The following is a 50,721-nucleotide window of genomic DNA, read 5'->3' as shown; positions in this document are numbered from 1 at the left end:
TTCTAATTGTATCTGTATTTTCGGTGCCCTCTCCTCTATGGTTTCGATGCAATTTTTCTATCATCTTTTCTAATATAATCAGATAGACAAGCGGAGAGAGGATAACCGTTTTCTTATACATTAATTTCGAGATACTGATTTTTTTTGATTTCACTCTTCACTCCATGCAAACAATAGTCCAAAGTCCAATGGTTTCTGCTAAGTAAACTACTACGCAGTAGGTTTTCTGAGCAAGCCATTCTGGTACTATAAGCCCCTCATTTTTCCATTTTTTATCATGACCTATTTATGGTCCTTTTTAGGTTTCCGATGCTTGAAAAGTGCCAATGTCCATATTTTATCTTGGTCATCAGCTGTCCGGAAATAGTTTTGTAAGGCACTAACCTTATCATTGGTTTTATTGCTTTGATCAAGTGATGTTATGAGTTGTGCAAATTCTTTCAAGTTGTATCCTTTAAGAATTCTATAACAGCTCCAATTTTATTATGTTCTTAAAATTTCTCTTTCTTGATAAATATGCAAGCAATTTTCACTGCATTTCCATGTTCATCAGAAACAGGCATGCAATGCGCAATGATAGGCATCTCTTGCCCTTGTTTGTTAATCAATTTAGCTGATTTGCTCATTGACATATTGTCTGTGATGTCAATCCAAGTTTGTTTCCAATCAACATCTTCTTCATCTAAAAATAATTTTTTTCTGTCTAAGTTAATTAAATCATCACTATTCCAGCCTGTTTGCAGTTCTAATTGGCTATTGATATCCAATATTTCACCATTTTTACCAAATTCAGCTACCATAGTTGAAATGCTAACGGCTTGATTGAAAGCTCCCATTTCTCGGCTTTGTCTTTCCATTTCCTCTTGTGTAGCTTCTAATTCCTCTGCATTTTGCCTCATTTCTTCTTCCTGTGCTTGCAATTGCTCAGCTTTCATTTGAGACTCTTCCAACAATTTTTTAGTCTCTAATGAAACTTGCAAGCCTTGAATAGCGGAAGCTATACTTTCCCCAACTTTTTCAATAAATTCAGTATGATAATTTTCATAAGGGTGGAAAGAAGCTAATTCAATGATGCCGAATACTTCTTCATTCAATTTCATTGGACTTATCAAAATGTGTGTTGGATTTGCTTCGCCCAATCCAGATCGAATAGAAACATAATTCTCAGGAATTTCAGATAAATAGATATATTCTTTTTCTAAATAACATTGTCCTACCAATCCTTGTCCAGGAGCCAATTCTTTTTCTAAGAATTTTTGTCTGTGGAAAGCATATGCACCTTTGAGAACAATCTTAATATTTTGTTCATCCTCTTTATTTACTATGAAAAGCGAACCCTGAATAGAGTCAGTATATTCTACTAATTCTGATATTAAATTAGCAGACAAGTCTTCTATATTATCATCATTTTTACGGAGTATATCTCCAAATTTTGCAATCCCTTCATTAAACCATACTCGTCTTTTATCCTGTTCCGCTACATTCTGAAGTTTATTGCGCATTTCTGCCAAAGATTGTCCTAAATGACCTTGATTTTCGAATACTGTGATGTCAGTACTAAAATCTCCTTTCCCAACCTCATCAGCAAATCTTGTGATTCCTTTTAGGTTTGTGGTCAGTTCATTAATAGCTTTTATTATGGAGTTCAATTCATCTTCCGATTCATTCATTTCCTCAGGAAGGTTTCCATGCGCAAGTTCACGAATGTTGACTTTTAAGTATTTGATTCTTAATAAGACAGAACGGATAATGTAGAGCGCAATAATTGTACTGATGATGAAAGCAATGATAAATTCAATGCTGAGCATCACCGGAATATTACTTTCTGCTTCTTCTATACTTTGAATTGATTGGTTCTCAGATTTTGCCAATTCTTTTTTGATATTATTAATCAGAAAAGTCAAATGCATTATATCATCAATGACTTCTTCTCTATTTAATTTGTCATAACTCAAATCAGAAGTAGCTTCTTTTTGCTTGCTTTTGATTTTTGGTAAATGGGCATTCAATTCTTCTGTGAAGGCAATCACATCTTGATCACCAAATTCTCTTACTAAACTATCTAACTCATCTACTTTTGGATATATGTCATTAAACCAGCGGTTTTCTATATCATTTTTGAAGAATTCATCCTCTGTACTCATATATCGAAATGATAATATGGTGGTTAAATCAACTAGCTGCTGAATTTCAGCAGCAAGTCTGCTACTATTTTTGTTGAGCGCAATTAATTCCTTTCCTTTATTTATTTGTTTGTTCCATGAATAATTACTGCTAATCAACATGATAATGGCAAAAGCTCCCATCAATAAAAAACCAATAGTGATTCTTCCTTGGAGGGTTTTAAAATCTACACGGATATATTTGTTAACCGAAGATTTCTTCTTATGCTGGTTTTCTTGAGAATTTTTTTCTGCCATTAGATTTGTATTTGTATTACTTCAAAAAGTAACAGCAAAATATAAATGATTTGCTTTAAATACAATAAAAGCTTTGGGAATTGGGGGGAGATTATTCTATATGCTCAAATTAAGAACATTCATTTCGTTATAAATCATAAAAAAACCTTCCAGTATTTTTGAATGCTGGAAGGTTTAGTTTAAAATCATTTTAGCGTTAGAATGAGATTTTATTCTACACTTAAATTATCTTCAGAAATTTTAAATCTAAAAGTGTAATCATATGTTCCATCAGTAGTCATTTGCCAAATCTCTTCATTTTCAGTTTGATATATAGGATCACCCGGATAAAAAGTAGCTAAGTTTACATTATTAGAAAATACTAAAATTGAATCTTCATTTTGAAGATCTAATATATCAGGTCCGCCAGAATTTCCACATGCATTTTCTAATACATATACTTCTTGTTTTGAAGGTATTTCAAAATTTGATTCTGTTCCATCAGAGTAAAATTTAATTTCTATATCTTGATTATATTGATTTTCAATGATGTAATCAGCACAGTATTCTGGATCACAGCTAAAAAGAAGAATCAGTCCAAATAATAATATTAAGTTTTTCATTTTTTTTTATTTAATCCCAAAAGTAAGCTTCGAATAGATCAAGGACGAAAGCTCTTTGTCTATTATTATTTTCAGATAACAATCTATCTCTGAAAGATTGTGGAGAGATAACATCTGAATCTAATGCATTAAAAACATCTTGGTGATTATATAATGTAACATTATCTCTGATGCCACCTCGGATTATATCAGCATTATTGTCAAGTAAATCATGCATTAATCCCCCAGGAATCCAGCCTTCCCAGCTAGTAATTCTTCCATTTAAATCTACTCTCCTTATAAGATCATCGCCAACTCCAGATTCTTCTGGATTAAAATCTTCAAAACCATTTAATGATATTACTGAGTTAGGGTTTCCAAATTCTCTTAAATTCATACTAAATCCAATATGATTACCCCAGGCTTCACCTATTGCGCATAATGGAGCATTATTTCCGTCACCTTCGCCATAAGATCCATAGGTTATGATATAGTTAATATATTTTACCCAATAATTGTTTCCAACTTTGGTTTGGTGACTTGCATGAGCTAATTCATGGAATGTTGTGGTATAAATTTGTGCTGTTCCTCTACCAACTGCCGCAGAAATGATCAGATCTGGTTGAACTAATTTGGTCACTGTGGCTATGTAATTAACCGCTAAGCTAATCCCATTCGCTCTTAACAGGAAATTTCCAAAAGCAGAATTAGTTGAAAAACCAAAAGTACCCCAAACTCTTCTTAGCATGGGTGCAGAACTTGCTCCAGTTCTATTTAATGCCGCAATCCTTAAATTTGAATGGGGATGTCCAATACCAAAAGCAGAGGCATGCACTAAGTATCTTCTTACTGCATTGGTGACAGTAGCAAATCTCCATCCAAAAGAGTTTGTTTCAAAATTATAGCTCCAGCCCGTTCTATTTTGTTTAGGACCATTAAAATTGGCAGGGTTTACATCTAATAAGGTATTCCAAACCTTAAATCCACTTTGATTTTCAAATGATACACTATAGTGTACATCATAACGGTAGGATTTGTTCACAGTATAATTACCTGCACCGTTTGTCCACCCATGTCCTAACTTTACCAATCTTCTTGTTTTTACTTTAACGCCCACTACAGGTATTAAAGTATTTGCTTCGGTATTTCTTACTTGTAATCTGCCTGTAGGAGTTCTTGAAGGCGGCATTCTTTGACTTTCACCATCTTTATCATTAGGTAATAATCCAGTAAGCCTTAAAGATTCGTCTTCTAATTGATAATAAAAGCCAGTAAGTGCTTGTGATACTCTACCACTTTCATCTCCCAATCCATCTTCCATAAATAAGTCTTCCAGTATTTCGTACTCTAAGTTATGAAATTCATAATCTTTTGATACAACAGTATAATACCACTTGCCTTCCTGACTGTCCTCTTCGTCCATAAAATAATCACCGTAAGATTCAATTGATATTCAAATAAATCCAATGAATCAGATTGGAGTTCATCATAATCCTCTGCTGAACTTACAAAGAATTTAAGATAATAATGGGTTGTTTGAATGATATCGCTGCTAAAATTCAAACGGTTGTTTTGTTTTGCCAAGCTTTCATAAGCCACCCTCATATTGCTCACGCTATATGGGTTTTCAAGTTTCTCACCTAACTTTGTTTCGGTTAATCCATTTTCTTGATAATATTCTTCAATACTTAGATTGGGGTTCTCATTTTCCAACACCTTGTCTTCCTGACAGGCTTGAAACATCATTGCAATGCTCAACATTGCTAGTAATTTTCTTTTCATTTTATAAGATTATATATTTTTTTGCAAAGATGAGACTAAACATATAATATGTCCTAGAACTATTTTATTTTTTGTACAAATGTTGTGAATTCAGTTAAACCAACAAAAAAAGAAGATGAGTATTTTGATGCAAATATGCTAGAATAAGTTGCGATTGGATTGATTTTAAGGGGAGTAGCTATTCTGGGAAGTATAAGTCCTTTATTTTCGTAGAGCTCAGCTTAGAAATAAAAAAAGGTTAGTCAGAATCCTGACTAACCTTTTCTAAAATTTCTACAATGAAGGTTATTTTTCAGCTTTGATTATTTCGCTTTTTTCCACTACTATTTCTTTAGATTCTTTCTTCACTTCTGCAGTACTGTGATCTTTAACAGAAATATGTGGAGCTATAACCAAAGCAACAATTGACATTAATTTAATCAAAATGTTCATTGAAGGACCTGAAGTATCTTTGAATGGATCACCTACAGTATCACCAGTTACAGAAGCCTTATGTGCTTCAGAACCTTTGTACTCCATTTTACCATTGATCATTACTCCTTTTTCAAATGATTTTTTAGCATTATCCCAAGCGCCACCGGCATTGTTCTGGAAAATACCCATTAAAACACCAGAAACTGTCACGCCAGCTAATAAACCACCTAAGATTTCAGCTGAAGAAGTATCTGCAAATACACCTTTCAATCCGAATCCTACCAATAATGGAGTAATTAAAGCAATAGCACCTGGTAAAATCATTTCCCTGATAGAGGCTTTAGTAGAAATGTCTACACATTTTTCATATTCAGGCTTAGTTGTGCCTTCCATAATGCCCGGCATTTCTTTGAATTGTCTTCTTACTTCCTGCACCATATCCATGGCTGCTCTACCCACAGCGGCAATAGCTAAGGAAGAGAAAATATAAGGAATCATACCACCCACAAATAAAGCGGCTAAAACTGGAGCTTTATAAATATCAATTGAGTCAATACCAGAAATACCCACAAAAGCAGCAAAAAGTGCTAATGCAGTTAAGGCAGCAGAAGCAATGGCAAATCCTTTACCTGCTGCAGCAGTTGTATTTCCTACAGCATCCAAATTATCTGTTCTGTCTCTCACTTCTTCAGGTAAACCGCTCATTTCAGCAATACCACCTGCATTATCAGCAATTGGTCCAAAAGCATCTATTGCTAATTGCATAGCCGTTGTGGCCATCATACCTGCAGCAGCAATTGCCACACCATAAAGACCAGCAAATGAATAAGAAACTACAATACCAGTTGCTAATACTAAAATCGGTAAAACAGTTGATTGCATACCTACTGCTAAACCACCGATGATATTAGTGGCAGCACCTGTGCTCGATTGTTTTACAATGGATAAAACAGGTTTTCTGCCCATAGCAGTATAATATTCTGTAATAATGCTCATCAAGGCTCCAACAATCAAACCTGTGAAGATTGCCCAGAAAACATCCATATTTGTAAATGCATAATCTCTGATAATCATGGTTTCAGGAAGCATCCATGTTACTAGGAAGAAAGAAGCTACAACGGTCAAAATGATAGATGACCAGTTACCCCAGTTAAGGGCTTTTTGAACACTATCAGTTTCTTTGGATATTCTTACGAATAAAGTACCTATTATAGAGAATACTAATCCTAAACCTGCAATAATCATTGGAAGTAGGATAGGAGCAATGCCTCCAAATTGGTCTTCAGAAATAATTTCTCTTCCTAAAACCATAGAAGCTAAAATAGTAGCTACATAAGAACCAAATAAATCAGCACCCATACCGGCAACATCACCTACGTTATCACCAACATTATCTGCAATGGTTGCAGGGTTTCTTGGATCATCCTCAGGAATTCCAGCTTCAACTTTTCCAACTAAATCAGCTCCCACATCAGCAGCTTTCGTATAAATACCACCACCAACACGAGCAAATAGGGCAATAGACTCAGCTCCTAATGAGAAACCAGCCAATACTTCCAAAGCTTTCTCCATTTCCAAGCCGTTTACATCACCGCCTGTTTGGATTACATACATATTATATAAGAAAATAAACAATATACCCATTCCGAAAACGGCAAGACCTGCAACGCCTAATCCCATTACAGTACCGCCAGAAAAAGATACTTTTAGGGCTTTTGCTAAACTAGTTTTAGCAGCTTGGGTAGTTCTAACATTCGCTTTTGTTGCGATGTTCATACCTACATATCCTGCAAATGCAGAAAATACAGCTCCAATCACAAAGGAAATTGAAATTACCCAAGAAGAAGTTTCTACTAGAGTTCCGGAATAAGCCAGTAAAATACCAGCAATTACGACAAAGTAGAACATCACTTTCCATTCGGCTCTTAAAAATGCCATAGCACCCTTGGCTATGTAGCCGGCTAATTCTGTCATCCTTTCATCTCCGGCATCTTGTTTTGATACCCAAGCGGATTTTATAGCCATTACAATCAGTCCCACAATCCCGAGTATCGGGACAATCCAGATAATATTGCTCATAAGTTTTATTTATTTTTTTAAAACCCTGCAAATATAGAGGGATGATTGGGAAATGGAAATAATTACTAAAAGAAAATGATGAATTGATTAACTGACCGTTTGCGATACTTCATTTGGTGAAACGGATAATAGGTTAGGGAAGGATTTTATTTTTGAAATATTAATTTCTATTTATTAGTAATTGGAAACCTGACCGTATCAAAATTGTAGCGCCAAGGCATGCCTTGGCGCTACAATTTTGATACCATGTGCAGTTAAACAAAAAAAATCCTTCTCTGTAGCAGAGAAGGATTTATAAAAGAATTTAAAATTGATTATTTATTATTCCGCTCTCCAAACTACTTCTTTATGGTCGTTTCCAGCTTGTAAAACAATCCTAGTGGGTTGTGGAGCTAAAGCTAATGTTACTTTTGCACTTGCAAAATCATCTGCTTCTACCAATACTCCTTGTCCTGGAGCTACGTCTATGGTATCGTCTTTAACTATGTACTCATCAGCTAAATAGGCTATCGGAAGTAATACATCATTGTCCGGACAAAATTCATCGTGAACCTCGGCCAATGCTTCTTCTAAATATTCGCCATAATTTTCTTGAAAATCGTCTTCCATATCATGAAGCTCTTCTTCAATTTTGTCATAGTCTTGATCAGCGTATGTTAGTTTGCTCAAAGCAATTTTTGCTTTTACTAATGCTGTCAAATCCTTGTCTAAGTTTTTAATATCTATCATGCTTAAGTGCTGTTATTTTCAGAACGTAAAATTCTTTAGATTGCTCATAACTTCCAAGTAAACGGAAGACTATTTAGGAATAGTTTGATATTTATTTCAATTACTACATAAAAAACATACTTTTGAATTAGAAATAATAATGCAATCGATTTAAACTACTATGGAACAGGATTTTTTGCCGATTAATGGCACCGATTACATCGAATTTTATGTGGGTAATGCAAAGCAATCAGCAATGTATTATCAGACAGCTTTTGGATTTGAGTTAAAAGCCTATGCAGGACCGGAAACGGGAATTAAAGATAGAGCTTCTTATATGTTGCAACAAGGAAAAATCCGTTTGGTTTTGACATCTTCTTTAGCGCCAGATACTGAAGTAGCACAACACGTTAATCTTCACGGAGATGGCGTAAAAGTATTAGCACTTTGGGTGGATGATGCTGAATTATCTTATAATGAAACCACTAAAAGAGGAGCGAAATCTCATACTCCGCCAAAAACCATTAAGGATGAATATGGTGAAGTAACGGTAGCTTCAATTCATACATATGGCGACACAATTCATACCTTCGTCAACAGACAAAATTACAATGGTGTATTCTTACCTGGTTTTGTAGAAAAGACAAGTGAGTTACCTGCTAGCCCGATTGGTTTGAAATATGTAGACCATTGTGTTGGTAATGTTGGTTGGGGTGAAATGAATACATGGGTTGATTTCTATAGAGATGTGATGGGCTTTAACCTACTAATCACTTTTGATGATAAAGATATTGCTACTGATTATACTGCCTTGATGTCAAAAGTGGTTTCTAATGGAAATGGTTTTATTAAATTTCCAATTAACGAACCGGCTGAAGGTAAAAAGAAATCTCAGATTGAAGAATATATTGATTTCTATAGAGGTGCAGGTGTTCAACATATCGCTATTGCTACTGATGATATAGTAGACACCGTTTCGGAGATGCGCAGAAGGGGAATAGAGTTTTTAAGAGTTCCAGACACTTATTATGATAATTTATTCGAAAGAGTCGGAGAAATTGAAGAAGATATTGAGCCAATAAAGGAGAATAATATTTTGGTGGATCGAGATGATGAAGGCTATTTGCTTCAGATCTTTACTAAGCCGGTTCAGGATAGACCAACCGTTTTCTATGAAATTATTCAGAGAAAAGGAGCTAAATCTTTCGGTAAAGGAAACTTTAAAGCTTTATTTGAAGCTATTGAAAGAGAGCAGGAATTGAGAGGGAATTTGTAAGCTTAAGCTAGCGATGGCACACAATTGCGCCAACTTGCTCCAGTTTAAGGAAAGCTATCTCGGTCAGACGGTTGGAACCGTCTGACCGATTAATGAAAGCATCATGTTTGTAGATTAGCGATTAGACGGTTCCAACCGTCAAACCGCAAGTTTCAAAACCTGTCAGGTTTTGAAACTTATAAGGCAAACTTTATATGAAGGTACACAAGTGCGCTATAGAAAATTTTAAAAACCATAGGAATCAATTTCTATGGTTTTTTCTTTTTCAGCTGTTTTTCGATTAGTATTTATTTTTTGCTAATTGATAATTCTGTAATTTAAGCCTTATAATTCTTTGGGAAATCCATGGATTAAAGGGGTTAGCTTTTAAAAATTAAATAAAACTTTAAAAATATAAGAACCATCATGACAAGTCAGGAAAAAGCCAAACAGTGGTTAGATAGTAAAGTAGTGGATGAAGCTACTAAAAAACAAATTAAAGACCTTCAGGAAAACAATAAGGAAGAATTTGAAGAGTCATTTTACAGAGATTTAGAATTTGGAACTGGTGGCTTACGTGGAATAATGGGCGTGGGCAGTAACCGAATGAATAAATACACTTTGGGAATGGCGACTCAAGGTTTGAGTAATTATCTTAATAAAACCTTCACTGAACAAGGCGTTTCGGTAGCCATTGCTCATGATTGTAGAAATAATGCTGAAGAATTCGCAAAAGTAGTAGCAGATGTGTTTACAGCTAATAACATAAAAGTTTTTTTCTTTGAGAGTTTGAGACCAACTCCAGCTCTTTCGTTTGCTATTCGTCATTTAGGATGCAAAAGTGGGGTGGTTTTAACGGCTTCGCATAATCCTAAAGAATATAATGGATACAAAGCTTATTGGACGGACGGTGCTCAAATGGTAGATCCCCATGATTTGAATGTGATGAATGAGGTGCAATCCATTACTTCCATTGATGATGTGCAATTTGAAGGGAAAGAATCCTTGATTGAAACAATAGGTGAGGATGTAGATGAAGCATATCTGGATGAGGTTAAAAAATTATCACTCTTCGAAGGAGCTAGTGAGGAGGATAAATCTATCAATATTGTTTATTCTTCTATTCATGGAACGGGAATTACCTTAGTTCCTAAAGCATTGGAGATGTATGGTTTTAAGAATGTACATCTGGTAGAAGAGCAATCTGAGCCTGATGGTAATTTTCCGACTGTAGTTTATCCAAATCCTGAAGAAAAGGAAGCGATGTCCATGGCTTTGGCGAAAGGAAAGAAAGTAAATGCAGACATTGTAATGGCTACTGATCCAGATGCTGACCGTGTTGGGATTGCCATCAAGAATGGTAAAAATGAGTTTGAACTGCTTAACGGTAATCAAACTGGTTCAATGCTGATTTATTATTTACTGAGCCGATGGAGTGATTTGAAAAAAATTGATGGAAATCAATTTATAGTGAAAACCATAGTGACCACTGAACTCTTCAAAAAAATAGCAGAAGCTTATAAAGTAGAATGCTTTGATACCTTAACAGGCTTTAAAAATATAGCAGCGGTAATTCGTGAATTGGAAGGTGAAAAGACATTTATTGGTGGTGGAGAAGAGAGTTACGGCTATATGATAGGTGATTATGTGCGCGATAAAGATGCTGTTGCTGCTATTGTCATGATTGCTGAAATGACTGCTTATGTAAAGTCTCAGGGTAAAACACTTTACGATTACCTTATTGAAATGTATTTGAAATTTGGTTTTTACCGTGAGGATTTAGTTTCCATCACAAAAAAAGGAAAGTCAGGCAGCGAGGAAATAAAAGCCATGATGACCCGATTTAGAGAAGAGCCACCAAAGAGCCTTGCAGGAACTAAAGTTGTGGAGGTAAGAGATTATCAGAAGTCCACTATTTTGGATATAGAAAGCGGTAAGAAAAGTAAATTGGAATTCCCTTCTTCAAATGTGTTACAATTCTTCTTGGAAGATGGGAGTAAGATTTCTGCCAGACCTTCGGGCACCGAGCCTAAAATTAAGTTCTATGTGAGCGTCAAGGGTAAACTGAATAGCAAAGAAAGCTATGAGAAAGATTTCGCGGAATTGGGTGATATCATTAAATCGTATTTAGATGGGTTGGATTTGTAGGGGTTATTGAAACATAGTTTCAATAGACAAGATCCCTTTCTTCAAAGGGATGACGCACAGAATTTAATGAGTAGATTAAGATATTTGTTATCATTTGATCTAAGGTCAGTGCGTCATCCCTGCGCAACTTGTCCCGCACTGAAAGCCGGGAGGCAGGGATCTATCCATTTTAATCTCTGATTAAAATACCTGTCAGCTCATAAATCTGTTGTCAAAATAATTACCTCCAGCAAATGAAAATAGGCTTAATATCCGATACACATGGTTTTTGGGATGAAGCCATTCCAAAGTATTTCGAAGATTGCGATGAAATATGGCATGCGGGAGATGTGGGGGAGGCAGGTCAAATAATAGAGAGTCTTAGCAAAATTGCACCAACCTTAGTAGTCTATGGCAATATCGATACCCCCGAATTTCAAAAAACTTATACTGAAAATTTGTTCTTTGAGAGAGAAGGTGTGAAAATATTTATGACCCACATAGGAGGCAAGCCGCCTTCTTACAATCCTCGAGTTAAAAAACTGATCCAATCTGAAAAACCAAATGTTTTTATATGCGGGCATTCGCACATTCTTAGGGCAATGCCTGATCCTAAGCATGGTAATTTGCTTTACTTAAATCCTGGAGCAGCTGGTAATCAAGGCTTTCATAAAATAAGAACTATGATGCGTTTTGAAATTAATAATGGGAAAGTGGAGAAGTTGGAAGTGATTGAATTGGGGAAAAGGGGGTAAAGTGTTAAAGTTGGCAAGTTATTATGTTGGCATATTGACAGAATTGTATTTCAAATTTACTCATTGTTGATTACCTATTTCATTACATATTTCACCTACTAATCTTTTTTAAATAGGCTCCTCTTGATAATTAATTTTGCATTAAAATTCTTCTCTATTGCTTTTACAAAGCATTTCATAAAAATTTTTTAGCTGTGAAAAACCTCATAAAATAGGTTTTCCTTTAAAAAACGAGGTTTTTTATTCAGTTTCTAGTATTCCGTTTCCAAATTTTATTTTACTTTCTTTTTTCTTAACAAAAAAGAAAAAGTCAAGACAAAAAGATGCTTCCACGCTTCAACCCAGCACCCTCCCCGCCTTTTTGTCCTCCTTCCCGCTCTCTTCGAGGAAATATTATTTGGTTTGGAGATTTCGAAGCTTTTATCAAGAGCACCCTAAATAATTGTACACAAAAAAAGGGAAGCCTTTCGGATTCCCTTTTAATATAATATCTATAATTAAAGATTATTCTTCTGAATTACCTTCTTCTGACTCTTCAAGTCCTTCAATCAATTCTTGATTTCCGCCTTCTGAATTTCCTTCACCTTCTGTTGGAGGCAATAGCCCTTCTTCCTGACCACCACCTTCCATACCAGGAAGTAAAGTTTCGTCTTGAGCTTTTTCAATGTTAGGACTAGTAAAACCTGTATCTGTTGTCGAAGTTTTGATAACAAAAGAAGAAGCCAAGCTTAATACGACTAAACTAATAGCCAATACCCAAGTGATTTTTTCTAGAATATCACCTGTTCTTTTCACGCCTACTACCTGACTAGCTCCTGAACCTCCAAATTGGCTGGATAAACCACCGCCTTTAGAGTTTTGAGCTAATACTACCAACACCAACAAAATGGCAACTAAAATGATTAAAGTAATTAATAATGTTAACATGTATTTATGATTCTTTTTTTAACTCACCAATAATTTCGACAAAGTACGTCTTTTTTTGTGGAAATTTCCAAATTAATTTCTTGTAAATATCAATGGCTTTTTGCTTTCTTCCTTGTTTTATCATCAATTTCGCCAAAGTTTCTGAAACAACATCATCCGAAAGATTGGTGCTGCTAGCGGAAAGATCCTCTGCTTCTTGCTTATTAGACTGATTATCAGCATTTATTCTTTTAGTCAAGACCGGCTCTTTCTCAATAAAATTGTTGATTATACTTATTTGTTCTTTTTTGTGGGCATCGCTTATTTTTAATTCTTTTCTTGAATTTATTTCTTCAATTATATCATGTTCATCCTTTTTTGGCTTTTTTTCATCTGCTTTTGTTGTTTTCTTAGCCTTTGTAGTAGGAGTCTTTTTTGTATTTTCTTTTGATTTGGTAGTCGATGTTTTCTTAGTAGTAGCTTTTTTTGAGGTTGTTTTTTTGGTCGTACTAGAAGTTTTAGGTTTAGTTGTACTTGTACTTTTTTTTGTAGTAGAAGCTTTAGTGGCTGTTGCTTTCTTATTTCCTGGTTTTGCTGTTGTTTTTTTTGTGGTTTCAGCTTTAGGTTCTGGTTTTTCAGAATTCTTTGCTTCGAACCTATCTAAAATTTTTTGATAGTTTTCCTTTTCAGCCTTTAATGCCTCCATTTCTTTGAATAAATCTTCAAAAAAGGAATCAGGTAGATGAGAAGGAGCTGGAGTTTCTGTAACCTCTGTTTTAGAATATGCAGAAGGTTGTGTTTTTCTTACTGGCTTTTTGTGTTCTTGTATAGGTTCTCCAACAACTTTATTTTTCTCCTCTGTAATTACTTTATTCTGTTGAGTTTTTTCTTTTGTTTCTTCCCTAGGAAGTGATTGATTATCTCTTGTTAAGATTTCCTTGAGGTGCTTTCTATCTAAAGCATAAATAGCTGAAGATTGTAAATACGCCTTCTCACTTTGAGGTGAATATTTTTTTGAACCAATAGTGATTAATGGTAATAAAGCTTGAAAATAGGGGTATTCATTCTTCAGACTGGTTAAATCTTTGAAGTCTGTTTCTTCTAGTTTTTCTGGTTGATTAATAAGGGTTGTAAGCCTTTGTTTATCCACTTGGTCCTAAGTTTAAGCATTAAAGTTACAAAATTTTACCAATTTGCTACTGACGCATTAAATATATCTAAAATAATTTGATCTGTAATGGTTTCAATCAACTGATCTTCCACTGCAGTTAAAGTAGTGGATGTAGCATCAAAATCTTCATAAAAAGAAAAGGATTTATTGTCGAAATTGAAAACCTCATCTTTAGTGTTTACATAACTTACTTTTACTGTAATTGTCAATCTTTGCGCACCTGCAGCATCGGCTAGGTTTGGATTTCCAGAAGCTGTTACAGCAATTGGTTGAACCCTATAGCCTGTTATTGATCCTTCCAATTGTAAGTCGCCATTTGAATCCACTAATTCTAAACTCGTATTTTGTTGATAATAATCCCTGATTTCCTCAGTAAAAGTTTGTTGTAAATTTGGAGGACCATTGCCTGAATCATTATAAAAATATTGAATTGACATGGTTTTTATGTTTGGAGCAATAGACGCTCCCGTAAAGCTGTAAACACCACAAGAACTAGTGAATACCGCTACAAACATAAAGATTAAGATAATTCTAAAGGTCATATTGCTTAATTTTTCTATACAATGTACGCTCGGAAATACCCAAATCCCGTGCCGCATATTTTCTTTTATTCTGATTTTTTGAAAGAGCCCTTTCAATCATCTCTTTTTCTTTCTTCTCCAATGATAAAGATTCTTCCTCTACCTCATGCTCAGCGTCTTGGTAATCTTCCAAATCAAAACTATCATTAGCATCATCCCCCTCATCTTTCCGGCTGTCCAATAAATAAGGTGTTCTTACTCCTTCGGCATTTTCTTTAAACTCATTTTGCTTAACTTCAAATAAGTCTTCATTATCTTTTAAAATTTCTTCACCATAATTCTCATTTTTCAATACGTTATGAACCAACTTTTTAAGGTCTTCCACATCATTTCGCATATCAAATAGAATTTTATATAAAATATCTCTCTCGGAAAAATTGTCTTTATCACCACTGCTGCTGCCTTGGCTTTTATAAAGTGCCGGCATCATATTCCCTTCCTGTGGTAGATATTTCAACAAAATGTCTTTATCGACTTCTCTTTCCATTTCTAAAAGGGAGATTTGCTCAGCTAAATTTTTCAACTGACGAATATTTCCAGGATATCGATAAGCCATTAAAGCTTGCTTTGCTCCTTCAGTAAGTTTTATGGAATTAACATGGTGCTTTTCAGCAAAATCAGATGTAAATTTTCTGAATAACAATTCAATGTCTTCACCTCTATCACGCAAAGGCGGAACAAAAATGGGAACTGTATTCAATCTATAATATAGGTCCTCTCTGAACTTTCCTTTTTCAACGGCTTGAATCAGATTAACGTTCGTGGCGGCAACTACCCGAACATCAGTCTTCATTACTTTGGAAGAACCTACTCTAATGAACTCTCCATTTTCCAACACCCGTAATAATCGAGATTGAGTAGGGAGTGGCATTTCACCTATTTCATCTAAAAAGATTGTTCCACTGTCAGTAACTTCGAAATAACCTTTTCTGGCATCATAAGCACCCGTAAATGAGCCCTTTTCATGTCCGAAAAGTTCTGAGTCAATAGTCCCTTCAGGAATTGCACCGCAATTTACTGCAATAAACTGCCCATGTTTTCTAGCACTAAGTTGATGAATAATTTTAGAAAATGATTCTTTACCGACACCACTTTCACCTGTTATAAGCACTGTCATGTCAGTAGGAGCAACCTGCATGGCTACTTTTATGGCAAAGTTCAAATGATCGGAATTACCGATTATGCCAAATCTATTTTTGATAGTTTGTATATCCAATGCAAATAGTGTTTAAACTGCTTTTCCTATTAATGTTGCACCTGTGCATTCATCTACATACACATCAACATAATCTCCTTTTTTGTAATTTTCTCTTGGGAAAATCACCACTTTATTGGCTGAATTCCTTCCTTGTAGTTGATCATCAGACCTTTTTGAAGTGCCTTCCACTAAAACTTTGTGTACTTTATTTACAATCAGATGATTTCTTTCAGATGAATGCGCTCTTTGTTTGTTAATGATTTCCTGTAATCTTCTTTTTTTGGTTTCTAAAGGAATATCATCCTCATATTTCTTTTCGGCTAAAGTTCCTGGTCTTTCAGAGTAAAAGAACATATAAGAGAAATCATATTTCACATAATCCATCAAGCTTAATGTGTCCTGATGATCTTCTTCAGTTTCGGAGCAGAAACCTGAAATCATATCAGATGAAATCCCGCATTCTGGCCCTAAAATATCACGGATTGCATCCACTCTGTTGATGTACCAATCTCTGTCATAGGTACGATTCATCATTTTTAAAATACGTGAATTACCGCTTTGAGCTGGCAAATGAATGTATTTACAGATGTTGTCATACCTTTTCATTGTATGCAATACCTCATCTGTAATGTCTTTTGGATGAGAAGTTGAGAATCTTACTCTCAAATCAGGAGAAACATTGGCTACCATTTCAATCAAATTGGCAAAATTGATCACCTCTACTTCTTCTTTCTTCTCAATCTTTTCTAATCTCGCTTTATTATTGATTTCTTCAGACCATTTATAGGAATCGACATTCTGACCTAAAAGCGTAACTTCTCTGTAGCCTCTGTCAAATAAATCCTGAGCTTCTTTTACAATTGAAAAAGGATCACGACTTCTTTCTCTTCCTCTAGTGAATGGCACTACACAGAAAGAACACATATTATCACAACCACGCATGATGGAAATAAATGCAGTTACGCCATTGGAATTTAATCGCACCGGGCTGATGTCTGCATAAGTTTCTTCTCTACTTAAGAATGTATTGACTGCTTTTTCACCATCGTCTACTGTTTTTACCAAATTGGGTAAATCACGGTAGGAATCAGGGCCAGCTACTATATCAACTATCTTTTCTTCTTCTAATAGCTTGGTTTTCAGTCGCTCAGCCATGCATCCCAATATTCCGATCTGCATTTCAGGCTTACTCTTTTTCACTTTATTGAAATCCGTAAGTCTTTTTCTAACCGTCAGTTCAGCCTTTTCTCTGATTGAGCAAGTGTTCAGGAAAATCACATCTGCATTATTGAAATCATTGGTGGTGTCAAAACCATTTTCTTTCATAATGGAAGTAACAATTTCGCTATCAGAGAAATTCATCTGGCAGCCATAGCTTTCAATATATAATTTTCGGCTTTTGCCTGTATTTTCTTCTTTTGATACCTGAACAGCACAAGATTCATCCGTTTTGGTTTCTTCTGCAATGATGTCCAGATCTTTAATCAATTCACTCATATTTGGTATTTATAAAGTGCTTTGTGTTGTATTTATTTATAACAGGCAAAGGTAGCCAATAATTCTTGAAAATGACATTATGGCAGTAGTTTTTCCTTGGGAAATTTAAGATTTGTAAGATTATAGAATACCAAGTGTTTTTTCTATTGCTTTGGCTTTTAGGAGGCATTCTTGATATTCAGCTTCTGCATCAGAATCATATGTAATGGCGCTGCCGACCTGATAATTTAAATCATTGGTTTCTTCATCAAAATAAATACTACGGATGAGCACATTAAAATCAAATTCATTTTCTCCATTGAAATAGCCTATACTTCCTGAAAATACATTTCTTTTGCTGTTTTCGTATTCTTCAATCAATTTCATAGCTCTGATTTTTGGAGCACCCGTCATACTTCCCATTGGGAATGCATTTTTAATGGTATCAACAGAGTGAATTTCATGGCGTTTATTTGCTGAAATAGTGCTGATCATTTGATGTACTTGCTCGAAGCTATAGATGCCGAAAATCTCCTCAACTTTCACACTTCCACTTTTGGCTGATTTGGCTAAATCATTCCTCACTAAATCCACTATCATCATATTTTCAGCTCTTTCTTTCTCGCTTTCAGATAGCTGTTTTTTGTTTTCCTCATCTTCTAAATCCGTTATACCTCTGCTTGCAGTTCCTTTTATGGGCTGACTGATAATTTTATTGTCTTTGAGTTTTATAAAGCGTTCGGGAGAAGCAGAGATTATATATTGTTTGCCCATCTTTAGAAATGATGCAAAAGGAGCTGGAGAGTTATTGCATAGCTCCTGGAATACTTGAATAGGATTTAAGTTTTTAGCTTTTGCTGAATAGTTTATGCAATAATTGATTTCGTAAATATCACCTTCTTCAATGTGGTTTCTTAATTTATTTACTGTGTCAATATATTCGGCTTTATTTGTCCATACTTTTAAATTTCTAATCGATGCTTTTGCTATATTTTTTGCAATGCTTTTTGAAAGTGCGTGTCTAATTTTATTTTGAAATAGTTCGGGATTTTCACTTTGAATGATGAGATGATTTCCTTCAAATGAAATGATACAATCAGGAATAAAGAAATTCATGGGTTCCCAATTGATAACAGATAGATTTTCGCTTTTTAATTTTTCTAATTCATTTTTTAAATCATATCCCAAATAACCAAATAGCTTTTTATCTGGGTTTTCTTTTACGTAAGTTTTTAAAGATTGGAAATATGGAGTACTGAGTTTTATTTTTTCATTTCCTACTGCAATACACTTTAGGAAAGCTCCAAAAGGATATTGTTCTACTTGTTGCGGATGGAAAATGGCCACATATGGAAATTGATTGCTCCAGTCTATTAATGACTCCCAATAATTTGGGAATTGTGATATTTCGATTTTTATAGATTCCAATAGAGCTTATTTTTTGGCAAAATTGCATAAAAAAAGGTTGCTAAAAAATAGTAGCAACCTTCAGTTTCTTTTTAAAAGAAATGGATTACATGTTTTCAGCTTTAGCATCAATATTAAATCCAACACCAACGATGTTATAAATAAATTTGTCTTTTAATTTATCATCGACTTTAGATTCATCCCCATACATTAGACCCCATTTGGTTCTATCAATACTGAAGTTAGTAAAAGCTTTAACTCCTTTGTCATTAACATTAATTTTTGCGGGTACTGTGATAGCTAAAGTTTTTCCTCTCATAGTTAAATTACCTGTTACTTCATGAGTGGCATTTTCTAACTCATATTCCGGTATTTCCATAATTTTTTCATCTTTTGAAGGTTGCTCCATATCATCTTGATAGGAATCGTAATCAGCGGCTGTTTTCTCAGGATTTAGTGATTTTATGGAAACTAACTCGAATATAACCTGAGGATGATTTTCTGCATCAAAAAAGTCATCTGATTGCAAGTGATTCACTAATTTTTTATGATTTTCACGATCATCTTTTAAGTCCGTAATAGTAATTTGATTTAAATCAAAAATGAATTTACCACCGGTTACTTTTCCATCTTTTACAGAAATAGAGCCATCAGAAAGCGCAATGTTTCCATAATGCCTTCCTGTAGGTTTTGTTCCAACAAATTCCATATCAGCTTCATCAGAGGATACAAGTATTTCGATACCTTCTGCTTCTGTTACTTCTTCTGCTTCGCTTACTTTTGCTTCGTCTCCTTTAGGATTGGAAGTGCAAGCAACCGTTAATATTACAGCTAGTGCTAATGCGCTTGTTGTTTTTAAAATTTTCATAATAGATTAGAGATTTTTATTGACTTACTCGAATAACGCCTTAACTTTTATAAAGTTTGTGGAAGTAATATAAAAAGTACATTATTATTAATTTCGATACATATAAAAATATAATATAAAATGGGAATAATTAAGAAATGCGAAGGGAAATTGCCCATCATTGGAGAAAATACTTACATAGCTGACAATGCAGTGATTGTTGGTGATGTGACAATTGGCAAGGAATGCAGCATTTGGTGGAGTGCTGTGGTAAGAGGTGACGTGAACAGTATTATCATAGGTGACCAAACCAATATACAAGATGGAGCCGTTATCCATTGCACTTATCAGAAGGCTTCGACTACTATAGGTAATAAAGTATCTATAGGGCATAAAGCTATTGTTCATGGTTGCACAATTGAAGATTCTGCATTGGTTGGAATGGGAGCTATTGTGATGGATAACGCAGTCGTTCAATCTGGTGCTATGGTGGCAGCAGGAGCTGTGGTTTTAGAAAATACTATTGTAGAGTCAGGTTATATCTATGCTGGAGTTCCCGCCAAAAAAGTAAAAAAGATAGAAGGTGAAATGCAAGAAATTTTTGCTAGGACAGCCAAAAATTACACGCTTTATAAAACTTGGTTTGAAGAATAATTGGTGTAGACATCAGTCGGTTTAAATACTCTGCATGACTACTATTTTTGATTAGAATCCAATATTGCTCTATATTGGGTCGCATTTTGAAATGCTACATTTATTTCAAATGTAACAGGAAACGGAAACGAGTAAATTAAATATGAAAAATTCAAAAATAGTTGGTTTAGGTCATGCTGTACCTCAAACAGTGGTGACCAATGATGATATAGCAAAGTGGATAGACACAACCGATGAATGGATTACAGAACGTACAGGAATAAAGGAAAGACGGTTCTTTGATCCTGAAATAGAGGGCTCTTTAGCTAAAATGGCTAAAAAAGCAACTGATATGGCTTTGGAAAATGCAAAGATGAAAAATGATGATATTGATTTTATCATTTTTGCGAGCATTACGCCTGATTATTTCTTTCCAGGCTCGAGTGTTTTGCTGCAACGAGAGATGGGCATGAGTACAATAGGTTGCTTAGATATTCGCAATGCATGTTCAGGTTTTGTTTATAGTTTATCTGTGGCGGATCAGTTTATTAAAACTGGCATGTATAAAAACATTATGGTTGTAGGTGGTGAAATTCAGTCCAGTGCCATAGATATGTCAGATAGAGGACGCTCAACTGCTGTTATTTTCGGTGATGGGGTAGGAGTAGCTATTATGAGTGCAAGTGACCAGCAGGGTGTTTTGTCCACTCATTTGCACGCTGAAGGAACTTATGCTGAGGAATTATATGTGAAAGACCCAGGGAGTAGTCGGCCAAGAGAAGAAAGACAACCCGAGCAGATTTTAGATACTTCAGGTTATAAAGTGTATATGAACGGAAATATGGTGTTTAAGCATGCGGTAGTTCGTTTCCAGGAAGTCATCAATGAAGCATTGGAAGCAAATAATCTAAAAGCTTCTGATATTGATATGCTAGTACCGCATCAAGCAAACTTACGAATCTCTAAGTTTATTCAATCAAAAATGGGCTTGTCAGATGATAAGGTTTACAATAACATCCAAAAATATGGTAATACTACTGCAGCTTCTATTCCAATTGCATTAAGTGAAGCGTGGCATGAAGGAAAAGTTAAAGAGGGGGATTTAGTTTGCTTAGCTGCTTTTGGTAGTGGATTTACATGGGCATCTGCTCTTATTAGATGGTAATTATCTTATATCTGATGTGATTTTTCTATTTAAATTATTAGATTTATAAAAACAGAAAGAACTATGATTACAAAGCAATATAATCCCAGTCAGCTTGAAGTAGAGTTTGCAAAAGCTATTAAAGAGTTAGCTCCAGAAATTGAGGGCAAATTGAGTCAATTTAAAATAATAGCCGTGGAAGATAATATTAAGGCGGATAACCCCATGGTCAGAGTTAAGTTGACGGATAAAGATAATGACCAACACGAGGTGGTCTTGAAAATTATTCAAAAGCCTGATCAGGTTTAGAAATTTCAAATAAAATTTTATAGGGTGGATAAATTAATTCACCCTTTTTTGTTATGTCAAAATTTACCACCCAAGAATTAGATTTAGCCTCAGACCCAACCGTTCTATTGATTAAATATCGGATGATGGAAAAAGTATGGGAATTCCTGGAGGAGATGCAAGAGGAAATTAGAATTCAATTAATCCCTTTTCAGGATAAATTACCTCACGAATTAAATCTAATTAATGGTAAAATATCAAAAGGTGAAAATTATAAGCGACTGCCTTATATGATGCTTGATTTCCCTGCTTTTTTTACAAAAGATGATATTTTGGCATTTCGTACTATGTTTTATTGGGGAAATTTCATCTCCTCTACTCTTCATTTGCAAGGAAACTATGTAAAAGAATATGGCTTAGCTTTGATTGAATACTATAGAAATTCAGAAGGAATTTATTTTTGTGTGAATAGTTCTCCCTGGGAATACGATTATAAATCCAATAATTACGTACTTTTAAATGGGCTTTGTTCGAATGAAATTGAAGAACATCTTGAGAATACAGATTTTATAAAGCTAAGCATGAAATTTCCAGTTGAGGAAATGCCTGAAAGAAAGCAAGATTTGATTAATTTCCTTTTGGAGGGATTGAAAGTAATTCGAACAAATTGAGTAAGGGACTGTTTTCAAAACTAAAGAAAAACTATGTTTGGATTATTTAAAAAGAAATCAGAAAAAGAAAAGTTAAATGAAGAATACAAAAAGCTTCTAGCAGAATATCATAAATTGAGCAGCATTGACAGAAAGAAGGCTGATCAGAAAATGGCAGAAGCCGAGGAGGTAGCCAAAAAAATGGATGCCATTAAGGAATAAATAACTTAAATATGAATCTAGTACACGCTCCTTTTTATCAGAGTTATGTTGATTTAGTAAAAGATGATATAGAAACTGAACTTAAACATCAAGTCAGTGAGATATCTGTGTTAATCAATAATATTCCGGATGAAAAATGGAAATACAGATATGAAAAAGGAAAATGGACCGTTGCTCAATTAGTGCAGCATTGCATAGATACTGAACGAATTATGGTGTTTCGTGCACTTTCCCTCGCTAGAGGCGAAACGGACTCTCTCCCAGGGTTTTCCGAAAACGATTATGCTACAGTTTCAGAATATTCCCGCCAGAATAAATCAAAAATGGCAGAAGAGTTTTATCATTTAAGAAAAAGTCACTTATCTTTATTCCAATCAATGCCTGACAAAATTCTCAAAAAAGAAGGTGAAGCCGATGGCAAGCCCATTTCTATTATGAGTTTATGGTATATCACTGTTGGACATTGGAAGCACCACCAAAAGGTGTTAGAAAAAAGATATTTTTAATTAAACTTTTTTGCATGAACTTCTTAATCAAATTACTTTTATCCTCACTTGCTGTAATAGTAGCTTCTTACATACTCCCAGGAGCCCATGTGGAAGGCTTTTTTGATGCTCTTGTAGTATCATTGTTTTTAGCATTATTTAGTGCTACTCTCAAACCTCTTTTAGTTATATTAACCATTCCCGTAACTGTATTTACTTTAGGGTTCTTCTTGCTGGTAATCAATGCTTTAATGATTATGTTAGCAGATTATGTGGTGGATGGGTTTTACGTAGATGGCTTTTGGTGGGCATTATTATTTGGTGTAATACTAGCAATCGTAAATAGCATTTTTGAAGCCGTTAGTAAAAAGAGTGAATAAATTTTAAAATATTGTGATTTCTGAAAAAAAATTGTAATTTATTTCCCCAATACTAACCAGTGAACTATGAGTGCTCAAAATCCAGGCTTCGATGCCTTAGAAATCGAGAAATTGAAGCAGAAAATTGCTCAGCAGAAAAACAAATTTGTCTTGGTTGATACCGATGACAATAATGATGAGTATAAGCATTTTCGCTTTACAGGAATGTATGAAGGAAAGGAAGTAATTTATGATGCCGTAATTTATACATTACGATTGCATCATGCCAGTGAGGTATACGAATTGGCTGAACATAAAGCCGCACAGAAATTCCCAAATTTCAAACCCATTAAATTTCAAGAAGACGAAAATGGTGATTTAAGAACGCTGGATAATGTGGAGGAGGAAATTGGTCTTTACATTGCGGAGATGATAGATGATATTGAAGATGAGGAACTGGTAAAAGTTCAGGAGCATGTGGATATGGACAATGGTGGAGAATATGGGATTGGATTGGATATCGGTTTAAATGTGGATGAGGTGGATGATTTAGTGATGAATAAATTTGTGACTGATTTCAATGAAGATAATCTGAATTTAGATGATACTCTTTACTCTTTTGTTTCTGATGAAGAGGAATTTGACGAGAATTAAAAATTATCCCAAGCTTGGTATTTACAATCACAGTCATATCTAAAATAATAATCTAATTTCTTAGGGAGTAGTTGTTTATATTATATAATTAATCTTTTATCATTTCTTTTCGTACAAAAGAGTATAATACTGATTAACTATCATTTTTAAACCTTAAAACTACACTATGTTACGATGGATTGTAATTTTCTTAATTGTTGCGCTAGTAGCAGCTGTATTAGGATTTGGAGGCATAGCCGCTGGAGCCGCGGGAATAGCAAAAATTATTTTTTATATATTTTTGGTACTACTGGTCATATCTGTAATTGCTAGATTAGTAAGAGGCAAGTGACAAGATCTTGAAATAATAAAAAAAGTGCTGATTCAAATGAGTCAGCATTTTTTTTGTCCTATTTTTAATAAAGGATTACGTTAATCTTTAAAAATATTAAACACACTTACTTAGCTTGAGTTATCTTTAGATATTATTACTAAATGTTGAAAATAGCCTACAGAAAAGAATACGCTCATACCTTACCTGAAAATCATCGCTTTCCCATGGAGAAGTATGAACTGCTGCCTGAGCAGTTACTTTATGAAGGGACTGTAACAGAAAGTAATTTCTTTTCACCCGACCTACTATCTGAAGAAGATATTTTAGCTATTCATAAAGAAGAATATTGGCAGAAGCTCAAGAATTTGTCTTTAAGCAGAAAAGAAGAGAGGAGAACAGGGTTCCCTTTATCGGCTGCTTTGGTGGAAAGAGAACGGATTATTAATCAGGGAACTATTGATGCCGCCTATTTTGCTTTGGAATATGGAGTTGCTATGAATATTGCAGGTGGAACCCATCATGCTTTTACCGACAGAGGAGAGGGCTTTTGTTTGTTAAATGATATAGCTATTGCAGCTCATTATTTATTGAAAAATAGTAAAGCTCAAAAAGTATTGGTAGTTGATTTGGATGTGCATCAAGGCAATGGAACAGCCGAGATTTTCCATAACAATCCTGATGTTTTTACTTTTAGCATGCATGGAAAAGGAAATTATCCTATGCATAAAGAAAACTCGGATTTAGATATTGAGCTAGAGGATAAGACGGATGATAAAACTTATCTAAAAATTTTAAGAGAAAATCTTCCGCGATTAATTGATGAACAGCAACCTGACTTTATATTTTTCCAATCGGGCGTAGATGTGTTGGCAACAGATAAATTGGGTAGATTAGGGATGAGCATAGCCGGAGGTAAGGAAAGAGATAAAATTGTTTTTGAGCATTGTTTTAAAAATGAAATTCCAGTTGTAGCAAGCATGGGAGGAGGTTATTCTGAAAAAATAGCTCATATAATTGAAGCAAATGCTAATACTTATCGCCTGGCTCAGGACATCTACTTTTAAAAAATCCCGACCTTTTTTCAGGAATTTCGTATCTTTATTATATGTCTAAAGAAAAATCACTTTTTCGGCAGAGTGTGGTCTTTGGTAGCTACATTATCTTAATCCTATGGCTTGTTAAAGCTGCAGAATGGGGCTTCGCTACAAATTTCGCTCATTTTGGTATTATGCCCCGCCATTTATTGGGAACTATCGGGATATTTACCTCTCCATTTATCCATGGTGATTTTTTGCATTTGCTCTCTAATAGCTTTTCTCTGATGTTATTGATCATCATTTTGTTTTTCTTTTATGATAAAATACCGCTTAAAGCATTACTTTTTATTTATTCAGTAACAGGTATTTTCGTTTGGATAATAGCCAGAGAAGCCTATCATATTGGAGCTAGCGGTGTAATTTACGGCATAGCTTCTTTTATTTTATTTAGCGGTCTTTTGCGTAAAAACCAATCCTCATTAGCGCTTTCTTTTGTGGTGCTGCTTTTATATGGAGGTATGTTTTATGGCGTATTACCTCAAGATGGCCACATTTCTTGGGAGTCGCATTTGATGGGTTTATTAAGCGGTCTTTTGGTTGCTTTGTGGATGAAAAATGATTTTGCAGGACAAGCAGAGCTGAAATTGTATTTTGAGAAGGATTGGGAGGAAGAAGAATACGAAGATGATGGAGAGAATTATAATTTCACCAACCCAGACCATCAATTTTTATATGAGTATAAGGATTTGAAAAAGCAGGAAGATAATAAAGGTGAAAATTTAGATTAATTCTGAAAATTATAGGCTTTGCACTTTAATTTGTTTGATTAACTTTGCAAGCGTTTGTAAAACCTAATCTAAAATATAATACACGTGAAAAACTTATTAATAGTACTAAATGTCATTTTAATTGTAGCAGTTGCTTATTTATTTATTGACAAATTCAGTGGAAGCGAGCAAGCAGAGGAAAATACCTCAACTGAGCAAAAAGATGATAAAATATATCAAAATGTAGCCATAGCCTATGTTCATTCTGATTCTTTATTAGCAAATTATGATTTCATGAAAGAAATTCAATCTGAATTAGGTGACCTTTCTCAAAAATATGAGAAAGAATATCAAAACAGAGCGCAAGGTTTACAAAATGAAATTAGTGATTTCCAGAGAACAGCTCAAAACCTAACAGTGGCACAGGGTAAAGCGTTGGAAGAAAACTTGATGAAGAAACAGCAGAATTTAAGAGTTTATCAGGAAGATTTATCAATGAAATTACGTCAGAAAGAGGCAGAATTGAATAATGAGTTATACAAAACCATAAGTGATTATTTAAAAGTGTATGGTGATAAAAACAATCTTCAATTGGTTTTGACTTACTCAAGAGGTAGTGATGTATTGTATGCCAATGAAGGATTGGAAATCACCAATGAAGTAATTGAAGGTTTGAATAAAGCTTACAATGAAAAAGCTGAGACGGAAGCCTCTGAATAAAAGAAATTAATTTATTTGTATTGGCCCGTTCCTTAAATGGTGCGGGCTTTTTAATTTCGCCTAAATTTAAAACATTAGGAAAGTTTTCGGGTATTATTAATACTTTACTTCAATTAATTTGAATTAAGGTTGAATTCCCATTATTTTTGACAAGTTTAATAGAAATCGACATATATGGCTGAAGTAATAAAAATGCCCAAAATGAGTGACACCATGGAGGAAGGCGTAATTGCCTCATGGTTGGTAAAAGAGGGCGATGAGGTATCATCAGGAGATATATTGGCTGAGGTAGAAACCGATAAAGCCACAATGGAATTAGAATCTTACGAAGACGGAGTGATTTTACATATAGGCATCAAAGAAGGTGATGCTGTCCCTGTTGATGGAGTAATTGCCATCATAGGTGAAAAGGGTGAAGATATTGATGATTTATTGAAAGAAATCGAAAACGGTGGAGACTCCAATAAATCAGAAAAATCTGAAGAGAGTAAGTCTGAAGACAAAGATAAATCTGAGGATAAAAAATCAGAGAAGGGTAGCGATGAAGAAATTGATGCTTCAGATGTGAATGCGACTTTAATCACCATGCCGAAAATGAGTGATACCATGGAAGAAGGAGTAATTGCTTCATGGTTGAAGAAAGAAGGAGATAAAGTAGAAGCCGGAGATATCTTAGCTGAGGTTGAAACTGATAAAGCCACGATGGAATTAGAGGCTTATGAGGATGGTACTTTATTGTATATAGGAATTAAAGAAGGAGATGCTGCCCCAATTGATGGCGTTATAGCTGTGATTGGTGAAGAGGGTGCTGATTATGAGAAATTAATCAAAGCACATGAGCAAAAATCTTCTGGTGGAGAAAGCAAGAAAGAAGATAAAGAAGAAAAGAAAGAGAAGTCTGAAGATAAAAAATCATCTGAAAGTAAATCTGATTCAGGAAGTCCTAAACCGACTCCACCTGCAGAAGCTGCTAATAAAGAGAAAAATGGCAAAGATAGTGGAAGAGTTTTTGCAAGTCCGTTAGCTAAGAAGATTGCTAAAGATAAAGGAATTGATTTAGCCGAAGTAGAAGGCTCAGGTGGTAATGGAAGAATCATTAAATCTGATGTAGAAAACTTCACTCCTAAGCAAAAATCTAAAGAAGCTTCAAAACAAGATACTTCATCCGATCAGGCCATGAGTATTCCACAAGTAGTGGGAGAGGAGAGCTATGAAGAAGTGAAGGTTTCTCAGATGAGAAAAACAGTTGCCAAAAGACTTGCTGAAAGTAAGTTCAGTGCTCCTCATTTTTATGTGACTATGGAGATCAATATGGATAAAGCCATGGAAGCCCGTAAAAGTATTAATGAGGTGAGTCCTGTTAAAATATCTTTTAATGACATGGTCATAAAAGCGGTAGCAGCATCATTGCGTCAGCATCCAAAAGTGAATAGCTCATGGATGGGAGATAAAATCAGAAGAAATAATCATATCCATGTTGGAATGGCAGTAGCTGTTGAGGAAGGTTTATTAGTTCCTGTAATTCGTTTTGCAGATAATAAGTCATTGTCTCACATTGCAACTGAAGCAAAAGAATTTGCTAAAAAGGCTAAAAATAAAGAATTAGAACAAAAAGATTGGGAAGGAAATACTTTTACCATCTCTAATTTAGGAATGTTTGGTGTAGAGGAATTCACAGCCATTATCAATCCGCCTGATGCTTGTATTTTGGCAGTAGGTGGAATCAAACAAACGGCTATTGTGAAAGATGGTCAATTGGTTCCAGGTAACGTAATGAAAGTAACGCTTTCATGCGACCACAGAGTTGTGGATGGAGCAGTTGGTTCTGCATTCTTACAAACCTTAAAAGGATTGTTGGAAGACCCAGTGAGAATATTGATTTAAAAATTATACTAACTTGTATAATGAAGTCTCGTTGTTTTATAACGAGACTTTTTTATTACTGATATTTAAGCCAAAAAATTAAGATGACAAAAATAAGATCAACTACCGTTTGCGCGGTTGTGCACAAAGGCCAAGTAGCTATTGGAGCTGATGGCCAGGCAACGATGGGGAATACTGTTGCTAAAAGTAATGTTAAGAAAATCAGAAAGCTTCAAGACGGTAAAATCGTAACGGGCTTTGCCGGTTCCACTGCGGATGCTTTTAATTTATTAGAAAAATTCGATGAAAAGCTTAATGCTTTTGGTGGCAATATGAAACGTTCTGCTATTGAATTAGCAAAAGATTGGAGAACAGATCGTTATCTAAGAAAGCTCGAAGCTATGATGATTGTAGCCGATAAGGATGAGGTTTTAATTATTTCCGGTACGGGAGATGTTTTAGAACCTGATAATCAGATTGCAACCATAGGTTCCGGTAGTATGTATGCTCAATCTGCGGCAACGGCTTTGAAAAAGCATGCCGGGGATAAATTATCTGCAGAAGATATCGTGAGAGAAAGCTTACATATCGCAGCTGATATTTGTATTTACACGAACCATAATTTGGTAGTGGAAACTATAGGTTAATATTTTGAAATGCAGTCTTTTTTGATATCTCATAAAGACACTTTTAAATTCATGTACTATGAAATTTTATCATAATCCAAGATGTGGGAAAAGCAGAGAAGCTTTGAAATTATTACAGGAAAAAGGAGTTGAACCTGAAATAGTGGAATATTTAAAGAATATCCCCACTCATGCTGAATTAGAAGACGTACTTAAGAAACTTGACATGAAGGCGGAAGATCTGTTGCGCAAAAATGAGAAGGTCTTCAAAGAAATGTATAAAGGAAAAGATTTATCCGATTCTAAGTGGATTGAGGCTATGATTGCAGAACCTAAGTTAATCGAAAGGCCAATTTTTATTAAAGGAGATAAAGCGGTGGTGGGCAGACCACCTGAAAAAGTATTGGAATTAATTTGAGTTTACCATCAAATTAATCTGAAAAAAGGGTGATAAGCATTTAATGTTTATCACCTTTTTTTATGCTCATTTTCTTAATCTATATAGAAACTCAGGTTAGTAGAATCTCACTTTTCTCAGTTTGAAAGTAAATTGAGTTGTTAGATGAATATACCGTTACTGTAATTGATACTTTTAAGTTATAAGATAATTCTTTAAATTATAAGGAATTTAAAGAGTACAACATATAATAATCATCTATATTAATATAAATAATATAGATAAAAATAATTGAAAGTAAAGTCGTAAATTACAATTAGTAATCAAAAACAAATTTTTTTATTATGGAACATATGAATAATCTCGGAGATGTAGGGAAGTGCCCCGTAATGCATGGTGGTAATACCAAAATCGGTGGCAACGGCTCTATGAATAAAGATTGGTGGCCTAACCAATTGAATTTAGGAATCTTACACCAACATTCTTCAAAATCAAATCCATTAGGAGAAGACTTTAATTACGCAGAGGCTTTTAAAAAAGTAAACTTAAAAGAGTTAAAAAAAGATATTGAAGAAGTATTGACCACTTCTCAAGACTGGTGGCCAGCCGATTATGGTCATTATGGTCCTTTTATGATTAGAATGGCTTGGCACAGTGCTGGTACTTACAGAACTGGTGATGGTCGTGGTGGTGCCGGAACAGGTAATCAAAGATTTGCTCCGATCAATAGCTGGCCAGACAATGGTAACTTAGATAAAGCAAGAAGATTACTTTGGCCTATCAAGCAAAAATATGGAAATGGTATTTCATGGGCCGATTTATTTATTTTGACAGGAAATGTAGCCTTAGAGTCTATGGGATTCAAAACTTTCGGTTTTGGTGGTGGACGTGAAGATATTTTCCAGCCTGAAGAAGACATTTATTGGGGTGCTGAGGAAACCTGGTTAGGAAACAACCGCTACACTGCTGAAAGAGATTTAGAAAATCCTTTAGCTGCTGTGCAAATGGGTTTGATTTATGTAAATCCAGAAGGTCCTGATGGAAATCCTGATCCACAGAAATCTGCTAATGACATTCGTGAGACCTTTAAGCGTATGGCTATGAATGATTATGAAACTGCAGCATTAACAGCTGGTGGTCATACATTTGGTAAAACTCATGGTGCTGGTGATGCAGCTTTAGTTGGTCCTGAGCCGGAAGCAGCTCCAATGGAGCAAATGGGTTTAGGGTGGATTAGTAGCCACAAATCCGGTAAAGGTAGAGATACCATTACCAGTGGTTTAGAAGGCGCATGGACTCCAACTCCAACACAATGGGACATGAGTTATTTTGATGTCTTATTTGGTTATGATTGGGAATTGTCTAAAAGTCCGGCTGGTGCACATCAATGGACTCCCAAAAATTTAGCAGATAAAGATAAAGCCCCTGACGCTGAAGATGCATCTATGAAAGTGGATATTATGATGTCTACTGCTGATATGGCCATGAAAGTGGATCCTGATTATCGCAAAATATGCGAGCACTTTCACAAAAATCCTGAAGAGTTTGCAGATGCATTTGCCAGAGCTTGGTTTAAATTAACACACAGAGACATGGGACCTAAAGTGAGATATTTAGGACCAGAGGTTCCAGCCGAAGATTTAGATTGGCAAGATCCAATTCCTGCTGTTGATTATGAAATCATCAATGATAAGGATATTAGAGAGTTAAAAGCTCAGATTTTAGAAACTGGTCTTTCTGTATCTGAATTGGTTTATACTGCCTGGTCGTCTGCTTCTACTTTCAGAGGTTCTGATAAAAAAGGTGGAGCAAATGGGGCAAGAATAGCCTTAACTCCGCAAAAAGATTGGGAAGTAAATCAACCTGCTCAATTGTCTAAAGTATTGAATGCGCTTACCGATATTCAGAAGAAATTCAATGATGCTCAGTCTGGAAATAAAAAAGTTTCTTTAGCAGATTTAATTGTATTAGGTGGTTGCGCTGCAGTAGAGAAAGCAGCAAAAGATGCTGGTCACAGCGTAGAGGTTCCTTTTACTCCAGGTCGTGCGGATACTACCCAAGAATTAACTGATGCTGATTCATTCGAATGGTTGAAGCCGGAAGCAGATGGCTTTAGAAACTACAGAAGGGCAGCATTTACAGTGCCGGATGAAGAAATGTTGATTGATAAAGCGCAGTTATTAGAGCTAAGTGCTCCTGAAATGACTGTATTAGTAGGAGGTTTAAGAGCATTGGATGCTAATTATAATAATTCAAAGCATGGCGTTTTGACTAATAATCCAGGGAAACTCACTAATGATTTCTTTGTAAACATTACCGATATTAATACAACATGGTCTCCTGCCAAAGAGGATGATATTTTCGAAGGTAAAGACAGAAATAGTGGTGATGGAAAATGGACTGCTACCAGAGTTGATTTAGTATTTGGTTCGAATTCTCAATTGAGGGCAATATCTGAAGTTTATGCTCAAAATGATGCTAAAGAGAAATTTGTAAAAGATTTCATTAAAGCATGGGATAAAGTGATGAACTTAGATAGATTCGATCTGAAATAACAATTAAAAATCACTTGAAATTAAAAAAGACAACTCGTGTGGGTTGTCTTTTTTTTATATAATGTATCCTCTTAACTCTCTTATCTAGACTCTAAAAAACTATTTCTTCAATAAATCCTTAAAAGTCTTTGCTACCTTATCAATTTTAGGCTTAGAAACATTTACTATATATCGATCATTAGGGTTTTTCTTTTCATAATCCTGGTGATACTTCTCTGCTTCCCAAAATTTATCAAAAGCAGTGAGTTCCGTTACGATTTCATTATCAAATTTTGAGGCTAGTTCGTTCATTTTTTTCAGAGCTAAATTCTTTTCTGTTGAATTTCGGTAGAAAATAGCAGAACGATATTGTTTACCTACGTCAGGTCCTTGTCTATTCAGCTGAGTTGGGTCATGAGCAACAAAAAAGATATCTAAGAGTGTTTCGTAACTAATTATAGATGAATCATATAAAACCATCACCGCCTCAGCATGATTGGTTCTTCCATAACTCACTTCTTTATAAGATGGGTTCTTCTCTTCTCCTCCGGAATATCCTGAAAAAGCTTCTTTTACTCCTTTTATTTGCTCAAATGAGGCTTCCACACACCAAAAACAACCACCTGCAAAATAGGCTGTATCTAAGGCTTCTGTGGTTTGAATTGATTGGATTTCTGTGTTAGTATTTTCTGCCTTTTTATTTTCAGCTGCGCAAGCGAAAAATAATAAACTTAAGATTATGATTGCTGTATTTCTTATCATCATGATTTTTATTTTCAAAAGGAACGACTATAGATGGTATTTAGTTTTCGAAAAAGAATTTTTATATAACATCAAGAATAAGGTTAAATATTTAGAATGCATTTGAAATGGAAGAAAAAAGCTTTCTAAATTAGCATAAATATTATTCTATTATGAAAATAACCTCTTCCTCCATAAAACACCAAACACTTCAATTCAAATTCGAAGCGGGCACCTCCCGTGGCACTCTAAAGGAAAAGGATACCTGGTATTTGAAGTTGTTTTCAGAAAATAAATTGATTGGAATAGGAGAGGCGGGGCCATTAAAAGGCTTAAGTACTGACCCATTAGAGGAAATGGAAGCAGAGCTGGAAAAGGTTTGTGAGCGATTAATCGGCTTAGAAATACCAAAATCTATGGAAGAAGCATTTGAAACTGCTAAGAGTATTTCTCCTGAAGGGTTTTCCAGTATTCGATTTGCAGTTGAAACTGCTTTATTGGATGCTATTCATGGCGGTAAGAAAGTCATTTTTAATACTCCATTTTATCAGGGTAAAGAAAGAATTCCGATTAACGGATTAATTTGGATGGGAAGCAAGGAATTCATGCAAAAGCAAATTCAGGAAAAACTAGAAGCTGGTTTCAATTGTATTAAAATGAAGATAGGTGCAATTGATTTTCAAACTGAATTGAAACTATTACAATCAATCCGGTCCAAATATAGCCAAAGTGAAATCACATTGCGAGTGGATGCTAATGGGGCTTTTGCTCCAGATGAAGCCTTAGAAAAATTAAATGAGTTGGCTAAATTGGGTTTACATTCGATTGAACAGCCTATTAAAGCAGGTCAAATTAAAGAGATGAGCAAACTATGTGCGTCAACTCCTTTGCCTATTGCCTTGGATGAAGAGTTGATTGGTATCCGTAAACTAGAAAAAAAGATTACTTTGCTAGAGGATATAAAACCTCAGTACATAATATTAAAACCCAGTTTAATAGGCGGAATACAATCTACTTTGGAGTGGATTAGAATAGCCGAATCAATGAATATAGGCTGGTGGATGACCAGTATGCTCGAATCCAATATTGGCTTAAATGCGATTTGTCAACTAGCATCCTTTTTAAAAGTTGAAATGCCTCAAGGCTTGGGAACAGGACAGTTGTATCATAATAATATTTCATCACCCATTAGCATAGCAAATGGTGAAACTTTTTATGATGCTGCAAAGGAGTGGGGGGAATTGTGATTTGTTCATTTTCTTAGTGTAACTCCGTAAAAAACTCTGTGCCCTTGGTGGTTAAAGTTAAACTTAGTACCCCAAAGCCTTCTTAATAGCCATCACATACCCTAAATGCACAGCTTCATGGATATTGTTAAACTGCAAGGCATCATTAAAGCTATTTAAAGTAATTCCGAAACTAGTTTCATACTTTTGATACTCACCGAACCTCATTTCTTTGATATCATAACTCAATTGCTCATCTGCAATTTCACCCAATTCAAAAATAGTATCTAATTCTGTTTTAGGATTTTCTACATCCGAAGGGAAACTTCCTTTTTTATAACGCTTTATAAAATCAGTAGGGAGCGTGAAATCCAGTCCTGACATTCCATAAATCAACACATTCTGAGTAACTACCGCATGCCCGATATTCCATATAATATGATTATTAAAACCAGCGGGAATCATTATCAAATCGGCTTCATTTACCTTTTCAACAGCCTTTTCGAAATTCTTTCTAATAGCTTTATGGTTGGTGATTACTTGCATATTATTTCAATTTTGTGACGAAAATACAGATAAAATCACGATATTTTAAGCCTTTTAAAAAAGATTATATAAATTGCTTATTGTTCTGCATGCATACTAAATTTACTTATGGCACATTCAACTTATCCGCACTTATTTGAACCTTTAGATTTAGGTTTTACCCAATTAAAAAACAGAGTTTTAATGGGTTCTATGCACACTGGGCTTGAAGAAGCTAAAGGTGGTTTTGAAAAAATGGCCGTTTTTTATGCTGAGAGAGCAAGGGGTGGAGCAGGATTGATAGTAACAGGAGGCGTTTCTCCCAACTGGCAAGGTTGGTTAAAACCTTTCTCCATCCGGATGACGAAAAAAAGTCATGTTAAAAAGCATAAAATCGTTACTGATGCGGTACATGAAGCAGGTGGGAAAATATGTATGCAGATTTTGCATGCCGGCAGATATGGGTATCATCCTTTTAGTTTAGCACCTTCAGCTATAAAAGCTCCCATTAATCCTTTTAAGCCTTTCAAAATGTCTGCTAGGAGAATTAAATCTACAATAAAAGACTATGCGAAATCAGCTCAATTGGCTAAAGAAGCGGGTTATGATGGAGTCGAAATAATGGGTTCTGAAGGTTATTTGATCAATCAGTTTATCGTAAAACATACCAACAAAAGAACTGACGAATGGGGAGGTAACTATGAAAATAGAATTAAACTCCCTATCGAAATTGTAAAAGCAGTAAGAGAGGCAGTTGGAAAGGATTTCATCATCATTTTCCGTTTGTCTATGTTGGATTTAATCCCTGAAGGAAGTACTTGGGAAGAAGTGGTTCAGCTAGCCAAGGAATTAGAAAAAGAAGGTGTTACTATCATCAATACAGGAATTGGATGGCATGAGGCTAGAGTTCCCACCATTGTTACCAGCGTACCTCGTGCAGCATTCACTTGGGTGACGGAAAGAATGAAAAAGGAAGTGAATATTCCTTTAATTACCACCAATAGGATTAATATGCCACAAACGGCTGAGGAAGTTTTGTCCTCTGGTCAGGCCGATATGGTTTCCATGGCGAGACCATTCTTGGCAGATCCAGAAATCATCAATAAATCAGAGCAAGGTAGGGAAGATGAGATTAATACCTGCATAGCTTGTAATCAAGCATGTCTCGATCATGTTTTTAAAAATATTACCAGTAGCTGTCTGGTAAACCCAAAAGCATGTCATGAAACCGAATTAGTAGCACAGCCACTACAAAAATCTAAGGTTATTGCTGTAGTTGGAGCAGGCCCGGCAGGAATGGCTTTTAGCACGGAAGCTTCCAAAAGAGGGCATCAAGTGACTTTATTTGATGCGGCTCAAGAAATTGGCGGCCAGTTCAATATGGCAAAGCAAATACCGGGTAAGGAAGAATTTTATGAAACACTTCGCTATTTCAAAAAGCAGATTGAGTTGACAGGAGTTACTTTAAAATTGAATATTAAAGTCTCAGCAGAAGATCTAAAAGATTTTGATGAAGTGGTGGTAGCTACGGGAGTTAATCCACGTGACCCGAAGATCCCGGGACAGGAAAATGAAAAAGTACTTTCTTATATAGATGTTTTAAAAGCTCATAAGCCAGTTGGAAAAAAAGTAGCCATAATAGGTGCTGGAGGAATTGGTTTTGATGTAGCGGAATACCTTACTCATCCTCAGGAAGAAAATCATGATGATTTAAAAGCCTTTTTCAAAGAATGGGGGGTAGATATGGACTTCGAGGAAAGAGGAGGAATCGAAGGAAAGCCGATTAAGATTGAACCACCAAGAGAGATTACTATGCTACAGCGCTCAGAAGGGAAAATGGGAGCGAAGTTAGGTAAAACCACTGGTTGGGTTCATAGAAATTCATTACGAAATCGTCAGGTTAAAATGGTGACTAACATTCAATATGATAAAATTGACGATAAAGGTCTATATATCACTAAAGACGGAAAACAAGAATTGCTTGAGGTAGATAATATCATTCTTTGTGCTGGTCAGTTACCGGAGAAAAGCCTTTTTAATTCGTTAACTGAAAAAGGAATTAAAACTCACTTAATTGGAGGTGCTTTCGAAGCAGCTGAGTTGGATGCTAAAAAAGCCATTAAACAAGCAACAAAACTGGCTTTGGAAATTTGATTATGCATATACAATAAATGTTTTGCAGTCCATTCATGTAAATTTATCAACCCAATAACATGGTAACTTAATTAACATTATCCCGTCTTTACTTTTATATTTCTACCATTATTGGCATTTTTGGGTTCGAATTGAATTTTAACATAATAAAATATAAAAACATGGCTAAACCAGGAGTATTATCCGGAGATGAAATGATGAATTTGCTTCATCATGCTAAAGACAATAAATATGCAATGCCTGCTGTGAATGTGATTGGAAACAATTCGATCAATGCAGTATTGGAAACCGCCAGAGATGTAAATTCTCCAGTTTTCATTCAGTTTTCCAATGGGGGAGCATCATTTAATGCCGGTAAAGGTTTGTCAAATGACGGTCAGAAATCAGCAATCGCAGGAGCTGTTGCAGGTGCACACCACGTGCACTTAATGTCAAAAGAGTATGGCGTTCCTGTAATTTTGCATACTGACCATTGCGCAAAGAAATTATTGCCTTGGATTGATGGATTATTGGAGGCAGGTAAAGAATTTTACAAAACTCACGGTAAACCATTATTCAGTTCTCACATGATTGATCTGTCTGAGGAGCCTTTGGAAGAGAACATTGAGATCTGTAAGAAATATTTGAAGCCCATGGCAGAGATGGGCATGCACCTTGAAATCGAATTAGGTATCACAGGTGGTGAAGAAGACGGAGTAGATAATACTGGAATTGACAGCAGTAGATTATATACGCAGCCAGAAGAAGTAGCTTATGCTTATGAGCAATTAAAAGAGATCAGCAATAATTTCACTATTGCGGCCTCATTTGGTAATGTTCATGGTGTTTATAAGCCAGGAAATGTTGAATTACGTCCTGATATCTTGAAAAATTCTCAAGATCATATTCAAAAGAAACATAATACAGGTGATAAGCCAGTACTATTTGTATTCCACGGAGGATCAGGTTCTGAGCCAGAGAAAATCGAGGAAGCAATTGGTTATGGTGCTGTAAAAATGAATATCGATACCGATATGCAATGGTCGTTCTGGAATGGAGTAAGAAATTACTATAACGATAACGAAGACAGATTGCAAATGCAAATCGGAACTGCTGATGATCCGGATGTTCCCAATAAAAAATTCTATGATCCTCGTGCTTGGTTAAGAAAAGGTGAAGAAAGCATGATTGTTCGATTGAAACAAGCTTTCAAAGAATTGAATTGCATGAACAAATTAGCTTAACTGATAGATTCTAGAGTATAGAATCTAGAATCAAGTCGTAGTGAAATGAAGATCCCGAGACGAAGAAATCGGGAAAAAAAGAAAAGCACAGGCCTACAGCTTGTGCTTTTCTTTTTTGCGGAAGCTAAATTTTCACCATTAATCAATAGGCTTGTCTTGGTTTTTTAAAAAACCGAAGACCTCAATGTTATCATTTTTAATACGGTAAACTACAGTACAACCTTTAAATATTAAATCTCTAATATTTTCATCTTCAAAATATATAGATTGCCTGTGTTTATAAACCTGAGTTCGATTCTAATTTAGGATTCAGAACGCCTGTAAATAGTGAGGTTCAACTAAAAATTCTGAAGCAATAGCGGGCTATTGTAAGGAATTTTTAGGAAGAAAATCGCTGTTTAGAGGTGGGATAGGAAAAGCTTTTCCATATAATCCAATATACTGCGTTACTTCCCTCGATATAGCCCGCTATATCTTCTCAAAGACGCCTTGTCTATTGAATTATATGAAAATCTGAATTTACAAATTAGAGTCGAACTCAGGTTAATAGCATTGAGGGGTGTCGATTGAAAAAGAATTTACTAGGTAAGTCTAATTATCAAGTTTTCAGCTTTGAATCTAACTTAATTAGTATAAAAGTCATAAGTATCCGTCACCAGCGAGAAATGCTTACAACAAGGAAAGTTTCACTTTAAAACTTTAAATCAAGAGTCACATAAAAATTTCTTCCTGCTGAAGGAATAATGCCTGGGCCAGGATAACCTGTTGCTCTTCTGGTAAAATAATAATTGTTGGTTAAGTTATTGATACCCGCTTCCAGTTGAGCAAATTTATATTTGTATTTGGCACTTAAATCCAAGACATGGAAAGCAGGAATAATACCATCTACTCCAGTGGCTGTTCTTTTCGCATTAGTGGCCTCTGTAAATTGCTCGCTTAAATAGGTGAATTGTAAAGTGGAAGAGAAGCTTTTCCAATTATAGTTAATACCTGTTTTGATATTCACATCTGGAACCAATTCCACTTTATTTCCAGCAATTGAACTTTCCATATTGTCTTCTCCATAACGGCCTCTGATGAAAGCTGCATTTAGGAAAGTGGAAAATTCATGAATAGGTTGAGGATTAAAGAATTTGCTCCAATTCATTTCTGTATAAGATTCTACTCCGGCTATGGCCGCATTTCCGACATTTGTTCTATATCGATAAATTCTTGGAAAGCCGTCAATTGCATCATCATATCTTAGTAAAGCACCTAATCTATCATTATAGGCTAAATAGAATAAGCTCCAATCAAAATTTAGGAAGTCGCTGTAGTTTCCTCTGAACCCCAAATCGGCATTATAACCACTTTCATCCTGTAAGTTTGGATCGACTAATATGTTGGTATTATTAACTCTTAAATCATTAAAATTAATACCTCTATAGTTCATAGAGATATTTCCATATACTTCTAAATCTGCTGGAGTTTTATAGCTAACACCTAATCCTGCAAGCATAAAGGAACGATCTAAATTCTTAGATTCATTGATGGTGGTATCAAAAATGACATTTCCAGCTAAATCCTCCACCATGTTTCGGTAATATCCTGTGCTGTTTGTACTAATATATTCCCATCTCAAACCTGGAGTTATACTCAATTTACTGTTAATATTAATGATGTTTTCTGCGAATAGAGCCACATTTTCTGAAGGGTATCGAAATGATAAGTCTTCTAAATTATCGGGATTATTATACTGGAAATCTGCATCATATCCGGCAGGCCCCAGGCCTTGACGCTGTTGAGTATTTCCTTTAAAATATCTTGCTCCAACTGCTAAGGCTTGAATTTGACCCATAAAATCGTAACGGTGTAATAAGCGCAATTCAGAGCCAAAATTCTCGTAATCATCCCACAATAAATTTCTTTCTTCTTCCGGGAAATCAACTTGGGTAACTCTTTCCAGATTTCCCAAGGCCTTTCTAGAGCCTATTAATCCAAAAGTTTTCCAGTTTAGCTTAGTTTTATCATTGATTCTATAATCTAAAATTAACGCAGGGATATTCCATTCGATCCCGAACCAGTTACGCTCTCTTACAGATTGCCTTGGGTCTTCTTCAAACATTCTATCTGTTAAACCACCTGCTTGTTGAGCAAGATAATCCATGTGAGTAAATTCAAAACAGAGATAAAGCTTATCTCCAATATCAAAATTCACATCTGCAAATAGAGTATTGGATTCAAAGGATTCATTATCTCTAAACCCATCCCCTTGCTTTCTTTGATAAAAAACAAAATAGTCCATCTTTTCAGTATTGCCTGAAAGACTATTGTAAGAACTTAATAGACCAAAGGAACCTATTGTGTTTCTGGTATGGAACTGAATAGGGGTTTCTTCAGGCGCTTTTTTGAACAGGAAATTTATCATTCCTCCAAACTGAGAACCGTATTGAAGAGATGCTGCACCTCTTACTACTTCAATTTTAGAAAGCGCCTCTACTGGTGGAGTATAATAACTTTCAGGGTAGCCTAATGGATCAGCTGAAATATCATATCCGTTTTGTCTGGTATTGAAATTGGAGGTTCTGTTGGGATTAAGTCCTCTTCCGCCAATTCCTAATTGAAGGCCACCACCATCACTTTCCCAAATATTAAGGCCTGGAACCTTAGCAAAAACTTGTCTAGCATTATTTGTTGCGAGGTTTCCGTTTATCTGGTCAATGGAAATGACTTCATTTTTCTTGGCTTCATAAATTAGAGTGCCTTCCACTGGATTAAGTCTTGTGATGTTAAACACCTCTGATTTTTTGCCAATAGCTTTTACTTCTTCTAATGTTTCAAATAATGGTGCCAATGAAAAGTCTATAGTTTCCCATTTTCTTTTGATTTGAATTTTTTTTATCTCACTCTGCCTTCCTAAGTAAAAGGCAGCGATTTTATATTCTCCTGCAGGAAGAGTTAATTGATAATTACCATCCGAATCAGTAGTAGTTTTATATTTACTATCTAATACGAAAATTTCAGCTAACTCAATGCCTTTGGTGCTTTCGGAATCAGTCACAGTTCCTTTTATACCCTGAGCATATAGGGTATTAGAAAAAATACTAATCAATAGAATGATAATATGGATATACTGTTTCTTCATTGATTATAGGGTAAAACCCAGTTTTTATGTTGATAACCTCTTTCTATTGTAGCCAAATTCACCTCAGGATTGATGAAAGGGCGGCTTCCTTTCCCATTTACTGCTGCATAACTTTCTACAAATACTTCAACCTCAGCATCAAAATCAGTTTGATATTTATCTCTTAGAAAGTGAGCAAATTGCAAAATCATATCAGGCTGCGTATTCATCATTTTTTCCTGAACCGGGGTTAAGTATTGATTCGGAAAGACTTCATATGATTTATTTTGCTCAGGAACAGTAACGGTAAATTGTGAATATCCCATTTTTTCCATTAGCATTACTCTCCAGGAAAACCTGTAGCCTTGTTCCGTCCAAAATAATTTACCGGGATATAATGTATAACGAAATGGTAAAAGTATTTGCAAACCAAAATAGAGGATTATAAAATATTTTAAAACAGCAGGATTAGAATATGCTATAGATTTTTGTAGGTCTTGTGTTCTTTGTGGGAAAAGCTTATTCCATAATTTTTTATGAAAATCTTCTGAGAAAAAGATTAAAGTGCTGACCACCATGATGTATGGGAACATTCCTATTTGGAAAAGTGCAGCAGTCATAAAATGAAAAGCAATGACGGTTAAATAAGCAAAAACTCTCGTTCTTTTCCACAACAAGAAAAATGGAATTGTTAAATCATAAAATGCTCCGAACCAACTGAAAAAGTAAGCGGTCCATTTATAATCTAAAAGAGCGCCAATAATTGGAGTATCCGCTCTTGATGGGAGCCAAATTTTTAAAGGAAGAGCTTCCAAAAGCCAATCAGATTGTAATTTGGCTAAGCCTGCAAAAAAGTACACCAGGCTTAATTGCAAAATGATAATATGAATGCTCCATGCCGGTACATAGAAGTCTTGCTTTTTCATTCGCCAGGCATCTACGGAATACGCTTTATTTGCCGGTACTAGAATTAATAAAAAAGCAATGATACTTACAAAGTAGTAATGATTGAGGTAGTTGGTTTTGTCTATTAGTTCTACGTAGGTAAAGCTTAAGAAGAATAGGCTAGCACTATATTTATAAAATGCTCCTAAAGCAATTCCAATGGCAGCAATTCCCATTAAGGCAAACAGGATATACATTCCAGGATTGCCCCAGGATTGTATCCATTCAAAGCCATAGTAAGAAAAATAAAATTCAGGTTCGATGTATTGCTTAGCTATCCATCCATTGGCCCCAAAGCGGATGATGGAGGCAAGCATCATAACACCAAAAGCTACTCGGAAAGTAGCTAGTGGCGCAATGTGTTTTGCTTGATTCAATCGATATGTGGGTAACCAATTAGTCACCGTCATTATCTTGGAAAGTAATGGAAACAGATAAAGCAGAAGTCATATCTACTTTAATTAATGGAATAACTGCTTGCAAAGCATTGTAAACATCTACCAATTGGCTTCCTTCCGTAGTAGCTACCTCGCTGTATGGTACTTCAATTTTTTCCATTTCTTCGAGAGCAGCGTTTGACTGACTAATAATTGCCATGGCTAAAGCATCATCATTTCTATCTTTAGCATCAAAGGCCTTTAAATAATCATCTAAACCAAGTCCATCTTCAGATGAATTAAAATGTTCACCTTTAAAAACAGCGATTGAAGATTGTACAGCTTTCTCAGCTAAATCACCTGACCAACCAGAAAAATATGCTTCTACACTTTCAGGTGATAGGACCCCTCCGGTTCTAGGGTTTCCACCGGATGGAAATCCTATTTTAGCATTTTTGATTCTAATGTCGAATTGAAAATTATATTCGTTAACTAATAGGCTTGTGCCGCTTCCAACGTCAGTTCCAACATTTCCAATAAAAGTCGATCTGTAATCAGCCCATCCCTCTGACATTATATTAGAAGTAGTTTGAATGTCTTCTACTAAATCAGAAAGATATTTCAATCGACTTTCTCCAAAATCTGGGTCTCCAAAATAAGCTAAAATTTCCTCATCTGTATTTGCAGTACCAAAAAGCATATAATCCAAGGCAGGGAAACCTTTAGCTGCTACATTGGAAGCAGAGCCTAAAACATAATTTTGAGAATTTATATTTTCTTCAATCACATCTGTTTTAGTAGGAAAAATATTGACTCTGTCTCTTAAGTTAACACTAGAAACAGGCCCTACATGAACAAAAGCCAAATGTTGGTAACTTAACCAAGTTTCTTTAAGCTCAGCTCTCAGAACATTTAGGCTTTCTAATGAAAGGTTAATATTAAAAGAGTTTGTGGCAACACTAAGCCCTTCAGCTTTAGAAGCGAAATCCTCAATAGAAGGCTGAATAACATTATCTGCCATATTGATTAGGAATGCTTCTCTATCAAAATCTACTTTTTCACTGCCTGTTTTATTATCGCAGGCAGTGAAAGTAGATATAAGTAGTATGAAGAAAGAAAAATTTAAATATTTCATGTGTTTATTATTTACTTTTTAATGGCCACAACTTGTCCCGTATTTATCGGGATGGAATTTGCTACAAATATTCAGCAGGCGGATGTTATAATTTCGTCTGCTGAATATTTATGCTCATTTCATATTTTTATAATTGGTCCTGAATATCTTCAAATCCGTAAGCTGAGACAAGGATTGTTTTTGCAGCATTGATATTATCGGGAGTGATTTCATAGAAATTCTCACCTAATTGCTGTAAAATTGTTTCAACTTCCGCATTGGTTAATTTTTTGTTTGTGTTATATTTTAAAGCATGAATAAATGCCCAAGCTTCTGATAAAGTATGATTTCTAATTGCATCATCAGCGAAGTTTGCATTAGCTTCATTCAAATAATGAACAGCGGTTGCTGCTGAAACTTTTTCCCATTCGTTTCTGATGATTTCAATCTGCTCATCTCTTGTATCTAAATCTTTATTTGAAATAGCAGCTCTTCCATTAATGAATGCAGTCATTAAAGCATCATTTGTTCCTAATAATGCATCTCTTCCATTTGTATATTTACCCCAAAATCTAGCTCCGTCAGTGTTGGAAGGAAAATCAGTTGGTACACCTAAATAACCAAAAGCCTCGTCCCAGTGATGCTCCATAGCAGTACCTTTACCCATTTCAATTGTTTCATTATCCACGTCCATTTTACCGGAACCTAAATAGATTGAAGTTCCTTGAAAATAGAAGCAAGATCCCATTAAACCTTTTTCAATTAATTGGATATGCTCAAATCCGTTAGCATCGAAAAAATATTGTTTTGCGCCATCATTTGAAGTTACAACACCTGCTGTGCCATTACTACCAGCACCACCGTTTGCATTGATAGTAGCCTGAGCAAAATTGTTGATGAAAGATTTAAACATGCTGATGTCTCCTTCAACTGTTTTGTTTTCTAATTCTTTTGAATCAGCTTCGTTTAAAGAAGCGTCTTGAAAAGCATTGTTTTCGTTAGCATACATATTTAACATCGCTTGAGCATCTAATACGGCTCCACTATTTGCTGTTTTCATATATACTGTCAATTCATCCAACATATCCAAACGCTGTGTTTGGCCAGAATAGCTCACGTTTTCAAAATCGTAAGTTGTCGGAATTTCATAATTCTTGTCATTTTCTCCTCCCGGGTTATCATCGTCACATGCGGTAAAGGCAAAAACTGTTAATAGTGCTAATCCTAATAATTTGATATTTTTCATTTGTGCAAAATTAATATTTGTATTTAGATTGATTCTAATGATGACACAAAATTAATTTTATTTAGATTGGTTACAAATAAAAACTCAACTTTATTTAGATTAGATTTAAATAAAATCAAAAAAAGAGGTTTAAATACTCCTATAGCAATATTTGAAGTGCAGGATTAAGTAGTGGTCATAAGGCAAATAGAGGTGAAAACATCTATTTGCTTTAAAATTGTTGTAGAAAATTATCAGGTATTGATAAGAAAATTAATTCTAAGAGATGGATTATTAGATATATCTGGTATTAATTAAAGTACTTATTCTTTTTCTTTCTAGAATCTGAGCAAATAAAAAATAAGGAGTGGATTAGGTCTAAGGAAATACTGCATAGGCAGCAGATACATTTGATATTTTATTAAATGATGAAATTACTTTATTGTTCCCTTCTTTAATTTGATGACAATAGCTTACGGATAAAACGCATACAAAAATCATTAGTATACTAATCATAAGTCTTCTGTATAAGTTATTCATTTAAACTTTTCTATTATTTGAATACAAAAATATTATGAATTTTTATGAAAAACTAAAAAATTATAAACTAATTAATATTATATTTAATTATATCAATTTTTTAATGTGTCTATTTTAGCATTTTATCATAGCAATTGATGCGATTAGTTGTAATTTTACGCTATTAATCGAAAAAATATTTAGTAATGGAATATAGGATTGAAAAAGACACAATGGGCGATGTAAAAGTGCCCGCTGATAAGTATTGGGGAGCCCAAACTGAAAGAAGTAGAAATAATTTTAAAATTGGGGCTGAAGCCAGCATGCCTATAGAAATAGTTCAAGGCTTCGCTTATCTTAAAAAAGCTGCAGCTCACACAAATCATGAATTAGGCGTTTTGAGCCAAGAGAAAAGAGATTTAATCTCTAAAGTTTGTGATGAGATTTTAGAAAACCAGCACAATGATCAATTTCCATTGGTCATTTGGCAAACAGGCTCCGGTACACAGTCAAACATGAATTTAAACGAGGTAGTATCGAATAGGGCACAAATTTTAGCAGGCAAAACTTATGATGATGAAAAAGTAGTACATCCTAATGATGATGTAAATAAATCTCAGTCATCAAATGATACTTTCCCAACAGGCATGCACATTGCTTGTTATAAAATGGTTATCGAGACAACAATTCCTGGAATTGAAAAATTAAGGGATACATTAAATGAGAAAAGTAAGGCATTTGAAAAAGTTGTGAAAATTGGCAGAACGCATTTAATGGATGCTACTCCATTAACTATAGGTCAGGAATTTTCAGGCTATGTGTCTCAATTAAATCACGGCATTAAAGCGTTAAAAAACACACTAGACCACCTTTCAGAAATTGCATTGGGGGGAACAGCAGTAGGAACAGGAATCAACACCCCAGACGGATATTCTGAATTAGTCGCTAAGAAAATAGCAGAATTTTCAGGATTGCCCTTCAGAACTGCAGAAAATAAATTTGAAGCTTTAGCGGCTCATGATGCCATTGTAGAATCGCATGGAGCATTAAAGCAAATAGCGGTTTCTTTAAATAAAATTGGAAACGACATAAGATTATTGGCTTCTGGTCCACGATCGGGGATTGGAGAAATCATTATTCCAGCTAATGAACCAGGCTCTTCTATTATGCCGGGAAAAGTAAACCCAACCCAAGCAGAGGCCTTAACTATGGTTTGTGCTCAGGTTATGGGTAATGATGTAGCTATTACCGTAGGCGGGACGCAAGGTCATTATGAATTAAATGTTTTTAAACCTGTAATGGCTGCCAACTTCCTGCAATCTGCTCGATTAATTGGTGATGCTTGTGTTTCTTTCAACGATAATTGTGCCATTGGAATTGAGCCTAATTATGAGAGAATTAAAGAACATTTGGATAATTCCTTAATGCTAGTTACCGCTTTAAATACAAAGATAGGATACGAAAAAGCCGCTAAAATTGCTAAGACTGCCCATGAAAATGGCACTAGACTTAAAGAAGAAGCGGTTAACCTAGGATTTTTGACCGCTGAAGAGTTTGATGAATGGGTAAAACCCGAAGACATGATTGGGAGTTTAAAGAAACAATAAATAGTATTATTTGTCTTTATAGTAGTTATTTACTTACTTTAGTTATATGAATCTGAATAAACCGAATTATAAAATATGAAAAGCAAGATAAGTTTAATCGCCATCCTTATGATTTTTTGCATGGCTTTTTCAGTTTCTGCTCAGTTGAGTAGAGCAGAAAAAAAAGAAATGAAAAAAATGGCTAAGGAGCTCAAGAGAAATCCTGAGCAGATGAAGGCATTGATTGAAGAAAACGAAAGCCTTAAAAGTTCAGTGGCAAGTTTAAATTCTCAAGTAGAGAACCTGCAAGGTCAGTTGAGTAATAAAAATGCTGAAATCGCTGCTGCGAAAGCCGAGGCGCAAGAGGCTAAAGCAATGGCAGAAGCTCAAAAACAGAGAGCCAATGAAATGGCTAGCAAAGCAAAAGGCTCAAATGATCAAGAACCACAAGCATTGGACGAGAGCGGTATTTGGTTCAAAGTACAAGTAGGTGCTTTTGAAAATATAGATATGTCTGAGTATTTCAAAAACAACCCTAACTTCAGTGGAGAAGAAAATGGTCTTCAAAGAATTACTTTAGGCCGATTTAGAGACTATTGGGAAGCTGATAAATTTAAAAAGGCTTTAAGAAATATGGGCGTTAAGGAGGCTTGGATTGTCCCTTACAAAGAAGGTGTGAGAGTTCCGTTGAAAGAAGTTTTAGAAAACCTTTCTGCTAAGCCAGAGAACGCTGGAGAATAAATTATTAAAGCTTGTTTAAAAGTTTGAATGACCATTTCTTATTTATAATGGTCATAGATATTGTCTACTTATCAAGTAACAATAAACTTTTAAGCAAGCTTTTTTGTAATATAAAAGTTGATACCTCATCCCTACTTATCCTTGAAAATTGAATTCTCATCGCTAACCAATATTCTGAATGGAGAAGTCTACCAACTCCGGAATGATTATCATATTGAGAATATTTTCATTGACAGTAGAAATACTATAGCCAATTCCAAAAATTTATTTATTGCTATTAAAGGTGAGCGGCATAACGGTCATAATTTTATAGAAGAACTCTATTTTAAAGGAATCAGAAACTTTTTAATTGACCAGGATATTAGCATAAAGAATTACCCTGAGGCTAATTTTTTTAAAGTAACTGACAGTATAGTTGCCCTCCAGGCTTTGGCAGGCTATAAAAGAAAAATATTTAAAGGAAATTTAATTGGTATTACTGGTAGTAATGGCAAAACCATAGTGAAGGAATGGTTGGGAAAACTGATAGAACAGGTTTATTCAGTTTACAGAAGCCCAAGAAGTTATAATTCTCAAGTAGGAGTTCCCCTTTCTCTTTGGCATTTGAATCACTATCAAGATTATGCCATCATAGAGGCAGGGATTTCCCAAATGGGGGAAATGGGAAAACTTGAAGCGATCATTAAACCAAAAATTGGAATTTATACAAATTTAGGTACAGCACATGATGAGGGGTTCCCAAGTTTAGAAGAAAAAGCCAACCAAAAAGCAAAATTATTTAAGAATTCCTCCACCATTATTTTCTGTAAAGACTTCCCTGAAATTTCAAATGCTTTACACAACCTTCCGGAAATAGAAGAAAAAGAATTTATTGGCTGGTCTTTTGAGGATAATACTTCCAACTATTTTGTAGAAACAGAGGAAAGAGAAATTGGAACAGCTATAAGAATACCTTACGATGAGCAATTCCATATTTTTCATGTACCCTTCAAGGATTATGCATCTTTGGAAAATATTACGCACTGTCTTTTGCTCTTACTGCATGAAGGCTTGCCTATCAAGATTATTCAAAATACTCTTAATGACATCAGGCCTCTCAATATGAGGCTAGAAACTAAAAAGGGTAAGAATAACACCTATTTAGTAGATGATTCATACAATAATGATTTAGTTGGGCTTGATACTGCTCTTCAATTTTTCTCACAACAGAAACAGTTTCCAAAAAGGGTACTCATTTTATCTGATCTTTTAGAAACCGGCTTAAGTTCAGAGGTTTTATATCAACAGCTTGCGGAAAGAATAGCGTTGGAAAACCTAAACTTAGTAGTAGGTGTAGGTAAGGAGATAAAAATGCTGGAAAAATTCTATGATGGAGAAGTTCTTGTTTTCTCGGACACGAGTTCATTTTTAAAATATGAAAAAGAAAATGCATTCAGAGAGGCATTAATTCTGATTAAAGGAGCAAGGAAATTTAATTTTGAATCCATAGTTCAACGCCTGGAACAGAAAATCCATGGTACTGTATTGGAGATAGATTTAAATAAAATCACTCATAATCTTAATTTTTATCGTTCACGACTGAAGCCAAATGTAAAAACTATGGTAATGGTTAAGGCTTTTGCTTATGGAAGCAGCAGCCATGAAATTGCCAATTGGCTGGAGTTTCAGAATGTGGATTATTTAGCGGTTGCTTATGCAGATGAAGGAGTTGTTTTACGTCAGCACGGAATCCAATTACCTATTATGGTCATGAATCCTGACCCGCGATCATTTGAACTTTTACATCAATACAATCTTGAACCGGAACTCTACAGCCAAAGTATATTTAAGGATTACGCTAGCTATACCCGAAATTATAATAATCGGCTCAAAATCCATTTGAAACTGGATACTGGAATGCATAGGCTTGGCTTCGAAAACCATGAATTAGATCACTTAAAAGCTTTGTTGAAGGAAACCCCCCAGCTTAAGGTTGCTTCTATTTTTAGTCATTTAGCAGGCTCGGACGAAGCTATCCATAATGGATTTTCAGCTCAACAAGCCCTTTCATTTAAGAAATCTGCGGATGAAATAATAGATTTTTTAGGATATAAACCATTGCTACATTTATTAAACAGCCCTGGGATTAGTCGTTTTCCTGACTATCAATTTGGTATGGTCAGGCTTGGCATAGGCTTGTATGGAGTAGACCCTACTGGTCTGCACTCTGGACAACTACAATCAGTTTCTCTACTAAAAACGGTTGTTTCTCAAGTAAAACATATCACAAAAGGGTCCACCATTGGTTATGCAAGAAAGGGCCGCGCGATAGAGGATATGAAGACAGCAACCATTTCTATAGGCTATGCTGATGGATTTAATCGCAAATTCAGTCAGGGAGTTGGACAGGTTATGATAAATGGAAAACTGGCACCTGTGATAGGTAATGTATGCATGGATATGACAATGGTGGATGTCACCAATATTGATTGTATGGCAGGGGATGAAGTAATTGTTTTTGGAGAGAAGCCCAATATATCCGAAATGGCAAAAGCTATTGACACCATACCTTATGAAATCCTTACTAATATTAGTGAACGGGTAAAAAGAGTGTTTTATACTGAATAAAAATTGCCCTCCTTTTAATTAAATCCACTTTTACTTAAAAATACCTATTTATGGGTATTGTCATTAGAAAAAATATCATCCAACTTTATTAAAAATTTAGGGGATGAAGTTTTTCTTAGTTATATCAATTATTGCCTTCTGGTGGGTTCCTATGAACTCACCGGGCAATATTGGTATTTCGAGTTTTCCTCTTTCTATCGATTTATTTCAACCTACAACTGAACCATCCAATTTTT

The 50,721-nt window shown here is 35.0% G+C and carries 44 protein-coding genes; 25 read left to right on the top strand and 19 right to left on the bottom strand.

All coding sequences use genetic code 11. From position 1 onward, the window contains the following. Positions 1 to 491: 491 nt before the first annotated feature. From Q0L29_RS11815 to Q0L29_RS11790, 6 genes are all read right to left on the bottom strand, one after another. The gene (locus tag Q0L29_RS11815; protein WP_296621898.1) at positions 492 to 2,420 is read right to left on the bottom strand and encodes a GAF domain-containing protein; all 1,929 of its coding nucleotides are present in this window, start codon (positions 2,418 to 2,420) and stop codon (positions 492 to 494) included. Positions 2,421 to 2,629: 209 nt separating this feature from the next. Continuing rightward, the gene (locus Q0L29_RS11810) at positions 2,630 to 3,022 is read right to left on the bottom strand and encodes a hypothetical protein (RefSeq protein ID WP_296621896.1); all 393 of its coding nucleotides are present in this window, start codon (positions 3,020 to 3,022) and stop codon (positions 2,630 to 2,632) included. A gap of 10 nt (positions 3,023 to 3,032) precedes the next feature. Continuing rightward, positions 3,033 to 4,424 (bottom strand): hypothetical protein, encoded by a 1,392-nt coding sequence (locus Q0L29_RS11805; RefSeq protein ID WP_296621895.1) that lies wholly within the window; start codon positions 4,422 to 4,424, stop codon positions 3,033 to 3,035. Further along, positions 4,349 to 4,783, bottom strand: coding sequence for a hypothetical protein (locus tag Q0L29_RS11800; RefSeq protein ID WP_296621893.1), 435 nt, complete (start codon positions 4,781 to 4,783; stop codon positions 4,349 to 4,351). The genes Q0L29_RS11805 and Q0L29_RS11800 overlap by 76 nt, the downstream gene beginning before the upstream one ends. 285 nt (positions 4,784 to 5,068) lie before the next feature. Next, positions 5,069 to 7,276 carry a sodium-translocating pyrophosphatase gene (locus tag Q0L29_RS11795; RefSeq protein WP_296621891.1) on the bottom strand — a complete coding sequence of 736 codons (2,208 nt, stop codon included), beginning with the start codon at positions 7,274 to 7,276 and terminating at the stop codon, positions 5,069 to 5,071. Positions 7,277 to 7,597: 321 nt separating this feature from the next. Further along, positions 7,598 to 8,005, bottom strand: a complete 408-nt coding sequence (locus tag Q0L29_RS11790) for a hypothetical protein (RefSeq protein ID WP_296621889.1) — start codon at positions 8,003 to 8,005, stop codon at positions 7,598 to 7,600. 160 nt (positions 8,006 to 8,165) lie between these two features. On the opposite strand from Q0L29_RS11790, the gene hppD reads away from it, so the two are divergent. The 3 genes from hppD (at position 8,166) to Q0L29_RS11775 (ending at position 12,121) form a co-directional block, all read left to right on the top strand. Beyond that, a complete protein-coding gene (gene hppD, locus Q0L29_RS11785; protein ID WP_296621887.1) occupies positions 8,166 to 9,260 on the top strand; it encodes a 4-hydroxyphenylpyruvate dioxygenase in 1,095 nt (364 codons plus the stop codon). A 405-nt stretch (positions 9,261 to 9,665) separates the two neighbouring features. After that, positions 9,666 to 11,387, top strand: coding sequence for a phospho-sugar mutase (locus Q0L29_RS11780; RefSeq protein ID WP_296621886.1), 1,722 nt, complete (start codon positions 9,666 to 9,668; stop codon positions 11,385 to 11,387). Between the two features lie 233 nt (positions 11,388 to 11,620). After that, positions 11,621 to 12,121, top strand: a complete 501-nt coding sequence (locus Q0L29_RS11775) for a metallophosphoesterase family protein (RefSeq protein WP_296621884.1) — start codon at positions 11,621 to 11,623, stop codon at positions 12,119 to 12,121. 504 nt (positions 12,122 to 12,625) lie between these two features. Here the strand turns inward: Q0L29_RS11775 and secG are convergent. The 7 genes from secG to Q0L29_RS11740 form a co-directional block, all read right to left on the bottom strand. Next, entirely contained in the window at positions 12,626 to 13,048 is a 423-nt protein-coding gene (gene secG, locus Q0L29_RS11770; RefSeq protein WP_296621882.1) for a preprotein translocase subunit SecG, read from the bottom strand. Between the two features lie 4 nt (positions 13,049 to 13,052). Continuing rightward, entirely contained in the window at positions 13,053 to 14,177 is a 1,125-nt protein-coding gene (locus tag Q0L29_RS11765) for a tetratricopeptide repeat protein (protein ID WP_296621880.1), read from the bottom strand. Positions 14,178 to 14,212: 35 nt separating this feature from the next. Continuing rightward, complete coding sequence (locus tag Q0L29_RS11760; protein ID WP_296621879.1) at positions 14,213 to 14,740, bottom strand: LptE family protein; 528 nt, start codon at positions 14,738 to 14,740, stop codon at positions 14,213 to 14,215. Then, entirely contained in the window at positions 14,730 to 15,995 is a 1,266-nt protein-coding gene (locus Q0L29_RS11755) for a sigma 54-interacting transcriptional regulator (RefSeq protein ID WP_296621877.1), read from the bottom strand. The genes Q0L29_RS11760 and Q0L29_RS11755 overlap by 11 nt, the downstream gene beginning before the upstream one ends. A 12-nt stretch (positions 15,996 to 16,007) precedes the next feature. Continuing rightward, positions 16,008 to 17,474, bottom strand: a complete 1,467-nt coding sequence (gene miaB, locus Q0L29_RS11750) for a tRNA (N6-isopentenyl adenosine(37)-C2)-methylthiotransferase MiaB (protein ID WP_296621875.1) — start codon at positions 17,472 to 17,474, stop codon at positions 16,008 to 16,010. Positions 17,475 to 17,594: 120 nt separating this feature from the next. After that, positions 17,595 to 18,881, bottom strand: coding sequence for an aminodeoxychorismate synthase component I (pabB, locus tag Q0L29_RS11745; protein ID WP_296621873.1), 1,287 nt, complete (start codon positions 18,879 to 18,881; stop codon positions 17,595 to 17,597). An 85-nt stretch (positions 18,882 to 18,966) separates the two neighbouring features. Further along, on the bottom strand, positions 18,967 to 19,728 hold the full coding sequence (locus Q0L29_RS11740; RefSeq protein ID WP_296621871.1) for a YceI family protein: 762 nt from the start codon (positions 19,726 to 19,728) through the stop codon (positions 18,967 to 18,969). 120 nt (positions 19,729 to 19,848) lie between these two features. Here Q0L29_RS11740 and Q0L29_RS11735 point away from each other — a divergent pair, with 120 nt between their 5' ends. The 16 genes from Q0L29_RS11735 (at position 19,849) to katG (ending at position 32,420) form a co-directional block, all read left to right on the top strand. Next, complete coding sequence (locus Q0L29_RS11735) at positions 19,849 to 20,361, top strand: gamma carbonic anhydrase family protein (RefSeq protein ID WP_296621870.1); 513 nt, start codon at positions 19,849 to 19,851, stop codon at positions 20,359 to 20,361. Positions 20,362 to 20,503: 142 nt separating this feature from the next. Beyond that, a complete protein-coding gene (locus Q0L29_RS11730) occupies positions 20,504 to 21,505 on the top strand; it encodes a 3-oxoacyl-ACP synthase III family protein (protein ID WP_296621868.1) in 1,002 nt (333 codons plus the stop codon). Between the two features lie 63 nt (positions 21,506 to 21,568). Next, entirely contained in the window at positions 21,569 to 21,793 is a 225-nt protein-coding gene (locus Q0L29_RS11725; RefSeq protein ID WP_296621866.1) for a hypothetical protein, read from the top strand. A gap of 53 nt (positions 21,794 to 21,846) precedes the next feature. Further along, a complete protein-coding gene (locus Q0L29_RS11720; protein ID WP_296621865.1) occupies positions 21,847 to 22,443 on the top strand; it encodes a hypothetical protein in 597 nt (198 codons plus the stop codon). A gap of 33 nt (positions 22,444 to 22,476) precedes the next feature. After that, positions 22,477 to 22,644 carry a Lacal_2735 family protein gene (locus Q0L29_RS11715; protein WP_296621863.1) on the top strand — a complete coding sequence of 56 codons (168 nt, stop codon included), beginning with the start codon at positions 22,477 to 22,479 and terminating at the stop codon, positions 22,642 to 22,644. Positions 22,645 to 22,655: 11 nt separating this feature from the next. After that, positions 22,656 to 23,150, top strand: coding sequence for a DinB family protein (locus Q0L29_RS11710; protein WP_296621860.1), 495 nt, complete (start codon positions 22,656 to 22,658; stop codon positions 23,148 to 23,150). A gap of 14 nt (positions 23,151 to 23,164) precedes the next feature. After that, positions 23,165 to 23,509 carry a phage holin family protein gene (locus Q0L29_RS11705; protein ID WP_296621858.1) on the top strand — a complete coding sequence of 115 codons (345 nt, stop codon included), beginning with the start codon at positions 23,165 to 23,167 and terminating at the stop codon, positions 23,507 to 23,509. 66 nt (positions 23,510 to 23,575) lie between these two features. Continuing rightward, a complete protein-coding gene (locus tag Q0L29_RS11700) occupies positions 23,576 to 24,142 on the top strand; it encodes a hypothetical protein (RefSeq protein ID WP_296621856.1) in 567 nt (188 codons plus the stop codon). 166 nt (positions 24,143 to 24,308) lie between these two features. Then, positions 24,309 to 24,473, top strand: a complete 165-nt coding sequence (locus Q0L29_RS11695) for a DUF1328 domain-containing protein (RefSeq protein WP_296621854.1) — start codon at positions 24,309 to 24,311, stop codon at positions 24,471 to 24,473. Positions 24,474 to 24,616: 143 nt separating this feature from the next. Then, the gene (locus Q0L29_RS11690; protein WP_296621853.1) at positions 24,617 to 25,519 is read left to right on the top strand and encodes a histone deacetylase; all 903 of its coding nucleotides are present in this window, start codon (positions 24,617 to 24,619) and stop codon (positions 25,517 to 25,519) included. A gap of 41 nt (positions 25,520 to 25,560) precedes the next feature. Further along, positions 25,561 to 26,280 (top strand): rhomboid family intramembrane serine protease, encoded by a 720-nt coding sequence (locus Q0L29_RS11685; RefSeq protein WP_296621851.1) that lies wholly within the window; start codon positions 25,561 to 25,563, stop codon positions 26,278 to 26,280. An 84-nt stretch (positions 26,281 to 26,364) separates the two neighbouring features. Next, a complete protein-coding gene (locus Q0L29_RS11680; RefSeq protein WP_296621849.1) occupies positions 26,365 to 26,979 on the top strand; it encodes an OmpH family outer membrane protein in 615 nt (204 codons plus the stop codon). Positions 26,980 to 27,153: 174 nt separating this feature from the next. Further along, positions 27,154 to 28,863 carry a pyruvate dehydrogenase complex dihydrolipoamide acetyltransferase gene (locus tag Q0L29_RS11675; RefSeq protein WP_296621847.1) on the top strand — a complete coding sequence of 570 codons (1,710 nt, stop codon included), beginning with the start codon at positions 27,154 to 27,156 and terminating at the stop codon, positions 28,861 to 28,863. A gap of 83 nt (positions 28,864 to 28,946) precedes the next feature. Further along, complete coding sequence (gene hslV / locus Q0L29_RS11670) at positions 28,947 to 29,489, top strand: ATP-dependent protease subunit HslV (RefSeq protein WP_296621846.1); 543 nt, start codon at positions 28,947 to 28,949, stop codon at positions 29,487 to 29,489. A 58-nt stretch (positions 29,490 to 29,547) separates the two neighbouring features. Further along, positions 29,548 to 29,886, top strand: a complete 339-nt coding sequence (gene arsC, locus Q0L29_RS11665; RefSeq protein WP_296621844.1) for an arsenate reductase (glutaredoxin) — start codon at positions 29,548 to 29,550, stop codon at positions 29,884 to 29,886. Positions 29,887 to 30,209: 323 nt separating this feature from the next. Then, complete coding sequence (gene katG / locus Q0L29_RS11660) at positions 30,210 to 32,420, top strand: catalase/peroxidase HPI (protein ID WP_296621842.1); 2,211 nt, start codon at positions 30,210 to 30,212, stop codon at positions 32,418 to 32,420. 99 nt (positions 32,421 to 32,519) lie between these two features. Here katG and msrA read toward each other — a convergent pair whose 3' ends face one another. Next, entirely contained in the window at positions 32,520 to 33,164 is a 645-nt protein-coding gene (msrA, locus tag Q0L29_RS11655; RefSeq protein ID WP_296621840.1) for a peptide-methionine (S)-S-oxide reductase MsrA, read from the bottom strand. 149 nt (positions 33,165 to 33,313) lie between these two features. Here msrA and Q0L29_RS11650 point away from each other — a divergent pair, with 149 nt between their 5' ends. Continuing rightward, positions 33,314 to 34,387, top strand: a complete 1,074-nt coding sequence (locus tag Q0L29_RS11650; RefSeq protein ID WP_296621838.1) for an o-succinylbenzoate synthase — start codon at positions 33,314 to 33,316, stop codon at positions 34,385 to 34,387. A 63-nt stretch (positions 34,388 to 34,450) separates the two neighbouring features. Here Q0L29_RS11650 and Q0L29_RS11645 read toward each other — a convergent pair whose 3' ends face one another. Continuing rightward, positions 34,451 to 34,912, bottom strand: coding sequence for a DinB family protein (locus Q0L29_RS11645; RefSeq protein WP_296621836.1), 462 nt, complete (start codon positions 34,910 to 34,912; stop codon positions 34,451 to 34,453). Positions 34,913 to 35,020: 108 nt separating this feature from the next. Between Q0L29_RS11645 and Q0L29_RS11640 the strand changes: the two genes are divergently transcribed. Together Q0L29_RS11640 and fbaA are read left to right on the top strand one after the other, a co-directional pair. After that, positions 35,021 to 37,045: an NADPH-dependent 2,4-dienoyl-CoA reductase gene (locus Q0L29_RS11640; RefSeq protein ID WP_296621835.1), complete on the top strand. Its 2,025-nt coding sequence runs from the start codon at positions 35,021 to 35,023 to the stop codon at positions 37,043 to 37,045. A gap of 161 nt (positions 37,046 to 37,206) precedes the next feature. Then, positions 37,207 to 38,268 (top strand): class II fructose-bisphosphate aldolase, encoded by a 1,062-nt coding sequence (fbaA, locus tag Q0L29_RS11635; protein WP_296621833.1) that lies wholly within the window; start codon positions 37,207 to 37,209, stop codon positions 38,266 to 38,268. 691 nt (positions 38,269 to 38,959) lie between these two features. On the opposite strand, the gene Q0L29_RS11630 is transcribed toward fbaA, so the two are convergent. The 4 genes from Q0L29_RS11630 to Q0L29_RS11615 form a co-directional block, all read right to left on the bottom strand. Then, positions 38,960 to 41,392 carry a TonB-dependent receptor gene (locus Q0L29_RS11630; RefSeq protein WP_296621832.1) on the bottom strand — a complete coding sequence of 811 codons (2,433 nt, stop codon included), beginning with the start codon at positions 41,390 to 41,392 and terminating at the stop codon, positions 38,960 to 38,962. Next, positions 41,389 to 42,726 (bottom strand): HTTM domain-containing protein, encoded by a 1,338-nt coding sequence (locus tag Q0L29_RS11625; protein ID WP_296621830.1) that lies wholly within the window; start codon positions 42,724 to 42,726, stop codon positions 41,389 to 41,391. The genes Q0L29_RS11630 and Q0L29_RS11625 overlap by 4 nt, the downstream gene beginning before the upstream one ends. Continuing rightward, positions 42,713 to 43,828, bottom strand: a complete 1,116-nt coding sequence (locus tag Q0L29_RS11620) for an imelysin family protein (protein WP_296621828.1) — start codon at positions 43,826 to 43,828, stop codon at positions 42,713 to 42,715. Before Q0L29_RS11620 ends, Q0L29_RS11625 begins: the two co-directional genes overlap by 14 nt. Positions 43,829 to 43,955: 127 nt before the next feature. Further along, positions 43,956 to 45,053 (bottom strand): DUF4856 domain-containing protein, encoded by a 1,098-nt coding sequence (locus Q0L29_RS11615; RefSeq protein WP_296621826.1) that lies wholly within the window; start codon positions 45,051 to 45,053, stop codon positions 43,956 to 43,958. Between the two features lie 704 nt (positions 45,054 to 45,757). Between Q0L29_RS11615 and fumC the strand changes: the two genes are divergently transcribed. From fumC to Q0L29_RS11600, 3 genes are all read left to right on the top strand, one after another. Further along, positions 45,758 to 47,158, top strand: coding sequence for a class II fumarate hydratase (gene fumC / locus Q0L29_RS11610; protein ID WP_296621825.1), 1,401 nt, complete (start codon positions 45,758 to 45,760; stop codon positions 47,156 to 47,158). 75 nt (positions 47,159 to 47,233) lie between these two features. After that, positions 47,234 to 47,878: an SPOR domain-containing protein gene (locus Q0L29_RS11605; RefSeq protein ID WP_296621823.1), complete on the top strand. Its 645-nt coding sequence runs from the start codon at positions 47,234 to 47,236 to the stop codon at positions 47,876 to 47,878. Between the two features lie 141 nt (positions 47,879 to 48,019). Continuing rightward, positions 48,020 to 50,485, top strand: coding sequence for a bifunctional UDP-N-acetylmuramoyl-tripeptide:D-alanyl-D-alanine ligase/alanine racemase (locus Q0L29_RS11600; protein WP_296621822.1), 2,466 nt, complete (start codon positions 48,020 to 48,022; stop codon positions 50,483 to 50,485). The last annotated feature ends 236 nt before the right edge of the window (positions 50,486 to 50,721 follow it).

The organism is Marivirga sp., from assembly GCF_024636815.1.
Lineage (GTDB): Bacteria > Bacteroidota > Bacteroidia > Cytophagales > Cyclobacteriaceae > Marivirga.
The sequence above is the reverse complement of the archived record's forward strand: the minus strand, read 5'-3'. Positions and strand labels throughout refer to the sequence as shown.

What these genes read in the sequence shown, in the direction of transcription:
- Q0L29_RS11815 (WP_296621898.1), bottom strand. Translation starts at nt 2,420, where the DNA reads ATGGCAGAAAAAAATTCTCAAGAAAACCAGCATAAGAAGAAATCTTCG.
- Q0L29_RS11810 (WP_296621896.1), bottom strand. Translation starts at nt 3,022, where the DNA reads ATGAAAAACTTAATATTATTATTTGGACTGATTCTTCTTTTTAGCTGT.
- Q0L29_RS11805 (WP_296621895.1), bottom strand. Translation starts at nt 4,424, where the DNA reads ATGGACGAAGAGGACAGTCAGGAAGGCAAGTGGTATTATACTGTTGTA.
- Q0L29_RS11800 (WP_296621893.1), bottom strand. Translation starts at nt 4,783, where the DNA reads ATGAAAAGAAAATTACTAGCAATGTTGAGCATTGCAATGATGTTTCAA.
- Q0L29_RS11795 (WP_296621891.1), bottom strand. Translation starts at nt 7,276, where the DNA reads ATGAGCAATATTATCTGGATTGTCCCGATACTCGGGATTGTGGGACTG.
- Q0L29_RS11790 (WP_296621889.1), bottom strand. Translation starts at nt 8,005, where the DNA reads ATGATAGATATTAAAAACTTAGACAAGGATTTGACAGCATTAGTAAAA.
- hppD (WP_296621887.1), top strand. Translation starts at nt 8,166, where the DNA reads ATGGAACAGGATTTTTTGCCGATTAATGGCACCGATTACATCGAATTT.
- Q0L29_RS11780 (WP_296621886.1), top strand. Translation starts at nt 9,666, where the DNA reads ATGACAAGTCAGGAAAAAGCCAAACAGTGGTTAGATAGTAAAGTAGTG.
- Q0L29_RS11775 (WP_296621884.1), top strand. Translation starts at nt 11,621, where the DNA reads ATGAAAATAGGCTTAATATCCGATACACATGGTTTTTGGGATGAAGCC.
- secG (WP_296621882.1), bottom strand. Translation starts at nt 13,048, where the DNA reads ATGTTAACATTATTAATTACTTTAATCATTTTAGTTGCCATTTTGTTG.
- Q0L29_RS11760 (WP_296621879.1), bottom strand. Translation starts at nt 14,740, where the DNA reads ATGACCTTTAGAATTATCTTAATCTTTATGTTTGTAGCGGTATTCACT.
- miaB (WP_296621875.1), bottom strand. Translation starts at nt 17,474, where the DNA reads ATGAGTGAATTGATTAAAGATCTGGACATCATTGCAGAAGAAACCAAA.
- Q0L29_RS11740 (WP_296621871.1), bottom strand. Translation starts at nt 19,728, where the DNA reads ATGAAAATTTTAAAAACAACAAGCGCATTAGCACTAGCTGTAATATTA.
- Q0L29_RS11735 (WP_296621870.1), top strand. Translation starts at nt 19,849, where the DNA reads ATGGGAATAATTAAGAAATGCGAAGGGAAATTGCCCATCATTGGAGAA.
- Q0L29_RS11730 (WP_296621868.1), top strand. Translation starts at nt 20,504, where the DNA reads ATGAAAAATTCAAAAATAGTTGGTTTAGGTCATGCTGTACCTCAAACA.
- Q0L29_RS11725 (WP_296621866.1), top strand. Translation starts at nt 21,569, where the DNA reads ATGATTACAAAGCAATATAATCCCAGTCAGCTTGAAGTAGAGTTTGCA.
- Q0L29_RS11720 (WP_296621865.1), top strand. Translation starts at nt 21,847, where the DNA reads ATGTCAAAATTTACCACCCAAGAATTAGATTTAGCCTCAGACCCAACC.
- Q0L29_RS11715 (WP_296621863.1), top strand. Translation starts at nt 22,477, where the DNA reads ATGTTTGGATTATTTAAAAAGAAATCAGAAAAAGAAAAGTTAAATGAA.
- Q0L29_RS11710 (WP_296621860.1), top strand. Translation starts at nt 22,656, where the DNA reads ATGAATCTAGTACACGCTCCTTTTTATCAGAGTTATGTTGATTTAGTA.
- Q0L29_RS11705 (WP_296621858.1), top strand. Translation starts at nt 23,165, where the DNA reads ATGAACTTCTTAATCAAATTACTTTTATCCTCACTTGCTGTAATAGTA.
- Q0L29_RS11700 (WP_296621856.1), top strand. Translation starts at nt 23,576, where the DNA reads ATGAGTGCTCAAAATCCAGGCTTCGATGCCTTAGAAATCGAGAAATTG.
- Q0L29_RS11695 (WP_296621854.1), top strand. Translation starts at nt 24,309, where the DNA reads ATGTTACGATGGATTGTAATTTTCTTAATTGTTGCGCTAGTAGCAGCT.
- Q0L29_RS11690 (WP_296621853.1), top strand. Translation starts at nt 24,617, where the DNA reads ATGTTGAAAATAGCCTACAGAAAAGAATACGCTCATACCTTACCTGAA.
- Q0L29_RS11685 (WP_296621851.1), top strand. Translation starts at nt 25,561, where the DNA reads ATGTCTAAAGAAAAATCACTTTTTCGGCAGAGTGTGGTCTTTGGTAGC.
- Q0L29_RS11675 (WP_296621847.1), top strand. Translation starts at nt 27,154, where the DNA reads ATGGCTGAAGTAATAAAAATGCCCAAAATGAGTGACACCATGGAGGAA.
- hslV (WP_296621846.1), top strand. Translation starts at nt 28,947, where the DNA reads ATGACAAAAATAAGATCAACTACCGTTTGCGCGGTTGTGCACAAAGGC.
- arsC (WP_296621844.1), top strand. Translation starts at nt 29,548, where the DNA reads ATGAAATTTTATCATAATCCAAGATGTGGGAAAAGCAGAGAAGCTTTG.
- katG (WP_296621842.1), top strand. Translation starts at nt 30,210, where the DNA reads ATGGAACATATGAATAATCTCGGAGATGTAGGGAAGTGCCCCGTAATG.
- msrA (WP_296621840.1), bottom strand. Translation starts at nt 33,164, where the DNA reads ATGATGATAAGAAATACAGCAATCATAATCTTAAGTTTATTATTTTTC.
- Q0L29_RS11650 (WP_296621838.1), top strand. Translation starts at nt 33,314, where the DNA reads ATGAAAATAACCTCTTCCTCCATAAAACACCAAACACTTCAATTCAAA.
- Q0L29_RS11645 (WP_296621836.1), bottom strand. Translation starts at nt 34,912, where the DNA reads ATGCAAGTAATCACCAACCATAAAGCTATTAGAAAGAATTTCGAAAAG.
- Q0L29_RS11640 (WP_296621835.1), top strand. Translation starts at nt 35,021, where the DNA reads ATGGCACATTCAACTTATCCGCACTTATTTGAACCTTTAGATTTAGGT.
- fbaA (WP_296621833.1), top strand. Translation starts at nt 37,207, where the DNA reads ATGGCTAAACCAGGAGTATTATCCGGAGATGAAATGATGAATTTGCTT.
- Q0L29_RS11630 (WP_296621832.1), bottom strand. Translation starts at nt 41,392, where the DNA reads ATGAAGAAACAGTATATCCATATTATCATTCTATTGATTAGTATTTTT.
- Q0L29_RS11625 (WP_296621830.1), bottom strand. Translation starts at nt 42,726, where the DNA reads ATGACGGTGACTAATTGGTTACCCACATATCGATTGAATCAAGCAAAA.
- Q0L29_RS11620 (WP_296621828.1), bottom strand. Translation starts at nt 43,828, where the DNA reads ATGAAATATTTAAATTTTTCTTTCTTCATACTACTTATATCTACTTTC.
- Q0L29_RS11615 (WP_296621826.1), bottom strand. Translation starts at nt 45,053, where the DNA reads ATGAAAAATATCAAATTATTAGGATTAGCACTATTAACAGTTTTTGCC.
- fumC (WP_296621825.1), top strand. Translation starts at nt 45,758, where the DNA reads ATGGAATATAGGATTGAAAAAGACACAATGGGCGATGTAAAAGTGCCC.
- Q0L29_RS11605 (WP_296621823.1), top strand. Translation starts at nt 47,234, where the DNA reads ATGAAAAGCAAGATAAGTTTAATCGCCATCCTTATGATTTTTTGCATG.